This window comes from Paenibacillus turicensis, from assembly GCF_050461185.1.
Lineage (GTDB): Bacteria > Bacillota > Bacilli > Paenibacillales > Paenibacillaceae > Fontibacillus > Fontibacillus turicensis_A.
The window spans coordinates 1-47,833 of the sequence record NZ_JBCMOR010000019.1; the positions used below are offsets into that span (position 1 = coordinate 1).

The window sequence follows — 47,833 nt, forward strand, 5'->3', positions numbered from 1 at the left end:
TATTTTTGAATTCCACTTTTGTGAAATTCACTCACTCGTTGTTTAGTTTTCAAAGATCAATTCACTCTTTTTTCATCGTCGCATCTCTCAGCGGCGACTTTTATAATATACCATGCTTCGTTGTTTTTAGTCAAGCTTTTTTTAAAATTATTTTTTCAAATCATTTTTATTAGGCTTGGCCACTTGAAGAAGCGATATATAATGTACCATATAATTATAATTGTCGTCAACACTTAAATTAACATTATTTTAAGCGCAAATAACAGCGCTACTCCAGGAAGACCTAATATAAACACTGTACTTAATGTAACAGGATTTAAAGGGATGTACACACTAGCTAAAATCCCCGAATAATTCACTATATATAAACCTAGTGCAGCCAATACAATATGAAACATAAATTTATTAACCCATGCAAAGCCTAGCTTTTTGAAAATAGTAACATACAAAAGCATGACAACAGAAAATAGCAGAACACCAAGCCAGATCGTTTTCACGACACACCATCCTCCAATGATTTTTCGTTCATCTGAGCATCGCCATTTACCCAATGTGGATACACTGCCTTAACTGCTCTTAGCCTCATTTGATATCGTCTTTCCGCCGCTTCTAATGTGTATATTGCAATGTCCACCTCTTCTAATTCCTTGGCATTCTGAAAAGCTTGATGGGCTAACTCCCACTCCATTCTCGCCTCCATGACCTCATCATATAGCCGCTGACGCTCGTGCATGTGCTGTTGTCTTTGTTTTATGGCAGACATCCGTTTAATCCACTTATGTTTCCATTGCATAGTTTCATTCCCCCTAAATTATAGACACTTATTCCATGTTTATAAAAAGAAGGACAAACTTAGAACACGATTAATATAAAAAGTCCCCAATCTAAAATCAGATCAGGGACTCAAAGACTCTACAAAAACGTGAAGTGCAAAAATAAACACTACACATCATTTTTATAGCTCATTATATATATATTCTAAAATATTATTTTCACTAATACCTTACAGGTTTCCTGTGATTTCAATCCCATCAGCAATTTTCAACCAAGCTTTTATCCAAATGACAAACTGATCTAGGAACTTTTGAAGCTCAGGATCAGAAATAGGCTGACGATCCATCTCCGCAAAAATCCCTGCCCATGCTTCTTTCCTTATCGGATTGTCCCAGCAAGGATCAAACCTCTCGAGTTCCTCTCCGGTTTGCGGGTCGATTAACGGAAACGCTTGATTGAGTGCAGGGCGAATATGGATGAAATCCTCATCATAAATAAACAGCATCTGCTCAGGCGTAACTTCAATGGTATCGTCTAGATATAAGGGAGATAACGTAAATCCAATATTTCTATATGGACCTTGATATCGATAAAGTAGAACTGGGATCGTTTCCTTTGATCTTTTAGACACATGATCACTATCCCCACACTTAGTTTGAACCTAATTTAACTCTCTTCGTCCCTCTAGCGCTTTAGATAATGTGACCTCATCCGCATATTCAAGATCGCCACCAACAGGTAAGCCATGCGCGATGCGCGTAACCTTAATCTCAAAAGGTCGAACTAGTCTAGAGATGTACATCGCTGTAGCTTCTCCTTCAATGTTCGGATTCGTTGCAAGAATCAGTTCCTCGACACGCTCATCACTGAGTCTAGTCAACAATTCCTTGAGGCGAATATTATCGGGTCCAATGCCCTCCATGGGAGAAATCGCGCCTTGAAGCACATGGTAATACCCATTAAATTCTTTTGTTCTCTCCATCGCTACTAAATCCTTGGAGTCTTGAATGACACAAATAACGGATGGGTCTCTCGTTTTATCTTGGCAGATTCTACAAGGGTCGCTATCGGTAATATTACAGCACACAGAGCAATAATGCAGATTACGCTTTACACTAACCAAAGCCTTGGCAAAGTCAATCACATCATCCTCTTTCATATTTAAAACATGGAAAGCGAGTCTTGTGGCTGTTTTGGGACCAACTCCGGGTAAATGAGTAAAGGCATCTATCAATTTGGCAATCGGTTCTGGATAATACAATGGAAATTGGTCTCCTTTATTAAGCGTATAGACGTAAAATTAGAACAAGCCTGGAATCTTCATACCACCTGTAAATTTACCCATATCTTGGTTAGCAAGCTCTTCGGCTTTGTTTAATGCATCATTTACTGCTGTTAAGACAAGGTCCTGTAGCATTTCGATATCATCAGGATCTACAACCTCTGGTTTAATGTTCAAAGAAATGACCTTTTTATGACCATTAACTTGTACGGTTACAACACCGCCACCTGCACTACCATCAATTACTTTTTCGCCAAGCTCTTCTTGCGCTTTAAGCATTTGCTCTTGCATTTTTTTCACTTGCTTCATCATTTGGTTCATATTATTCATAACGTCATCTCCTAAATTTAAAGTATCCTAACAAATATTCTAATCTATATTATAGTGGTTCCTGCTAATGTTTGCATATTTCAATTCAAAATACATTAAAAACATTTAAATTAATCTTTAAAAACGACTAGATCTTCTCCAAACATTTCAATGGCATCATCTACCCATGGCTTTTCGCTTTTAGGGTGATCATCATCATGAGACATCTCAAGAACTGGTGGCTCTTGCCCTTTTGAGCTTTTGCCTTGATTCGCCTCTGTCCAATCCTTAAGCATCATCGTCACCAAGCGCATCGGCTTCCCACCATATTTAGATAACACCTGTTCAATCAATTGCTTATTGACTTGTTTTTCAGTCGTTTCTCGATGGATATCATTTTTAAAGGCAACAAGAACAGCATCTTCCCAGTATGATACAGGTTCACCATTCACAAACCAAGCATGAATCGTTACCTTTTCCTCCTTCACACCTTGAAGAATGGAAGACCATTTGTTCTGAATATCTAAAAACTCAGCACTATGCTGATTTTGGATAAACTGCTCAAGCCCACTTGGGAGCTTAGCTACAGAAGATGTCCGTACTGGAGTACTCCGGGTTGGACTTGGTTTAGCTGCTCCTGCAGCAGCAGGGGCTACACCATTTTGCATAATTTGAGCCAGCTTATTTTCTAATGCTGAGAGTTGCTCCTTCAATTGTCTCATTTCATCAGAGGTACCAGCTTGCCCTGTACTAGCTGAGGGAGTCATGGCTGATTGAGCATCTAGTGCCGTCTTTCCTTCCGAAATGCCACACAATTTAAGAAGAGCGACCTCAAACAACATTTGTGGCTGTAAGGCATACTTCATCTCTGTCTGATATTGATTAAGTGTATCAATAATTGCGAACAACTGCTCACGTGAGTACATTTCAGCCATCTCGGCAAAATCATGTGGATCAAGCACACGTTCAGTTAATTTATCAGAGGCAGGAACCATTTTGATCATTAACAGATCCCTAAAATAGTACAATAAATTTTCCATACATTTATCGGCACTTTTGCCTTCCTGCATGAAGTCCTCAATCATTTGTAGTACGCCACCAATATCTCCATTCAGCAGCTTTCTAGCTAATTCAGCGAATTGACTCGATGGTATGCCTCCTGTCATATTAAGCACTTGCTTATACGTAATATGACCAGCAGTAAAGGAAGAGATCTGATCAAGTATACTTATGGCATCTCTCATCCCACCATCAGATAATCTAGCGATATAGCCAATTGCCTCATCATCATATTCAATATTCTCCTGCTGGCAAATTCCCTTTAAATGTTCTGTCTGCTCATCAAGAGATATTCGACGGAAATCAAAGCGTTGACACCTTGAGATCACCGTAGCAGGTAACCGATGAGGTTCTGTCGTAGCCAAAATAAACATGACATGTGGAGGTGGCTCCTCCAATGTTTTTAGCAATGCATTAAATGCCTCTGTCGTTAACATGTGAACTTCATCAATAATATAAACCTTATGTCGCACTTCCGTTGGGGCGTATTTCACCTTTTCACGCAAGTCACGAATTTCCTCAACGCCTCGGTTAGAGGCAGCATCAATTTCAAGCACATCCATCACTGCACCAGCTGTAATTCGCTTACACGCATCACATTCGTTACAAGGCTCACCTGACATGCCCTGTTCACAGTTGACGGCTTTAGCTAAAATTTTAGCAGCACTCGTTTTCCCAGTACCACGCGGTCCACAAAACAAATACGCATGTGATAACTTATTTTCACGAATTGCGTTTTGTAATGTCCGTATAATATGCTTTTGACCAACCATGTCCTGAAATCGTTGCGACCGCCAGGCACGGTATAGTGCAATATGCTCCATATGTGGCCCCTTCCTTCTCTCTAAACGGCTTTATCGCCATTCCATTATACTATAATCCACACGCGAGACAAACCTATTGTCGGTTCTTCTCACAAGGCAATTCTGCCACTTCAAAACCACGAGAAGTCCAAAAATATGTATAAAAAAACATCTCTGCCCACAGACAAAGATGTATCCTCAATGAATTATCAATTAGTAAAATTAGAAATAGTTAAACCGCGCACCTGTTATTGATCATTGTAATCCAAGTGGAACCTCCAAAGCATAACTCGGGACAGGTAACCCTTCGGCACATGAATGGCACTGCTTATGGCTGCTTCCTTCCGGACCTGACCAGGTTCACAGACATCCATTGCGAAGGACCCATCCGTCAACGTCTACCTTAAAGACCAAACCTTACATTAACAAGACCGCTAACAGGAATTCAACCTTGCTACAGCGGATTGCAAGTTACAGGGCACCGCTACCTCCCCGTCTAGCGCGGCAAAGACAAGTATATCTCATGGAACTCGAAAAATCAACCTAACCGGTATGGTTAGCAACAATAAATAAGCAATTTATATTGGCTCAAATGGCGAAATTATGAAATCAACTCTATTTTTTGTTATAGTAAATAAAGATAGTTTCATAGATTAGCATAATATTTTTATAATTATAATAAATAGAGAGGATGACATTCATGAAATCATTTGGCAAGCTCTTATTATGTAGTGCCTTGATTGCTGGCACAATTGTAGGACTTCAGCCTACAGACATAAAGGCAGCTGCTCCAACCAAAATTGAGCTAGATAACTACCCACTCACATTTCCAACAGAACCTATTATTATGCAAGGGACCACGATGGTTCCATTCCGTTCGATTGCTGAAGCACTTAACATTAAAATTACGTGGGATAGCAAGACTAAAACAATAACAGCGATTAAAGGCCAAGGTGCAAGCAGTGTTCAAGTGAAGCTTACTGTAGGAGAAAAACAAGCAACGGTTAATACCTCAAAAGTAAACTTAGCGGTTGCCCCCATCGTCACAAACGGAAATACACTTATTCCATTAAGCTTTTTTAGTCAGCAATTTGGTGCGGAAGTAGATTGGAATGCAACTACTCGTACCGTATCCATCACGTCTCCTAAGGAACGTTTATATACTTTGGGCTTCTATGCTATTCAAGCCTTTTCCGATGTGAAGAGGGTTCCTACATTAGATGCAGTTGCCTTTGGTTGGAGCCGTATTGATGAAAATGGCGAGTTTACCCTCACTGGTAAAGATTTTAGATTGCCTCAAGCGGCCGGCGAGGTCACAGCGGATAGCTTAGTTGCTGATGCGGCGAGTTCCAGAACAACACCTTATTTAATGGTGTACTCTAGTGATACAAAAGGCGAGTTAACTAAAGTAATTGAAAATGCAACTGTTCGTAAAAAAGTTATTGAAGACATCGTCAATGCTGCTACAGATAAAAAGTTCCAAGGGATATTGTTAGATTTCGAAGGACTTGGTCTGACTACAGACAAAACAAAAACACGGTCCAGCTTTACCAACTTTGTCAAAGAAATCTCCAAGGCAGCAAAAGGGGCTGACCTTAAATTATCATTAGCTCTTCATCCTTTAAATTCTTCTTATCAAGGTTATGATTATAAGTCTCTAGGGCAAATTGCAGATGAAATCATTATTATGGCGTATGATTATACGAACAGCAAAGGCAATCCAGAGCCGATCTCGAAGGTAAATGAAGGTATTCAATTAGCCGTTAAAGAAGCAGGCGCTCAAAATTTAGTATTAGGCTTAAACATGAATAATGAAAATGAGTCTTCCCTACAAGCGTTGGTTGGTTTAGCTAAGCGTTATCAGCTAAAAGGGATTGCCCTATGGCGTCTTGGCATTATTTCTAACGGGGAATGGAATGAACTGAGGGACATTGTGGAGTTCAAAAATTAGTGGTTATCAACCACTAATTTAAATAATGAGCTTACATTAAATCGTGCTCCAAACTAAAAAAGGGGTTTTTCTCACGCTCAGCTAAGCTGAAAACGGAGAAAAGCCCCTTTGACATATATACGAGAAGCTGACTTATGCAGCGATACTCATTAGATGCCGTATTTCTTTTTGAAACGATCCACGCGGCCACCAGCATCCAGGAATTTTTGCTTACCTGTGAAGAATGGATGACAGTTGGAGCAGATTTCAACACGTAGGTTTTCTTTAACAGAACCTGTTTCAAAAACGTTACCACAAGCACAAGTTACTGTAGTCAAGTGATATTTTGGTTGAATTGCTTCGTTCATTGACTTTCACCTCTTTCCGCCCTGAGCCTCATGCGTGCACAGAGTTATATAACAATAACGTGATTATAGCATGCCCATTCCCCAAGATGCAATTATAAATAATTAGTTAATTCACGTTATTCTGTACTATTACTTCCAGAACTGGAGACTGTACGCGCTCTTCTAGGAGTTGTTCCTGTTCCTGTTCTTGTAGGGGTTGCTGTTCCTTCCGTTACATCAAAAGAAGCTAAAAACTCTTCATTTGATTTGCTGTTTCTTAGCTTTTTAAGGAAGCCTTCTACAAAATCATAGGACTCATTCATATTTTTGCGAATTGCCCAGATTGTATCAAGCTCTTCTTTTTTCAATAATACCTCTTCACGACGGGTACCTGAACGACGAATATCGATTGCAGGGAAAATACGACGTTCTGCAAGCTTACGGTCAAGGTGCAGCTCCATATTGCCCGTTCCTTTAAATTCCTCATAAATGATATCATCCATGCGAGAACCTGTATCCACTAATGCCGTAGCTAAAATTGTGAGACTTCCGCCTTCTTCTACATTACGTGCAGATCCGAAGAACCGTTTTGGACGGTGGAATGCAGCAGGGTCAATCCCTCCACTCAGCGTACGACCAGATGGCGGTACAACCAAATTGTAGGCACGAGCTAGACGAGTAATACTATCAAGTAAAATAACAACATCCTTTTTATGCTCTACAAGTCTAAGTGCACGTTGCAGTACTAGCTCAGCTACTTTAATGTGATTTTCAGGCAGTTCATCAAATGTTGAAGCAATTACTTCCCCTTTTACTGAACGCTGCATGTCTGTTACTTCTTCTGGTCGTTCATCAATTAGTAATACAAACAACTCAATTTCGGGATAATTAGTAGAAATACTATTAGCTATCTCTTTAAGTAGCAGTGTTTTACCAGCTTTAGGTGGAGCTACAATTAAGCCACGTTGCCCTAGTCCTACTGGTGCAAGTACATCCATAATACGGGTAGATAAATGATTAGGGGATGTTTCAAGTACAATCTTAGTCTGTGGATAAAGTGGAGTTAACGCAGGGAAATGAAGACGTTCTGCCGCTACTGACGGGTTCTCTCCATTTACAGCATTGACCTGTAACAATCCAAAATACCGCTCATTTTCCTTCGGAGTTCTACATTTACCTGAGACGAGGTCACCTGTTCTAAGATCAAACTTACGAATTTGTGAAGCAGAAATATAAATATCCTCCGCACTAGGCAGGTAGTTGATTGGCCTTAAAAAACCATACCCTTCAGGCAATATTTCTAATACGCCTTCCATGAACATCAGACCACTTGATTCAGCCTGTGCTCTTAAAATAGCAAAAATTAGTTCCTTCTTTTTCAATTGTCCATAGTATGGAATTTGATGCTGCTTTGCAAGCTTATATAGCTCTGTCAGCTTCATTCCTTCCAGATCGGCAATCTGAAGATCCATAAATAAAACCACCTATTCAATTTTTTCAAATTATCACTTTTAACATTTATAGTTGTTTTGCTACTATTATAGCACAAGCTATTCTCAGCTCAATTATGCAAAATCTATAAAGAAGAGTACATGCAGTGGAGTATATCAACATTCAAACACTTTTACCAATTTAGCGAATTATGCTTTCGCCATTTTAGGCTTTGTTCACTCCACCGCACGTGCTCTACAAACTACATCTAATTTTATAGTATATCCATCTTTTCTAGTAAAAAAACTATTCTTCCTGACGCCACACATCTGCACCTAATGCACGCAGATTAGTAACTAAATTATCATAGCCACGGTCAATCAGTTCAACACCAGAAATTTCAGTGACACCTTCCTCTACGGTCAAGCCCGCAATGACAAGTGCAGCACCTGCTCTCAGGTCAGCTGCCTTCACTTTAGCAGAATTCAGTTTTCCACCTTCAATAATAGCAGATCTACCCTCTACACGAATTTTAGCACCCATACGTACTAATTCAGGTACATGTTTAAATCTATTGCTGTACACAAAATCACTAAGAATGCTTACACCCTCGGCTTGAGTTAAAAGACTAGTCATCGGTGATTGCATATCGGTTGGAAAACCTGGATACACAAGTGCTTTGACGTCAACATGCTCGTAGCGAGAAGCACCAATAACTCGAATGGACTCATCAAGCTCTTCTACCGTTACACCCATTTCAATTAGCTTAGCGGTAAGTGCTTCTAAGTGTTTAGGTATAACGCCATCTACCAAGACGTTACCTCTCGTTGCAGCAGCTGCAATAAGATAGGTGCCTGCTTGAATGCGGTCAGGAATAATGGAATGACGACAGCCCTTCATTTCCTTTACCCCTTCAATACGGATCGTTTCCGTGCCGGCTCCTTTGATGCTTGCACCCATAGAGTTAAGCAATGTAGCAACATCAATAATTTCAGGCTCCTTGGCCGCATTTTCAATCGTGGTTGAACCTTTGGCTCTAGCCGCCGCTAACATAATATTAATCGTTGCACCTACACTGCTAACATCCAAATAGATTTTAGCACCCTTTAATTCTTTGGCGTGTAGATGAATAGCACCATGCTCATTAGTTACGGTAGCACCTAATGCCTCAAAACCTTTAATGTGTTGATCGATCGGTCTAGGTTCAAAATTACATCCACCTGGTAAACCAATCGTTGCTTCGCCAAAACGTCCAAGCAAGGCCCCCATCATATAATAGGACGCACGTAGCTTTTTCACGGGTCCATTTGGCATCGGTATTGAACGAATACGGCTAGGGTCGATGATGATCTGACTATCAGACCATTCTACACTTGCCCCTAACTCCTCTAAAATTTCTGTATATACAGCAACATCGCTAAGACGTGGTAGATTGTCCAGAATAACGGTTGACTCTGCTAAAATCGCAGCAGGCAACAACGCAATCGCACTGTTCTTTGCTCCACTAATCTGTACAACTCCCTCTAACGGGCGTCCACCACTAATCATTAATTTTTCCATAAAATAAAGATCCCCCTGAAGCCAAATACATAGACTTATCATTGTGTTTAAAATTAAATTCAAGGATTCTTATACATAATAACATTTCTGAACACAAATAGGAAAGACGCCAGCATCTTTGCCGACGTCTTTCCTATTTGTGTAGCTACTTATAGTTAGGTTAAACCGTGATATTAGGCTTTATTGTTTGAGCCAAACTCGCGAATTTTACCAATTACAGTTTCTTTAATTGCTTCACGTCCTGGTTGGATAAATGTACGAGGATCGTAAGCATCTGGTTTAGCAGCAAGTACTTCACGAACAACTTTCGCGAATACAACTTGGTTTTCAGTGTTTACGTTGATTTTGGAAGTACCAAGAGAGATTGCTTTCTTGATATCATGCTCAGGAATACCAGTTCCACCATGAAGAACAAGTGGAAGCTTAATAGTATTACAAATTTCTTCCATTTCTTTGTATCCAAGATTAGGCTCACCATGGTAAGGACCATGAACGGAACCAAGCGCTGGTGCCAATGTATCAATTCCAGTTGCAGAGATTGCAATACAATCTTCTAGTTTAGCATACATAATGCCGCCGATAACGTCATCTTCTTGTCCGCCTACAGTACCTACTTCAGCTTCTACAGAAACGCCTTTAGCATGTGCATATTCAACTACTTTTTTAGTGATTTCTACGTTTTCTTCGATTGGGCTATGAGAAGCATCAATCATTACAGATGTAAATCCAGCATCGATAGCTTCTTTACATTTGTCAAAGCTTGAACCATGGTCAAGATGAATAGCAACTGGAACAGTAATTTTAAGGTCATGCATAAGACCTTCTACCATTTTAACTACAGTATAGAAACCGCTCATATGGCGAGCAGCGCCTTCAGATACACCTAAAATAACTGGTGATTTCTCAGCTTCTGCTGCGTTTAAAATTGCTTGTGTCCATTCAAGGTTGTTAATGTTGAATTGACCTACAGCGTATTTTCCCTCAAGTGCTTTGTTCAACATCTCTGTCATTGATACTAATGGCATGGTTCCATCCTCCTAAAGGTGTTGGTTTTTTCTTATAAAATAGCCGACATTCACACTTCGTTATTATAACACAATCCAAGACAAATACTAAACAAGCTTTAATATTATTTACAAGAAAAAAAGCTCACACAAAAAAGAGGTAATCCTTTCCTTCAGTTAGGACATAGATGTACCTCTTTACCTTAAATCGTTCCTCCACCCATAAGGTGATTATTTACAGCTAAACGCATCTCATCAATATCAAAAGGTTTAGTAAAATGCATCAGCGCACCAAGATCGGTCGCTTGTTTAATCATATCAAGTTCGCCATAGGCAGTCATCATAATGACTTTGATGTCAGGGTTTATTTCTTTAATATGCTTAAGAATTTCGAGTCCATCCATACCGGGTATTTTCATATCCAGTAGAACAAGATCTGGAGCCTCATTCCTTACAATCTCCAGCGCCACTTTTCCATTAGGAGCTTGCATCGTTGTATAACCTTCACTATTAAAAACTTCCATTAACAATATCCGAATTCCGTTCTGGTCATCTACAATCAACACTTTCTTGTCTTTCACAAAAGTCTCCCCCCTACAGTCGCACCTAAATATACTTAGATGAATAATAAATTCGCTCTAGAACATAAAATCCCTTCTGATTTGGAAAAAAGATACTGTTTCTTCTACAATTTCCGCATACAAAAAAGCACCCCAAATGGATTCATGTCAATAAGCAACAGCCTATTTTGACAATTCTCCTCATTTAGAGGTGCTGTATATTTTTAATCATCTACCAAGAAGCCATGCCGGTACTTACCGCAAAGCCTTAGGATAGGTGAGTAATAGACGCCTTCACGAACTCGCGGAATAACGGTTGTGGACGATTTGGACGTGATGTAAATTCTGGGTGGAATTGTACAGCCAAAAACCAAGGATGATCTGGTAATTCTACAATTTCAACTAATCGACCATCTGGTGATGTTCCTGAAATACGCAAGCCTGCGTTTTCCAATTGTTCACGATATGCATTGTTAAATTCATAACGATGGCGGTGTCTTTCATACACAAGCTCATCATTGTAACATTGCATAGCTAAAGAACCTTCTTGTAGCTTACAAGGGTACAAGCCAAGACGCATCGTACCACCCAAGTCCTCAATATCCTTTTGTTCTGGAAGAAGATCGATAACAGGATACTCTGTAGAAGGATTAATTTCAGAGCTATTCGCACCATTTAGTCCTACTAAAGAACGTGCCGCTTCAATAACAGCAACCTGCATTCCAAGACAAATACCAAAGAATGGGATATTACGTTCACGAGCATAACGAATCGTAGAAATTTTACCTTCAATACCACGATCACCAAAGCCACCTGGTACTAAAATTCCGCCGATTCCTTGTAAATATTCATCCACGTTCTCATCGGTAATATCCTCTGCATTAACCCAACGAATCTTCACTTCAGCATTTGCATCAAAACCAGCATGAGATAAGGATTCAACTACACTTAAATAAGCATCATGCAGAGCAACATACTTACCTACGATTGCAATTTCAACAGTTTTTTCAAGCTTTTTAACGCGATTAACAAGACTTTCCCACTCGGTCATGTCAGGGGCAGGTGTTGTTAATTTAAGATGGTTGACTACAATTTCGTCTAAACCTTCTTCACGTAAATTCATTGGAATTTCGTACAACGTGTCTGCATCACGACATTCAACCACTGCATTTTTGTCTATATCACAAAATAAAGCAATTTTTGCCTTCATGTCATCAGATAATTCATGCTCAGTACGGCAAACAATCACATTAGGTTGAATACCGATACTACGTAATTCCTTTACACTGTGCTGTGTTGGTTTCGTTTTTACTTCACCTGCAGCTTTAATATATGGAATCAGCGTAACATGAATATACATCACATTATCGCGGCCGATATCACTTTTAATTTGGCGAATCGCTTCAAGGAAAGGCAAGCTTTCGATATCACCAACAGTTCCACCAATCTCCGTAATAACCACATCAGAGCCAGCTTCACGTCCTGCACGATACACACGTTCTTTAATTTCATTTGTAATATGTGGAATCACCTGTACTGTACCACCTAGGTACTCTCCACGACGTTCCTTGCCGATTACAGAAGAATAAATTTTACCTGTCGTTACGTTGCTGTTTTTGGATAGATTGATATCAATAAATCTTTCATAATGCCCTAAGTCAAGATCCGTCTCCGCGCCATCATCCGTAACAAAAACTTCCCCATGCTGATAAGGACTCATTGTCCCAGGATCAACATTCAGATAGGGATCAAATTTCTGGATAGTAACCTTCAGACCTCTGTTTTTAAGCAGTCTACCAAGGGAAGCTGCTGTAATCCCTTTACCGAGTGAGGACACAACCCCGCCTGTTACGAAAATATATTTTGCCACAGTGTAAAAACCTCCTACATAAATTATCATATGATTCAGGCGACTTTAGATCCTTAGCGTAACCCAAATTGAAGCAATTAAAGCAAAAAAACAAAAAAAGTGACACCCGAATAGGTCGGGGCACTTTTATTAAAAAAAATTATAGTTATAGGTTAAAATCTCATAAGCCCATGCAATAGTTTACCCGTTAGCATAGCCTCTGTCAAGTAAGAACACGAGCTTATAAAACAATCCTATGGCAGAAATGTTAACCTTATTTGTCGTAATCTTCATCCTCATAATCTTCGTCTTCTTCATCTTGCTCTTCTTCATCATCTGAGAGCTCATCATCCACGAGATCTTCGTCAATTTCTTCATCATCGATTATCGTATCGTCTTCAACATCCTCAATATCTTCCTCTTCGATGTCTTCGTCCTCATCTGTAAATAATTCATCTTCATCATCCACAGAATCAAACCCATCATTATCCGCAGAAAACTTCTTCTCAACCTCATCAGAGAAATCGTCATCCTCAACGTCATCATTAATGATTCGAGGGCGTTTTGCTGAGCCTACAGGATCCTCAGAACGTTCAATTGGATACCAACGCTTAAGCCCCCACAGATTCGTACCTACACATGCAAATCTGCCGTCGATATTAATTTCCGTATATAATTCCGCAATTGCCTCTTGGGATTGCTCTTCAGACATTCCACGAAGCTTAGCTACTTCTTTCATTAGGTCACGATAATAATACGGGGTATTTGCAGCTTTCAAGACCATAAAGGCCAAATCAACCATAGGAATTTCTAAAGCTCTTTCCTGATCAATGTTCAAATTGAGTGGTGTACTCACTGACAGACACTTCCTCTCACACAAAGTTCAAAGTCACTTACATTTCCTTACTTATTCATATCACACCTAAGTAAACCTTATTTGAAACTAAAAAGCAAGTTCTATCATAAACAAAACCAAGCGGCTTGGCTATCCTTAATGCAAAATTTTTTTTGTATTGTAGATTCAAATATAAAAAAGTCGCCCTTCCACAGTTGTTATGCTGCAAAAGGACGGCTTTCTGACTGTATCCTTCCCTCAGCAAGATTTCAACCTCACGAAGGGATAGAGCAAATTTGCTCTCTATTTATGTTATGACCGTAATGCGTATTTGACACGCAAGTTACAAGCCTATATTTTTGTTTATTTAGCGTTTTCACATTAAGTGCCTATTTCCTCTAAAAAGGGCCCCTTCCCAAGCCACAAATCAATCCTTGTCATACTATACTGCATACTTCGTCAGGAGGGGCTGCCATTTATGGACTACTCCGTATTCCTCCAATATTTAAATGATCATATCGATACCTCCGGAAAAAACGGACGACACATTATTCAATTTTCAAGCAAAAGGCAATTTTTAGATTGTATACAAGAGCTTTATAAACTAAAGGGCAAATATACCGCTTTAAAAAACATACGCATCGTATCCCTGCTTCAAGCCTTGGTATGCCCATTAACGAAGGCTGCAATGCTTTCGAGTGAAAAAGGAAGCTTTAAAATTGAAAAGGATGCTCGTATTAAAGAAATAACAACCTCAAACGGTAAAGAGCCTAAGCCCAACATTCCGTGGGGAGTTAAACGAATTGGCGCTCCAGCCATGTGGTCTCGTTCTACTGGTTATGGTGTTCGAATTGGTGTCATTGATACTGGAATCGACTATAATCACCCTGATCTTAAAAATTCGGTAGCTAAAGGGGTAAATATTATCAACCCAGCCTCACTACCCTACGATGATAATGGACATGGGACGCATATTGCAGGCACTATTGCTGCAGCAGGGGGAATTCAAGGCATGATTGGAGTTGCTCCACGCGCCATGATTTATCCTGTAAAATCATTTAGCTATGATGGCTCAGCCTATGTCTCTGATATTATTTTAGGAATAGACTGGTGTATTCGTAATAAAATGCATGTCATTAATATGAGCTTTGGGATGAAAAGTAGGAGTAGTGCTCTGCAAAGCATCATAAAAAAAGCATATAGCGAAAATATTGTCGTTGTAGCCTCAGCAGGAAATGACAAAAAGAATCGAACTGTGGATTACCCAGCCAGATATCACCAGACAATTTCAGTAGGTGCAACAGGACGGAATGGCAAAATTGCAGGCTTTAGTAATCGAGGACCTAATATTGATTTATACGCACCTGGGGAGCGAGTCCATTCCTCTTGGCTTGGTGGTGGCTATCGTGAGATGAGCGGGACCTCTATGGCAACCTCACATGTCAGTGGCACGATTGCTTTATTGTTATCCTTAAAACCTGGACTTAAGCCCGATGAGATTAAACGTCGACTACGCCGGGCCGCGCGCCCAATTGGGCACAACAATAAAACTAAAACATCTATTGGCGAGGTATGTGCGACTCGTATATTTAAAGTGCCTAAGTAAAGTATACTGAAAAACAAAAAACACCCTCCTTCATAAAAAGGAGGGCGTTTAAAATTACATGCGATCCGGTGCAGAGACACCAATTAACGTTAATACATTTTTAATTGCTGTACGCACAGCACCTAGCAATGCTAAACGAGCAAGGCTTTGCTCCAAATCCTCTGTAATGACACGTTCTGCACGATAATAGCTGTGTAATAACGAAGCTAGCTCATACACATAACGGACTAAACGATGGGGAGCGTAAAGGGAAGCCGCAGCACTAATCTCTTCTGGAAGCTCTCCTACTTTACGTAGCAAGTCATATTCATGCTCTGTAGTAAGCTTATTAAAGTTAACCTTGTTAATGTCATCAATCGTAATTCCCTGTTCTTCAGCTTGACGGAAGATACTACAAATCCGAGCATGTGCATACTGCACGTAAAATACAGGGTTATCATTTGAAGTCGATACTGCTAGATCCATATCAAAATCAAGATGAGAATCCATACTACGCATCGTAAAGAAGTAACGAATCGCATCTACGCCTACCTCATCCATTAGATCTACCATTGTTACAGCTTTACCTGTTCGCTTAGACATTTTGACCTTCTCGCCGTTTTGGAACAAGCTCACCATCTGAGCAATGAGTACGGTCAATTTATTAGGGTCCTTCCCTAATGCTTCCATCGCTGCACGAATCCGAGGGACATAACCATGATGATCTGCTCCCCAAATGTTAAACATGCGGTCATAACCACGTTCGTATTTATCACGATGATAAGCGATATCTGGTGTTAAATACGTATACGTTCCGTCATTTTTCACCAGTACACGATCCTTATCGTCGCCATAATCTGTTGTTCTTAGCCATGTCGCACCTTCATGCTCATAGACTTGTCCTTTGCTTTTCAGCTCTTCTAGAGACAATTCAACCTTTTTATTCTCATAAAGGGAGGTTTCACTAAACCAAATATCAAAATCAACACGAAAACGAGCTAAGTCGCGTTTGATTTTGTTTAATTCCTTTTCCAATCCAAATTTACGCAGGAATTCCATTCGATCTTCCTCTGACATTTGCAGAAGTGCTTCCCCTTGCTCTTCAATTAACTCCTTTGCAAAACCTTTAATATCTTCACCATGGTAGCCATCTTCAGGCATTGGAACGTCCTGACCAAGTGCTTGTAAATAACGCGCCTCAATCGATTTGCATAAATTCACAATTTGATTACCTGCATCATTAATGTAATACTCGCGTGTCACATCATAACCAGCAAAATCAAGAATGTTGCACAATGCATCTCCTACTGCCGCACCACGAGCATGACCTAAATGTAAGCTTCCTGTAGGGTTAGCACTTACAAACTCCATCTCAACCTTTTGTCCTGCGCCATCCTCTACACGTCCATAACGATCATTTTGTTCATACACCTGTTTAATAACGGGATACAAATAGCTTTTACTTACTGTAAAGTTGATAAAACCTGGACCAGCAATTTCAGCACGCTCAATGCCTGCTTTAGCTAAATCCATATGCTTGATAAGTTCCTCTGCGATTTGTCTTGGGTTCCGCTTTGCAATGCGGGTAAGCTGCATCGCTGCATTTGTAGCGAGGTCACCGTGCGCTTTATCCTTTGGGACTTCTAATGTAATCGTTGGGACTTCCTCTAATGACGCTAAACCAGCCGCAACAATTGCATCGCTAATTTCCTGTTTTACATCTAAGTTTAGTTGTTCTAATGGACTTATTGTCATGATTTCACTTCCTCCTGTATATGTAAACTATTAATGAAGTTTCCGTTTAGCTCTTCATACACATACAAATCATACTCCCATGCAATCTTTAGTTCATTTCCATGATTGTGGATTTCTAGCTTATCGGTCTGTGTAGACAGATTAAAGCTTGTGTATGGCGAACGATAAAACCCTGGACAACGCTGATCAGCAATAAAGCTTTGCTCCGATTCAACGTTGCCATGGCGAATTATTTTCAGACTATGATCAGAAATTTTAAGTAACGTACGAACTTGTCCTTGATGCGGCGCTGATTGCTCTTCTGTATACTGAACATAACAGGTATTACCTTTCACCTGCATTACCCCATCAAACTGCGATCTAGTGTGCTCAGATCCCTGCTGACTCACAATTTGGATAAGAACCTTCTTTTTCTCTGACATAACTAGTATAATCCCCATTCCCTCAAATACTCACAGGTATTTATTATACCGTTAGCACCCTTGTAATGCCATATCTATCTCTTTAGATTAAACTAAAGGGCTATTTAACACTATAAACGCAACTTTATCCTGTTGAAAATAAATATGAAAGATATAGTAATCGCCAACTTTATAACTCCACCGACTTGATGTTTTCAGCGGTTTAACATCAAGTATACGCTCAACTTCATTTTTAGGCATACCCACTTTAATACCATCTTTAGCTTGATGAGTACCATCCATAAATACAATTTGGCCTGGCAACATTACGATCTCATCAGTACTCTTTGTCACTTCCGAAACCTGAGCTGTGTCATTGTCATAAAAGGGGATTTTCCAAAGCGCTGTTTCCTGCGTCAATTTTTGTTGCCAACCCTTAAAATCCAGCCCATCAATTTGAAGCTGCTCAGCTTGTATTTGGTCCGCTTCATCAGTAACTGCCTGCTGCTCTTCTATCGTAGCTTGTTGCTTTAAGTGATCATATAAGGCTAGCTTCTCATCTCGTTTTATCACACGATTCATTAGCAATAACACCTGATGATTTGCGTAATACCATTTGCCATCCGCCTTATATGCATTCATGCTAACATCATATGCAAGCACAACGGGCTCCTTTGCCCCAATATTTATTAGAAGCTGTACATCTTGCGCTGAAGACACAGAAGACATAGCAGACTTAGTAGATACAACCTGTGCTACGGCAATGGTCGTATCCGTCCATCTCAATGCGTCAAGTATGATTTGTGTATCATTTTTGGAAAGTGAAGCCTTGTTCCCGTCCCATTTTATTGTAATGGCTTTAACGTCCTTTTCCTTCCACGACTGTTGCTCTAGCAAATAAGGATTAATGACTTTACCATTAGAAGGTATCTCATTAGAGGGCGGGGAGATATTGTTAATTTGCTTATCTATCTTTTCTTCTGATTGTGGCGGCGGAGAATCCGTCCCACGATCCTCCTTAGAAGAAGGCCAATAGGTCGTAACTGCAATCGTAAATAATACCATAAACATGATCGCTAACGCAGACCTTGGTTTTGGTGGTTTATCTCGAGGTTCCCTCATATGCATAACTCCTCCAAGGAAATTCCTAATTGTATACTCTCAGAATACTTTGTACACTGCCTACTGCCCATCATAGCATAGCTTTTGATACGAAAAAAACCCTCATTCACCCACGTAGCTCGTTTAAGCACGCTTAGAATAAGGGATTCGTAACTATACAGCTTCTATCAGCTTCTATTTAGTTCTTCATATGAAAAGATTAAGCGAATTGCGTACCAAATTGAGCACGATGCAGACGACTATAAGCACCTTCTAGTTTAAGCAGTTGCTCATGTGTTCCTTCCTCTAATACACCTTGCTCTGCAACAACGATAATCCGATCAGCATCTTTAATCGTCGCTAAGCGATGCGCAATGACAAGTGTCGTTCTTCCCTTTGACAACTCAGATAAAGCAAGCTGAATGGCTGCTTCAGTTTCTGTGTCTAGTGCAGAAGTTGCTTCATCCAAAATTAAAATCGGAGGATTTTTTAGAAACATACGTGCAATCGACAAGCGTTGCTTTTGTCCACCAGACAGCTTTACTCCACGCTCCCCTATCATCGTATCTAACCCATCCGGATACTCCTGAATCAGTTCTTCTAATTGGGCGCGTCTTGCTGCCTCCCAAATCGCTTCCTCTGAAGCATTCAAGTCACCATAAGCAATATTTTCACGTATTGTACCATCAAACAAAAATACATCTTGCTGCACGATGCCAATGTGGGTACGGAGTGACTCTAAAGTTAAATCTCGGATATCAATGCCATCAATTTGAATTGCACCTTCATCTACATCATAAAATCTTGGCAATAAGCTACAAAGTGTAGTTTTACCCGCACCTGATGGGCCAACCAACGCCACTGTTTCTCCAGCGTTGATGGTTAAGTTTAGGTTTTTCAAAATTTTATCTTTATTTTCATAACCAAAGGTAACATCCTTATAGGAAATATTCCCTTTAATATTTGTTATCGTTTTAGCATTCGGAGCATCAGATACATCTGGTTCTGTTTCTAACAGCTCCAAATATCGTTTAAAGCCAGCAATTCCTTTTGGATAAGTCTCAATAACACTGTTAATTTGCTTAATCGGTCCTAAGAAAATATTAGATAACATTACAAAAGCAACAAATTCACCGTAGCTCATTTCCTTTTGAATCACAAACCATGTTCCACATACTAATACAAACAAATTAACAAAACGCATTAATATAAAGCTGACGGAGGCGTTCCATGCCATAATGCGATACGTTAATAGCTTAGTTAGACGAAAACGTTCATTATTAACTGCAAACTTTTCAATCTCATGATTTTCATTCGCAAAAGCTTGAACAACACGAATTCCACTTACGTTGTTTTCCACTCTTGCATTATAATCCGCGATATCTGCGAACATTTTATTAAATGCCCTAGACATTTTTCGGCTAAAATACAACGATAGGTATATCATTAATGGAACAATAATGAAGGTTAATACTGCTAGCTTCCAATTGATCCCTAACATAATACCAAAGGCACCTGTTAACGTCATGATAGCAATAAATAAATCTTCTGGCCCATGATGGGCAATTTCCCCAATATCCATTAAATCATTTGTCATACGGGATACTAAATGTCCTGTTTTCGTATTATCAAAAAAGCGGAAAGATAATTTCTGCACACGATCAAACAGCTTTTTACGCATATCAGACTCAATACTAATCCCGAGCTTATGTCCCCAATACGTGACTACAAAATTTAAAAATGCACTAAACAAATATATCGTTAACAAAATAATACAAGCATACAAAATCGTTTTCCAATTCCCTTGGGGAAGTAAGTCATCAATTACTTTATTAATTGCTAGTGGAAACACTAGCTCCAATAAAGCTGCAAAAATTGCACATGTAAAATCTATAATAAATAGCCATTTATATGGTCGATAATATTCAAAAAAGCGCCTGAGCAATGTCATCCCTCTCTCTTCAAATTTTAAAAGCTAAAAAACTGCGTATTATAGCTTGTTTTATGCTTATTATTTGTTATTTCATTAAAATGCTGATCAGTCTTTAGCTTTGGCTAATAAGTAGAGGAAAAATGGTGCCCCCAATACAGCTACAACTAAACCGGTAGGCACTTCTGTTGGCTGTAAAATCCATCTGCCTATCGTATCCGCCGCTATGACTAGCAAGCTACCTACTAATGCTGAGGTTGGCAACAAGTATTGATGTCTTGGTCCTACTAATCTTCTTGCCACATGAGGTCCAATTAAACCTACGAAGCCAATTCCCCCACTCACTGAAACACAAGAAGCTGCTAAGCCTACTGCTGCCGCAAGGAACTTGATTTGCTCTCTAGACACATTTGCCCCTAAGCCCATTGCCGTATTTTCGCCAAGATTAAGCACATCAAGCACCCTAGCTTTTATGAATATGTAGGGAAGCAAAATTACAATCCAAGGAAGCAATGTCCATACGAATTTCCATGTCGTCCCCCAAATGCTACCTGCAAGCCACGTTGCAACAAACTGGTATTTTTCAGGGCTTAAACGTAACGTCAGCACGATCATAGCTGAATTAATACCCGCGGATATTGCTACCCCAGTTAAAATTAAACGAGTGGGCAAGATTCCTTTATTACGCTTATAAGATAATCCATAAATTATAATTGCTGTTAACGAAGCACCTACTAATGCTAAAAATGGTAACCCGAGCACAGGAACCGCTGTAGTTGCAGGATAAAATGCGATAAATAACATAACAACTAACCCTGCACCAGAATTAATCCCTAAAATGCCTGGGTCTGCAAGTGCATTACGAGAAATCGCCTGCATAATACAGCCTGAAACTGCTAGACCTGCACCAATCAATATGGCAATCACGATCCGAGGTAAGCGAAATTGAAATAATATTAAATTTTGCTTTTTGGTTCCATTCCCTAGCAAAGTGTCTAATAGTTCTGCTGGCGTTAATCGAATGTGTCCTGTATTTATGCTAATAATGAATACGATTAAGATTAAAAGAGCTAATATGCCCATGATAAACACAGCTTTTCTGCGATCTTTCTTATCTGCTGTATACATGACTGTTGTGTTTGCCATCTATAGCTCCCTCCTTTCTTTACGAGCCAAGTAGAGGAAAAATGGTACGCCAATTAATGCGATTAGTGCACCAATTGGAGTCTCATAAGGAGGATTAATAATTCTTGCTGTTAAATCAGCGAGTACCACCAACAAGCTTCCTAAAATTGCTGAGCAAGGAATGATCCAACGGTAATCCACCCCAACAATGTATCGCGTCAAATGTGGAATAATTAGGCCTACAAAACCAACAGGACCTACAACAGAAACCGCTGAACCCGCCAAAATTAAAATAATAATTGTCGCCACTAGCTTCACTAACGTCGTTCTTTGCCCTAAGCCTTTAGCAACATCTTCCCCAAGACTTAACATCGTAATCGAACGAGAAATAATGATGGCCCCTATTAAAGCACCAATTACCCAAGGAGACATGATTTCTAATTGAAGCCACTTTGTCCCTGACACCCCACCTGCATACCAAAAGGCAATGTCCTGACCAATTCTAAAGTGTAATGCAATCGCTTCACTTAATGCCGCAAACAACGCACTTAACGCAGAACCAGCTAATACTAAACGTACAGGTGAAAGTCCGCCTTTAGCTAGTGAACTAATTCCATAAACTAACCCTGCACCTACACCAGCACCAACAAAGGAAAACATAATAAGGAACATGTACGGTAACCCTGGTGCAAAAGCAAAACATAAGGCAAGTGCAAGTCCTGCCCCCGCATTTAACCCTAGCAAACCAGAATCCGCCATTGGGTTCCGCGTCATCCCTTGCATAAGTGCACCCGCTACGGCAAAGCATGCTCCTACCATCGCAGCCCCAAGCACACGCGGCAAGCGAAGCTCTTGAATAATAAGATGATTCGTCACCGTGTCATTAAAATGGAATACTGCATCCCATACCTCTGACAACTTTATATCTGCTGCACCAAGTGCAATGGATAACCCAATACTGAAAAGTAGTAAAACTACACCGCCTGTCAATATAAGCGTAGCGGCAATTGGACGACTTTTTAGCTTCCTTTTTTTTGGCGCATCGTCATCCTCTGTAGCTGATGGAGCATATTGCATCATGTTATATTCACCCTTCATTCCTTAACTAAAATGTGCTTAGCATTAAATCTCATTCTAAATAACAATGATAATCATTGTCAATGCAATAAATAAGAAGATTTTAGTTTTATTTTGAATAACGTCTCCAAACTTTCCCATACTATGATTTAGTATGTCAAGTCTTACATAAGGGGGAATCACGATGGACCGTCTGTCCCGAAGCAATCGAAAATCTAAGCACAAGCTCCTATTCATCTTGCTGAAGCTTACCTCTGTGCTGGCTGTATGCTTCATAATAGGAATATCATTACTTCTACTATACTTGTCACAAACGGCACTTCCCCCCGCCGCTTATGATCGTAACTCCCAACTCATCGATATGAATGGAGAAGCGATAGCTGTGTTCTCAAGCGGAGAGCGCAATCGTCAGCCTATTGCCCTTTCAGAAGTATCACCATGGGTCGTGAAAGCCACGCTTGCGGTAGAGGATCGTAAATTTTATGAGCATATTGGGTTTGATATCAAAGGAATGTTTCGTGCCTTATTTGTAAACTTAAAAGAGATGGATCGGGTACAAGGAGCAAGTACGTTAACACAGCAGCTAGCACGTAATTTATATTTAACCCATGAACGTACATGGACTCGTAAATTAAAAGAAGCAATGTACACAGCTCAGCTCGAAATGAAATACAGCAAAAAAGAAATATTAGCGATGTATTTAAATGAAATTTATTATGGTAAAGGTGCCTATGGTATTGAGGCTGCAGCTAAGATGTATTTTGGCAAGCCAGCAAATAAGCTGAGTATAGCCGAAAGTGCAATTTTAGCCGGAATTCCTAAGGGGCCTACCTATTATTCTCCATATAACCATATGAAAAATGCAAAGGACCGTCAAAAAATCGTTTTGTCAGCAATGGTACACACAAAGGCCATTACCCAAGCACAGGCAGATCAAGCTTATGAGGAAATGTTACATTTTCAATCCCAACAGCAACGTGTAACCGCAGATAAAGCACCCTACTTTAGAGATTATGTAAGAAATGTAGTGACCAATGAGCTTGGCTTTGAAGAAAATTTGTTAGAGCATGGTGGATTACGTATTTATACTACGATTGATATGAACGCCCAACAGGCCGCTGAAGCCGCTGTATCCTCTGAGCTAAAGGGGACGAAGGAGCTTGAGGCTGCTTTAGTTTCCATAGATCCACGTACAGGTTATATTAAAGCCATGGTTGGGGGCGCAAATTATTTAAATAGTCAATATAATCATGTGTTTGCTGGGACAAGGCATCCTGGATCTAGCTTCAAGCCAATTATGTATTTGTCCGCAATTGCATCTCAAAAAATGACACCGATGAGTGTATTTAATAGTGAACCTACCATATTTCATTATGATAACAACCGCAAAACGTATAGTCCAAAAAATTTTAATGAAAAATACAACGGTGAAATTGATATGCGTAAAGCGATTGCCGCCTCCGATAATATTTATGCCGTAAATACGATTTTAAAAATTGGTGCGGAGCAGGTCATTGATCTGAGCAAAAAGTTAGGAATTACTAGCCCAATGGAAGCAGTACCTTCACTTGCACTTGGAACGTCTCCCATTAGCCCGTTTGAAATGGCCTCTGCTTTTGCAGTTATTAGCAATCAGGGCGCTAAGAAACCTCCGATTGCCGTTTTAAAAATTACAGATGAGCAGGGTAACGTATTGTATACGGCTAATGACACACCCGCAGAACAAATTGTTCAACCTGCTGCCGCCTATGTATTGACACACCTACTTGAAAGTGTATTTGAAACTGGTGGAACAGGTAACCGTGTGTCTGATACGATCAAGCGACCGGTTGCTGGCAAGACGGGTACGACAAGTACAGATGCATGGCTCGTAGGATACACACCTGAATTATCCACTGCGGTATGGGTTGGCTATGATCAAGGTAAAATTCTGGATACAGCAGGTTCAAGAAAAGCCGCACCTATTTTTGCAAAGTTTACAGAAAAGGCGCTAGAAAAGGTGCCACCAAAAATTTTTCCAATCCCTGACGGTGTCGTTAGTGTATATATAGATCCGGAAAGTGGTAAGCTCGCCACAAATGATTGTCCTACAAAAAGACTTGAGGCTTTTATTCAAGGAACGGAACCAACTGAGACTTGTACAGCTCATAGCCATGAGGAGCAACCTGACCCTGTGATACCACCGGTAGAACCCAAAAAAGAAAACCGTTCATGGTGGAAAGATTTAAAACGTTGGTGGATGAACTAGGGCGTGTCTAAAAGGTCAGCAGGGAGTAGATATTGGCGAATTTTCGCTTCATACAAGGCACCTTTTTGCAGGCTTACCGGGGTAAGTCAAGGAAAAGTAACGCAGTAGGAGGCGAAAAGGCGGGAATAGATGACCCTGAGTGCGTTTTCAGACACGCCCTAGTATCGTTGTTATCTTGCTGCGACTTAGTATAATATTTAGTAAAAAATATAGAGCAGGTGAACAATGAGTATAACTGGTTTATTGCATCATGTTGAACTGAATGTAGCAGATCTAGCGCAATCCTCCCAATTTTGGGGTTGGTTTCTCACAGAGTTAGGTTATGAGCCTTATCAAAAATGGAACGAGGGCTGTAGCTGGAAGCTAGGGGAAACTTATATTGTACTTGTACAAACTCCAGAAAAGTATTTAGATGTCCCTTACCATCGTTGTCGTGTTGGGCTAAACCATCTAGCATTCCATGCCTCATCTAGGGAGCAGGTAGACGACATTACGATGCAAGCTAGATCTAAGGGGTACCGTATCTTGTATGAAGATAAGCACCCATTTGCGGGTGGCGAGCATTATTATGCTCTATTTTTTGAAGACCCTGACCGCGTTAAAGTTGAACTTGTAGCTCCTTGACAATCTTTGGAGTGGGGAGGCTACGTAGCAGAGAGTGGTTTCTCCGCTTCGTTGCCTATTGTCAAGTTCTGATTTCAAGATTGAGCCATTAAAAAAGTTAAAATAAAAAAGAACCTTCTGCACGCAACAGGCTCACAAGGGGTCTCTCCCCAACCTGTTTCTTCGGCTTGCAGCAAGGTTCTTTTTCTTATCATTTTAATTTTAAATTTTTAAACTTACTTTTTTCAAATTCCCATCTTATTTAACTTTATGCTTCTAATGCTTGCTTAATTTGCTCTGGTGTACGTTCCCACCACTCCGGATTGGTCTCAATTAGCAGCTGCTTTAATGCTTGCTTGTGACTCATTTCTAGTCCATCCAACATAATTTTACGCTTAAGAGCGTAATCCATTTTATTGACATGATCGGCGAGGATTTTCCAACCTCTACGTGCCTCGGTATCTATCCACATTTCACAAGCGGTTAATCCTCCATAAAATTGTCCATCCTCTCCACGATCCACCGCTACCCATACGATCCATACTTGACGGCCTGCTGGGACATCCTCACGATTTACCGAGAATTTAATTCCCTTCTCTACCTTACTTTTCGCATGCATGGCACCAATATCGATGTAAGCCTCGTCCCCATCAATAATGACAGGTGACATACTATTTAAGTTAATAGAGCCTGCTCCAAAACCTTTATGCTTGCTCTTATCGTCATTACTAATAATATTTAAGGCAAACATTTTTTTGCCTGTCTTTTGTGATTTATCCATAATACCTCCTACACTTTCTATTAATAATTTTATTTTAACTAATAATTCTTGTCCTGCAAACATATACATGCTGTAGATGCTTGTCAACAGGAGGTATCCATATCCAATGTCTGGAGTAAAAAAAAGACTCATTATTTCTCTATTATCGGTATGCCTGATCAGTAGTACAACCCTATGGTACTTCAACTCAAGAGAAGTTTATTCACAAGCTGTACAACCTATCGCCCATGAACCTACAAACAAGCTTACATCGACACCTGCACCAACTTCAAGCACAACTGAGCCACAGCAGCCATCTGAGGAAATACTAAGTCACCGATTAAATGAATACCACATTAATGTCAAGCTTGATGAAACAACAGGAACATTAATCGGAAGTCAGACGGTAACCTTTAAGCATCCCGGTAAAAAAACAATCAATGAACTTTACTTTCATTTATATCCTAATGCCTTCAGCTCAAAGGACACCACCTTTATGAAGGAATCAGGCGGGAAGCTCCGCGGCGACGTCATGCCTAAAAACGGGTATGGAAATATGACGCTTACTGAAGTAACGACGACAGATGGCATCTCATTGCTTCATCGCGTCATGTATGTCCAGCCTGACGATGGCAATACCCACGATCGAACACTAGCGAAAATCCGCCTCCCCGTCTCCATTCGTGGTGGTGAGAGTATCACACTTAAAATCGGCTTCACAGTAAAGTTACCACAGGTTTTTGCTCGAATGGGCATTGTGGATAATTTTGTGATGGCAGGGCAGTGGTTCCCTAAGCTAAGTGTATATGAGCCCGTTGGGCGAAGAGGAGTTACCGTTGAGGGCTGGAATTTACACCAATATCATGGCAACTCAGAGTTCTACTCTGATTTTGGCATATATAATGTAAAAATTGATGTCCCTAAAGACTACATCATCGCAGCTACAGGCTTCCCTACCAAGGCAACTGTCATACAAAATAACAGAAAAGTTGAACAATATTATGCAGATGATGTCCACGATTTTGCTTGGTCTGCTTCTCCCAATTTTATATTTATGGAGGAGCCATATTCCTCAGATGAGGTGCCAGGTGTAAAAATCAAACTGTATCTTGATCCAATGCATAAGGATTTAAAGGATCGCTATTTTTATGCGGCTAAGGTCGCTTTAGCAAACTTCAGTAAATGGTATGGAAGGTACCCTTATTCAACATTATCTATCGTTGTACCGCCTAAGTCGGGCAATGGTGCCGGTGGGATGGAGTATCCAACATTAATTACCGCATTTGGTGCTACTGAAGAAGCACCTGGCTACGAATTGGAGCGCACGGTCATCCATGAAATTGGACATCAATTTTTTTATGGCATGATTGCGAATAATGAATTTGAAGAGGCTTGGCTTGATGAAGCATTTACATCTTATGCTGAAGATAAGTTAATGGATCAGGAATTTGGAATCAAGCCAAATTTACCTATTCAGGGCTCATTAATCCATCAGCCTATCGCATTAACAGAACCTTCATGGAAATATGGCTCCAGTAACAATTATGCAAATAACGTATATTATCGTGGGAAGCTAGTGCTACTAGACATTGAAAGTAGAGTAGGCACCTCTACAATGAATCGAATCATGAACAAATATGCGCTGCAAAACCGTTTTAAACACCCCACGACTAAGAGCTTCCAAAAAGTAGTTGAGCAGGTTAGTGGTCAAAGCTGGAAGGATTACTTTAATGAGCATGTGTATAGCAATGTAATGATTGATTACGCAGTCAATGGAATTACGATTAAACCAGTTAAAATTAATGGAAAAGCAATGTACGAATCTACGGTTAAGTTACAACGCAATGGTGCAGTTTATCCTAAGGTACCACTACTTTTAAAGTTTACAGATGGTCACACAATCCGCAAAACCTGGAGCAGTGACGATACACAACTGCAAATTAAGTTTAACTACGCGGCCCCTTTGGATTGGATCATGATTGATCCTGAATATAAGATGATTTTAGAAAACAAGCATAATAACAATTTCCTTCGAGCACAGGTTGATCCTAAGCTCACCACTCGCCTGGACCTTGGCATTTTTAAAGCAATTGAAACGATTGTAGGGGTATTTCTGTGGTAGTTGAATGTAGTCCAGAAAATAAATGCAACACTATTAGGTTGGGGGGAAAAGCATGATCTATTTGCGCGAAGGATGGGGACGTGTCAAGGGGCAATTCCCCTCTGTCATTATTTTATTTCTTTATCAATTGTTATGGGGATTTTTCCTATATCGTATCATCAATGAACTTGTCGTTTCTGTATTAGAGCGATATCCTGATTCTTCATTACCTGAAATAAGTAGAATACTATTTATGTTTGAGGGGCAACTGGGCTTTGAACAAAATCCAAACATAAAAACGGCGCTAATTTGGATTGCGATTTTAGTCTTAGTACGGATTATACTTAGTCCATTTATCCAAGCAGGTATTTTATATGGATTAGTCCCCGATGAGGACAGGAAATCTGGTTTATCCTTATTTAGAGGTATGCAGCAATTTGGCAAACCAGTTTTGCTCATCTATTTAATTGAATGGCTATTAATTATTAGTCCCGCTTATTTTATATATCCGAGGCTGATTCAACCGATCATTATGTTATTTCAAGTAGGAATAACGTATCCTGTGCTATTTACGGTGATTGCGTATTTAACAGGATGGTGCGCCTATATTTGGATGGTTCGTCAATGTAGTCTCTTCATTCAATTTGGTTACTTCTTTCAGCATAAAATTGCTCCTTCATTTGTTATTTTTCTCCGATCTATTTTAAAAGGATTATTAATTTCGTGCTTACTTGGTTTATCTTTATTCGGAATCTCGCTTCTATTTGGTACACTCTCCTTCATATGGACAGGGTTACTCGCACTCATCTTACAACAATGCTTCCCATTATTTAGAAGTCTCATTTCAATTTGGCGGGTCACTGCTCAATACAATCTTTGGCAGCAAAATTCACAAAAATGCTAATCTTTTTCTAAGAAAATATAGCTAGTGAAAACCCTTACAAATCAAGGCTTTCGCAATTGCGGAGGCCTCTTTGATTTAAATCCTTATATTTTTCTATGAATTAAGCATTGCCAAAATACACCTGATGCTGGTACAATAACAACAGTAATAAATCAGTAACAACTTTGTAATTATTTCTGTAATTTCTAAATAGGTGAATAAAAATGAGCCGAGTTCCTGTACACCAGGGAACGGGGGAACCATTTTGGGTGAATTGATCTTGTAACAAAGGGATCATAGGGGACCTTCAAACCGAATCCTTAAGCTAACCTCGTAGGCATTGGAAGGAGATTAACTTCTTTTGAAGAAAAAGTTAACCGCAGCGGCACTAGGATGTGCCCTATTATTCAGTTTAGGTACAGGTAGTGCATTCGCAGACTCTAAATTAGATTCTGCAGTTGAAAGTGGATTAGGATCAAAATATGTATCTGGTGGAACCTCTACTGCAGGCTTTGACTGCTCTGGGTTCACACAATTTGTATTTAAAAAGCTTGGTATCAAGCTTCCTCATCAATCTGGTTCTCAATATAAGATGGGAACTGCCGTTGAAAAAGCAGATTTAATCGAAGGCGATTTGGTTTTCTTTAATACCTCTGGTAAAGGTATTTCTCATGTAGGTGTATATGTTGGAGAAGGTAAATTTGCTCATGCTTCTTCTTCTAAAGGCGTAATTATTAGTAAGCTAAGTGAAAGTTACTATGTAAAACGTTATGTAGGCGCAAAACGCATTTTAAGTACTGACAAGTATGAAGATGTAGCTGCGGATTCTTCTGATCATGATGATGTAGAATAATATGATAATAATAAATACCTATGGTTTTCTTCCAAATTGGATGATGCTATAGGTATTTTTTTGTTCATTTTTTAAAATAAGGATACAAGCTTGCCAAATGAATGACAATTTGATAGAATTATCAAAGTAATTAGTAACAACTTTGTAATTATTGCTGTAACTTTTAAAAAACTAAACTAACAAACGGACAGCCAAATTCTATATCATTATAGAAACGGGGGAACCATGCGGGTGAATTGATCTTGTAACAAAGGGATCATAGGGAACCTTCAACCGAATCCTTAAGCTAACCTCGTAGGCATTGGAAGGAGCTTTAACATCTTGAGAAAAGTAATTGCAGCCGTAGCAACAAGCTTAACCATCGTTTTAACAGTAGGTGCAGGAAGTACATTTGCAGCAAGTAATACAGCACCATCAAAACTAGTCTCTGTTGTAAACGCAGTAAAAGGAACACCTTATAAAATGGGTGGCATTTCAACAGTTGGTTTTGACTGCTCAGGTTTTACTAAATATGTGTTCAAGAAGTTTGGCGTCAATATATCTCGCTCTTCTGCCGCACAATATAAAATGGGTACTGCTGTTTCTAAAAGTAATTTAAAAGAAGGAGATCTCGTCTTCTTTAATACATTTGGTAAAGGCGTTTCTCATGTAGGTATTTACATCGGTAATGGTAAATTTGCTCATGCTTCTTCTTCTAAAGGTATCGTTGTTGACAAGCTTAACAGTAGCTACTATAAAAAAAGATATGTTGGTGCAAAACGTGTTCTCAGCAAAGCAGGTTATGCAAAATATGCAGCTTCATTAACGTAAAACGTACTCATTATATACACATATACTTACCGCATGGTTCATTTCTTTAATGAAACCTTGCGGTTTTTTATATCGTGTACTAAATTATTTTTAAGCTAAAATTATATTTTTATGATCTAATTTTTTTGCTCTACATAATATATAACGTATCAACCGCATATTATGTTCCCAATTTTCAAAAAAATTTTTATTTTTTTTATTAGTGTGAGGATACTTCATATGTGTGATCTAAAAGCTTGGAAAATGAGGTGGTTACTAATGAACAAGTGGTTCCAAGTCGTTCCTATGCAAGAAAAGCATGCTGCTGAGGTTTGTAGTTGGCGATACGATCCTCCTTATGATATTTATAGCTGGTTACCTTGGGAGCAAATGCAGGCACTTGAGGTTGAATTTGGCGATGCCCAGCTTCGTAATGAGCAATATGTCTCTATTTTGGACGAAGGAGATGAACTAGTAGGGTTTGCTCAATATTTTCCACTTATTGATGTGACAAGACTAGGAATCGGAATGAAGCCGGAGTTATGTGGGTATGGATATGGCCATTTGTTTGTGTCTGCCATTGTAGAAGAGGCACTGCGACGTGCTCCAAGAAATACGATTGATCTTGAAGTGCTCACATGGAATAAACGAGCGATACGTTGTTATGAACATGTTGGATTTAGTATTACAGATGAATATGACAAAATGACGCCAAAAGGGGTCTCACAAACCTTTTATTGTATGGTATTTCAAGGCTTTCCAAGATAGGAATGACTTCTAGATCATCTGAAAAGATAAAAAAAGATTGGCACCATAACAGTGACCAATCTTTAACTAATTATATTTAAACAAGTCTTTTTCCCTTATGAACGCTTCATAAATTGTATAACCTCTTCTTGTGTGGGCATTCCTGCCTGTGCGCCAAACTTAGTCACTGCTAGTGCCGAAGCAGCTGAAGCATAAGTGACGGCTTGCCCCACTATTTCACCACGCCCTAGAGCGACGCCCAGCGCTGCACAAAAGCAGTCACCTGCACCCGTTGTATCTACGACATCAACTTTATGAGCAGGAGCATAGACCACCTCTACATTATCTTCATTACGTTGATCTATATACGCAGATCCATCACTACCCAATGTTGTAATGACAACAGCTTGATTGACTGAAGCAAGCTTATGCATGGCTTGTGTCACTTCTTCATGAGTTTTTAAGGCAGATTGACCAAGGAGCCCTGCTAACTCTGACTGATTTGGCACAAGAACGGTAGCATGGGACAATAACTCTAGAGGTAACGTACCTGAAGCAGGCGCAGGGGCTGGATTAAGCAATACAATGGCATTCCCCTCCGCAGCAATCTGTGCAGCTTGTACAACTGTCTCCATCTCTGTCTCCAATTGAAGTAATACAACATCAGCGTCACGTAAACATGACTCTATTGCCGGTTCCCTAAGCATTGCAGGCGTCAGCTTGCCATTTGCACCAGCGACAATAATAATTCGATTGTCACCTTCAGTGACCCAGATTGAAGCAACGCCTGTGGTAACATTAGATAATTGGGCTACATGTGTTGTATTTACACCGTTTGCATTTAAATCTGCGATTAGCTGTTGGCCAAATTTATCTTGCCCTACAGCACCAATCATCGTTACATTAGCGCCTAACCTTGCCGCAGCCAAAGCTTGATTCGCCCCCTTGCCACCAGGTATAAAATGCACTTGTTCGCCTGTAAGTGTCTCTCCCTGCAAAGGTGCACGTTCTGCTTCAATTACAATATCCATATTGAGACTACCAACAACAACAACATTAGGACGTGCTACTTCAGAAGTTTGAGTGTCCATATCAATTCTCCTTAATCTAGGTTAGTAAATGCAACTTCACTCCACAGCGCTTGCTTTCAGAAAGGACTCATTATATTGCTGTGCTTCTTTAACATCAATAGCTGTAACTCCACCAGCTTCCCAAGACGTTAACCGAAGCGTAACGGTTGTATGATCGATTGTAATAAATGGATGATGATCAAATGCCTCTGAAATGGCTGCAACCTCACCTACAAATGCAATGCCTTTCATAAAGCTACTGAATTTATACTTTCGTACAATCCATCGTCCTTCTTCTAATTCCCAACCTTCCAGCGTTTCTAAATACGCCTCAATTTCTTCTGGTGTAAATGGCATACTTCTCCCCCTTCCTAACGTAACTCTAAGTAACTGATCGTGTTTGCCAGGCTATAATTCAAACTAATACATTTTATCGTTTAAAAAAATAATTATACTTGTTTTTAAACCAACCTAACAGAAGTAAATTCTTGCTCGCCAATAAACAAGTTAATAAGATGTGAATTAGCATCATGGGAAACGATGGCACTTCCTACCTCAATCATAGGCTGTGTACCCAAAGCATAAAATAAATCTTCGGCTAATGCCTCCCACACTTCATCCTTTTGCTCCTGTAACAATTGTGACCACTCATTTGGCTCCATTTCAAAAAAAATATAGCTATCTGGAATCTGTGAAACCGCCTCCGTCAAATCTTTTAAAATATCGCCATATTCTCTGCCATGCTTAATTCCCATGGGTGTAACACCCTTCCTTTTCATGATCTTGTAACATATTAGTTCTATTATAACGGAAAATACCACTTAAAAAAAAAGGGAAGTTTGTCGATAACAAAGATAAGCCATTTTTCTGAATATTATTGAGTATTTTTCAGCAAGGAAGCTGAGGAACAAGAAAAATAGGATAATTTATCTCAAGGACGAGGTGTACAATGGAAATATCAACGATTATTGGGCTTATATTCGGATTTGTATCACTAATTTTAGGTATGTACTTAAAAGGGGCTCCATTAGCAAGCTTGGTCTCTAACCCAGCGGCCTTTGTTATTATAATATTGGGTACAGCGGCAACGTTATTTGTAGCTTTTCCGATGTCAGAACTTAAAAAGTTTGGAACACTGCTAAAAATTACAATGGTAAAACCAAAAATTATTTCTAAGGAAGAGTTAATCAAGATGTTCATGGAATGGGCATCGATCACAAGACGTGAAGGGTTGCTTGCCCTTGAAAGTAAAGTCGATGAAATCAGTGATGACTTCCTGCGAAGTGGTATGCGTATGATTATTGATGGTAACGATCAGGAGTTCGTACAAGATGTACTCACCGAAGATATCGCAGCAACAGAAGAACGTCATAAAGCAGGGGCAATGATTTTCTCACAAGCCGGAATGTATGCTCCTACACTTGGGGTACTTGGTGCGGTAGTAGGTCTGATTGCTGCATTGTCAGATATGAGTGATGTTAATAAGCTTGCTCACGCGATTTCTGGTGCATTTATCGCAACCGTGTTTGGTATTTTTACCGGTTATGTAATGTGGCATCCAATTGCTACAAAACTGAAGCGTATTTCTAAAAAAGAGATGGAAGTAAAATTGATGATGGTCGAAGGTTTACTTTCCATTCAATCTGGAGTATCCACGATAGCCATTCAACAAAAGCTTGTTGTCTTCCTAACGCCTGCTGAGCGTAAAAAGGTACTAGAGAAGGGAGCGGGTGGCGGTGAGCAAGAATAAACGTCATGAAGAGCATGAAGAACATGCTGACGAAAGCTGGTTGCTTCCGTATTCAGATTTGATGACCTTGTTGCTTGCTATGTTTATTGTTCTATATGGGATGAGTAATGTAAATGCTCAAAAGTTTCAACAAATGAGCGAGGCATTTAATAGCGTTTTATCAGGTGGCTCAGGTTTACTTGAAAGTAATGCTATGATTAGCAATGACAAAAAATCAATGGGCGGTGCAACCATCATAGATGAGGCAGCTCAAGCTGCTAAGAAAAAGCGGGCAGCATTACAACGTCAGGAGGAAGAAAACCTTTCTGCGTTAAAGGAGCAGCTTGATGAATATATCGCTAACAATGGATTAAGTAATGATTTAGAGACAAAATTAAATCAATCTCAGTTGATGATTACAATTAGCGATAAGGCATTATTTGCTTCTGGTGATGCCGAACTGAAACCAAATGCACGTGCTTTAGCTAAATCGATCTCTAAGATGTTAGAAAAATTCCCGGATTATGAAATTTTAATTACAGGACATACCGATAATATCCCAATAAACACACAAAAGTTTCGAGATAACTGGGATTTAAGCTCTGCGCGGGCTTTAAACTTTACACGTGTATTATTAATAAATCCACTACTCAGTCCTAAGCTAGTGACAGCTATAGGTAGTGGAGAGTATCGTCCGATTGCTACCAATGATACCGCTGCTGGGCGTGCTCAAAACCGGCGTGTAGAGGTTTCGATTATACGTAAATATCAAGATACAACGGATACAATGAGTGTAAATCCATAATGATAAAACTAGCAGATGCTAAAAAGCTTTGTCATCTTACCTTAAGGGCATACCCCTTTATTAGGTAAAGTGACAAAGCTTTCTTTATTACTTATACTAGGAGTCTATTCCAATGAATAATCCAAGGCGTTGCCAAGCTCCGCCTTCTCCTGCGCGGTTAAGTCACGCCAAGCCCCAATTTTTAAATCTCCCAAATGGATGTTCATAATTCTAATCCGCTGTAGCTTACGTACATCATAACCCAATGCACTACACATCCTACGAATTTGGCGATTTTTCCCTTCTGTTAACACAAGTCTGAAGACACGATCTGTCATTCTTGTTATTTTACATGGCAATGTCATTTGGCCTAAAATTTTTACGCCTTCACTCATAGCACGAAGAAAATGGGGAGTAACCGGCTTGTCCACCGTAACGATATATTCCTTTTCATGCTTCCCTTCCGCCCTCAATATTTTATTCACAATGTCTCCATCACTAGTTAACAAAATAAGTCCCTCTGAATCCTTATCTAAGCGACCTATCGGAAAAATCCGCTCACTATGTCCGACAAAGTCTACAATATTGCCACGGATATGTCCTTCTGTTGTGCTTGTAATACCTACAGGCTTATTTAAGGCAATATAAACGTGTTGTGCTGGCTTTGCCGCCAAGGGCTGACCATTTACCCTCACATCATCTCCTGCCTCCGCCTGACTGCCTAAAACGGCAACCACGCCATTAATCGTCACCTTACCAGCATCGATGAGTTTATCAGCCTCACGTCTAGAACAATAACCTGTCTCACTTATAAATTTATTTATTCTCATGATGTCTTTTCTTCCTCCACTGTAGATTCACAATCTAATACCTTTGGTAAAGTTACCGTTACCGTTGTTCCCTTGCCAACCTCACTCGTAATATCCATTGTTCCTTTATGTGCCTCAATAATACGTTGAGATACCATCACACCAAGTCCTGTTCCTTTTTCCTTGTTTGTGTAAAATGGCTCGCCAATTTTTTGTAGGTTTTCTTTCGAAATCCCGATACCCTGATCACTTATTTGAATGATTGCATATTCATCCCCATCGCCGTCTAAGGACACTTCAATCATTCCCCCACTAGGCATAGCCTCCATGGCATTTTTAATCACATTTATAAATACCTGCTTTAATTGATTCTCTTCACAGTGTACCAGAACAGGGCAAGATGAGAAATGAACTTTGAATTCTATATTATGCAAGTGCGCCTCACTATCCAAAAAGGATAGAACATCACCAATAGAAAATCGTACATCTCTAACTTGAAAATGCACGGCCTGAGGCTTCGCCAAAATTAAAAACTCACTAACAATAAGATTGATTCGATCTAGTTCAGATAACATAATATCCGTATGAAGTTGGTTTATAGATTGGGTCTTCTGCTGAATTTGCAAAAAACCTCTTAATGTCGTTAATGGATTACGAATTTCGTGCGCGACGCCTGCAGCCAATTGTCCAACTGTTGTTAGCTTCTCAGATCTCCGTAATAGTTCCTCCATCCGAATATGCTCTGTCATATCCCGAGAGATATGAATAAATCCTGTAACATCGCCAACCTCATTATAGATTGGTGATTCACTAATGCTCACATTTACAGTACTGCCATCCTTCCGGAGACGAACGGTTTCTGATAATACTAAAGGCTTAGGCTCCCCACTTACAGCTGCTTCCTTCTGCCATGAATAACTCTCTGACTTCAATTCATCTGGAACAAGATCAAGATACGTACCTACCACCTCATCACTTTGCCAACCATACAGTGTTTCAAATGCTGAGTTTACTCGAATAATTTTACCCGTCGTATCCGTTAAATGGATCGCATCAGCAGTTTGACTAATGATAGATTCTAAGTACTCCTTAACAGCACGGTTTTCTTCATTTTTATTTTTTAACTCCATTGTATTTGTACCTAAACTGTAGGCCATAACATTAATACGATGGGCTAGCAATCCAAACTCATCTTTACTTTTCACTTGTAATCGTGTGTCGAAATCTCCGCATGCTAATTGGTTTACTTTAATTAAAATATTTTGGATTGGGCGAATAAGCCGTCCTGCTAAAATATAACTTGTAAAAATAACAGCCTGAAGCAATACAATAGAAATCCATATTTGACTATAAATTATCGTCGTAATTCTAGAGGATATGGAATTATAGTCTGAAATAATTTTAATAACAAACGGAGAAGATTGACTAGGATTAATTGGTACGTAACTAACAAGCACATGTTTATCGTTGATGTATGTATTTTTGAGGGTGCTTTTGCCTGTCTTCATGACCTGCTGACTAGAGGAATAATCCTCCTTTACATCTTTAAAGTTATATGTTCCAAACAAAATCTGAGGTGTCGTTTCCCACGAATAAGCTTTAATTACTGTAATCTCTAGTAGGTTTTTATCCGATTTAACAAGCTCATTAATAATATTAGTGGGACTAGCCTTCGTAAATAATCCGTCTATTACATCCTGACTGACCTTGTCCTTTGAATCATTCACTATGTATTCGTACACTGACCTACTTTGCTCAATGCTCACAGCAATTTGCTTAGCCATTAACATCAAATTTTCTTCACTTTCTTTATGTAAATCCTCTCGGGTTGAAAAATAATTAAATACGATATTAAGGGTGAGTATTGTTAAAGAAAATAAAGACATGACCAAAGACAATTTTGACTTTATAGACAATCCGATCCCCGCCTTTTAGGTAACCATCACTATTTTTGGTATATAATGTTGTATACTTTAATCATACCTGCAACAGCATGTTTTGCAAGAAATTGTTGCTAATTATATTCGATTTTTCTACAATAAAAAACAATATTACACACTAAACTATGTGCTTCTACAAATTTAAACAGAGTTATGCACAATTTTATCAACATATTAACAATATTTGTGCACAGTATGTGTATAATAGTGGGGATAAAAATTATATTTTCAATAGTTATGCACAACTTTACCCACAACATGTTAACAAACGAATATTTGTTCGTTGAATAAAGCAATATTTTCTACTAAAAAATACGAAGAGGAGCTTCACGATGGCTCAGCCAACAAAACCAACACAACCTACACAACTCATGAATTGTTTACCACATTCTCAAGAACGGGATTCACAAGCTAAACAATCTAATCCAGTCCCTATACAATCTAAACGTTCTATACAGCCAAAAATTCCAGAAGCCCCCACCTCTACATACCCAGATGAACATTGGATGAAAGAGGCGATTAAGGAAGCTAAGATCGCTGAGAGCAAAGGAGAGGTCCCTATCGGCGCTGTAGTCGTTTATGGGGATGAAATTATTGGACGTGGGCATAACCTGCGAGAAAGCGTATTAGATGGCACTGCACACGCTGAAATGATTGCGATTCGAGAGGCAAGTATCCATCTACAAGCATGGAGACTACTGCACTGTAGGTTATACGTCACCTTAGAGCCATGTCCCATGTGTGCTGGTGCGATTGTACAATCTCGAATCGATCATGTCATTTATGGAGCAACGGATCCCAAAGCCGGTTGTGCAGGTACACTGATGAACTTATTGCAGGAGCCTCGCTTTAATCATACTGCTCAAGTGACTAGTCACGTTTTGCAAACACAATGTGGTGAACTATTAACTAACTTTTTTAGAGATTTAAGAAATAAACGAAAACAGCAGCAAGGAAAATAGGCACAAGAAAATAAATAAGAAAATAGATAAGAAAATAGATAAGAAAAGTAAACAAAAGCTCTTGTAGATTTAATATCTACAAGAGCCTTTTGGTATTCATGTTCATGATTTAATTTTATGTTTTAGTAATTATAATTATAATTATTTCCGAACATTTCTTCTAATTCTTTAAGTGTGATTACATCTGTTGGTATGCCATATTCAAAGTCTACTTTTTCATTAATTTTGGTCATTTCACTTGTAGCCTTCGCATTAATTTGAACAGTTTGGTTATTTTTAAAATCACCAATTTCAACGTCAAAGTTTGCTTCTTGGTATGAAGGATAGTTTTTATCATCGATTGCTGTATTTAGAGACAATTTGTTGATTTTAACTGCATCCTTAATTTCCTTTAAGCCATTTTGAAGTTCAGCTTGGCTCATTTGAGATAAGTTAGATTTTGCATCTGCAATATCAGCTTCGCTTATATTAAGCATCGTGCGATATTCTTCTTTATTTACAATATCAAGCACTTTTGGGAAAGCCTTAGTAATCAAAATTTCAATCGCTTCATTCAAATTATCATTAGTAATGTTGAATTGTACTACTTGCTTTGCCTTAAAGCCATCTGGTAATGAAATTTCTGATTTATCTACATTTTTAAAATATTTAGCCTGATCATATTGATTCAAAATTTCATTAGAGATTTCAGCAGTCAACTTCTGAAACTTATCTGAATTTAGAATATCAAAGTTAACCCTTTCTCCACTTTGTTCCCCAATCTCTTTAAGATCAAATTTAATGAACTTACCAACAACAGTTTCAGGTAGCGGTAAAAATGGGATTTGAGGAACCTTCACATAAAATACATCCTTAGTAAAAATAAGGGGCATTTTATAGCTCATTTCAACATCATCGCTTTTTGCCTTAAATTCAATAACGGCTTCAGTTTGCATTGGTTCTTTTTGGACAACCTGTTTAATCGTAATTTCAGCATTTTTCAACATTGAAATTGTTTGTCCTAGCTGAGCTTGATTTGCCTCAGGTACATTTACCTTAAAATCAGTAATTTTTAGTTTATTTGTTACCATGTATGAGTTTAACTTCATAACCTCAACTGCGGTACTAGTCAACGCCTCTTTTGGTTCCTTTTTAGTGTTGCACCCCGTCACTACTAATGCTACCGCCAATAACATAATAAGCGGCAAAGTAATATACTTTTTAAACATCCTCTATATTCCCCCTCTTCTCATGAACATACCAATAATACCACAATTAAACATCTATTATTACACCAAATATGCAGAACAGAAACAAAAAGCGTATCAAATTTTAATGAATCGCTTTCTTCTTAAACCTTCCGCCCTTCACATCGTGAATATTTCCTACAGCTAAAAATGCACTTTCGTCTACTTCTGTTACAATTTCCTTTAGCTTTGCTTCCTCTAAACGAGTAATTACACAAAAGATAACCTTTTTAGGATCACCAGAAAATCCACCTTCACCAGATAAATAGGTGACGCCACGACCAAGTCGACTTAAAATGGCATCCCCAATCTCATCAATTTGATCACTAATAATCCATACTGATTTTGATTCATTTAACCCGTCCACAACGACATCAATCGTCTTATACGCAATATAATAGGCAAGTAATGAGAACATCGCGCTCTCCCAAGTAAACACAAACCCTGCCGTTAATAAAATAAAGAAGTTGAAAAACATAATAATCTCGCCCACTGAAAATGGGGTTTTTCTTGATATTAAGATTGCAATTATTTCGGTTCCATCTAACGATCCCCCAAAACGAATCACTAAGCCTGTGCCTAAACCTAAAAATACACCACCAAACACAAAAGCAAGCACAGTATTGTTAACAAAGGCAGGGACATCATGTAACAATGCCGTTCCTAGCGACATTACACTAATACCTAATAATGTTGAAATGGCAAATGTTTTACCGATCATCCTGTAGCCAACGATAAGAAAAGGGAGGTTAATAATAAATAGGAAAATACCGAGGGGCAATCCACTTAAATAAGAGGTCATGACAGAAATACCAGTAATTCCACCATCCGTAATCTGATTAGGTACGAGGAATAACTCTAATGCAACGGATACAATAAGAGCCCCTATCACGATAAAAGCCGACCTCAGCATCACATTTCCGATGGAGCGTTGCTTATGTTGTTTTATCGGCTGAGAGACCACTTCACTCGTAACAGGGATATCAGGGATTAAGGAGTTCATTAAGCATCACATTCCTTTCAGTATGGGTGTAATCTGTATCTCCACTTTGGACATCCTATTATATTGATATAATCATTATATTCATATATAAAAAATGACCATCTATCTTTATTATTACATGATTGTATACATATTGTCTTGTATTATTCAAATTTGGAAATAAAAAAATCTCAGCGGAGTGCTGAGATTTTTAAAGGTTATTAATTAACCTTGTGGATTATGATGATCAACATGATTACTGTTTTTAACCTTTTTGGAACCCGATAAAGGCTCTTGTCCTTGTTTATTATCATCTCGTTTGCGTTGGTGCTGATCAGGCGTGGTTCCTGGTGTTGTATAAGCTTTAGGCTTACTCATTTTTCTTCCTCCTTTAAGGTATTCATTAAGTTAGCATTAGAGCCCAACTAGATGCGCTACAGAATGCTTGAGTTCCTTAATAGGATGTGAGGGCAGGTATAAAATTATTCACTTTAACGTTTTAACCTAATAATGTAGATTACATTATGTATAGTGAGGAGGGAAATGTAATAAAGTTATACAAAAATAAAAAGAGATCGATTTGTTAAAATCGATCTCTTAGTTAGGCATTAGGACGGAGAGGGTGGGATTCGAACCCACGTGGGCTTGCACCCTAACGGTTTTCAAGACCGCCCCGTTATGACCGCTTCGGTACCTCTCCATAGTTATTAAGTTAGTTAGCTAATTGATCAGCCAACAAAATAGATAATATCATATATTTTTAAAACAAGCAAGTGTTTTTGCGAAAAATATTTTTTAATTATGATTTTGATACGACTTGAATGTGATTTGGATTGATTCCAACAAGTAATCATCACAAAATAATGTTGGAATCAATTCAACTCATTTATATCGAAAATAAAAATTACCGTTTAGTTATTTTATCAATATTGCCCATATACGGTCGCAACACTTCTGGAATCGTGACAGAACCATCCTCTTGCTGATAATTTTCTAAAATTGCAGCCACAGTTCTACCTACCGCCAGACCTGAACCATTTAAGGTATGCACGAATTCAGGCTTAGCTTTTAGATCTGGACGGAATCGAATATTGGCACGGCGTGCTTGGAAATCCTCTACATTAGAGCAAGAGGAAATTTCACGATACATATTGGACTCTGGCAACCAAACCTCAAGGTCATAGGTTTTAGCAGCCGTGAAGCCCAAATCACCTGTACACAACGCTAATACTCGATATGGCAATTCAAGTAATTGCAACACACGCTCTGCATTTTGAGTCATCAATTCCAACTCTTCATATGATTGCTCAGGATGCACAATTTTAATCATTTCTACTTTATTAAATTGATGCTGACGAATCAGCCCACGTGTATCACGACCTGCGGCACCAGCTTCAGAGCGGAAACAAGAGCTATATGCGACATAACGACGAGGCAATTCATCCACAGCTAAAATTTCCTCGCGGTGATAATTAGTCACCGGAACCTCTGCAGTTGGAATCAAATAATAATCATTATCTGTTAGCTTGAACAAGTCCTCCTCAAATTTAGGAAGTTGTCCAGTTCCATATAAGCTATCACGATTCACAATATAAGGTGGCAGCATTTCTTCATATCCATGCTCCTTACTATGTAAATCCATCATGAAGTTAATTAATGCCCGTTCTAAACGTGCGCCTAGCCCTTTATAAAAGGTAAATCTGGAGCCAGTTACCTTAGATCCTGCTTCAAAATCTAAAATTCCTAATTCAGTTGCAATATCCCAATGCGCCTTAGGTGTAAATTCAAAGCTTCTAGGCTCACTCCAACGACGTACTTCTACGTTTTCCTCTTCGGAATGACCTTTAGGCACACTTGAATGTGGAATGTTAGGAATCGCCATTGTCAAAGTTTCAATTTGTGCTTCAAGAACACGAACCTCATCATCTAACTTTTTAATTCGGTCACCAACCTGACGCATTTCTGCGATCAGATCATCCGCATTCTCTTTATTTTTTTTACATCTAGCAACTTCAGCAGAAACAGTATTACGACGGCTTTTTAATGCTTCACTTTCTTGTAATAACGCTCTACGCTTTTCATCAAGAGCGGGAAAATCTGAAATCAATTCTGCTGATTTGCCTCGGCTAGCAAGCGCTGCCTCAACCTTAGCATAATCATTACGTAACAATTTAACGTCCAACATAGGTAGTCCCTCCTAAAAATCATCCCAACAAGCCAGCCTAAAGGTGCTGCAAATTATGTGTAAACTAACACACCTTAACCCTCAAAGGGTCAAGGTGAGAGAATATATTTTTTTCTAACTAAATATTTTACAATATCACTAATAAACATACAAGAAAATATGTCACTAGCACTATTCCATTAGAATAAATTTTTGATGCCATTAAATAGATCTGAGAAAAACTCACCAATCGCTCTAAGCAATAGCGTAAACCAACCTGCTTTTTCTGCTTCCTGCGCGGTAATCAAATTTACTGTCTTTTCTAAAGGCTGATCCATTCCAGCATCTTTATAAGAATAAGTGACAGTCCCAACCACACTTCCCACCTTAAGTGGCGCTACAAGCGTCTCTGGGTCATTTAAAGTCACCTTTGTTTGCAATGAGCTTAAATCAGCACCCTTTGGCACAACAAACGTAACCGCCTCGTCTGAAACGATAGGAACAGTAGTTTCCTTTGCTCTTTTCACTGTTACTGATTCATTGCCAGCAACCGTCGCTTTTGGGGCAACAACCTGCTTCGCCTCGAAGTTATTGAAGCCATAATCAAGCACTTTTGCTGTCTCAACAAAACGGACATTTTCGGCCTTCATTGTTTTTGTACCTTTTGTACCCATTACAACGCTAATCAGACGCATGCCATTTCTTTTTGCTGTTCCAGTAAAGCTACCCCCTGCATTGGTAGTATGCCCTGTTTTGAGTCCATCCAAGCCTTCATAAGCAAATTGCTTAAAGTTTACTACATTTTTGTTCGCCTCTAGCATGTAGTTCCAGTTTACGATTGGCTTTTTATCACGTTCACGAAATTTGTAGCTTTGAATTTTTGTGAAGCGATCGAAGTCTGGATGATCCGTTACGATATATCTCGCCAAAGTCGCTGCATCTCTAGCAGACATCACGGTTTCTTTTTTATCCGCAGGCTGAAAATCAGCTGGCATATCACTAATATCTAATCCGCTTGAATTAGCAAAGTGTGTAGATGTCATTCCCATCCGTTTAGCTTCTTCATTCATCATCTTTACAAATGCCTGCTCTGAACCCGCGATATGCTCTGCTAAAGCTACTGTAGCATCATTTGCAGAGCCTACCGCCATTGCAATATACAATTCCTCTATTGTATGCTGATCTCCTTCAGCTAGGAAAATACGAGAACCTATCGTTTGTGCTGCATTTTTGCGGACGGTTACCTTTTCATCCCACTTATGCTCACCCTTTTTAACAAGGTCAGCAACGATATACTCCGTCATCATTTTCGTCATACTTGCTGGTGGCAACGCTTCGTCACCATTTACATTTAATAGAACTTGTCCAGAAGAAGCTTCTATTAAAATAGCAGCCTTCACTTTTAAATCTAGTGATTGTACTGAAGGGAGTGATGTTTTAGCCTTAACCTCAGTTTTTGGGGTTGCATCACTTGTTTTATTTTCATCGGTTTTTTGATTACTTTCATTTGTTGCAGTAGCTAACAACGTATTGCTTGCAGATGCCATTGGTGGAACAAGCGATAAACACAACATATTTACTAATAATATAGAAGATACACTTCTACGAATAATTTGTTTTTTAGATTTCTTCATTTTTTTATTATCATTTTGGTCATTTTGATTTAAATTAAATTTCACAGCCTTTTAAAGCCCCTCTCATGATCTCTCAAATTGTCTTGTAGTCTTGTTGCTCTATCTATTCTATCACAGCCTATAGCTCAAAAAAAGGCAGGCTAAACGAATCACGTCTAGACTACCTTTTTTAACTAATTAATAACAAAATTATTCTATTAGATTTAGCTATAATTGGATACTATCATGGTTATTACTAAATGAATAATAAATGTTACTTTTTAATGTTGTTTTAAACGGAATAGTTAGGTGCTTCCTTCGTAATTTGCACATCATGTGGATGGCTTTCACGAAGACCTGCCCCTGTAATCTTAATAAATTGAGTATCATTACGAAGCTCATCTAAATTTTTAGTTCCACAATACCCCATACCTGAGCGAAGACCACCTAATAGCTGGTGAATCGTGTCAGATAAAGGACCCTTATAGGCTACTCTACCTTCGATGCCTTCAGGAACAAGCTTTTTATCATCATCTTGGAAATAACGATCCTTACTACCCATCTTCATCGCACCAAGTGATCCCATTCCTCTATATACTTTATAACGACGTCCTTGGTAAATTTCAGATTCACCAGGGCTCTCTTCTGTACCTGCAAACAAGCTACCAAGCATCACTGCATGTGCACCCGCTGCGATTGCTTTCGTAATTTCACCAGAATACTTAATCCCGCCATCAGCAATAATTGGAATTCCGTATTCACGTGCAACTGTTGCACAATCATAAACTGCAGTTACTTGAGGAACACCAATCCCTGCAATAACACGTGTTGTACAGATCGAACCTGGTCCAATACCTACCTTAACTACAGAAGCACCTGCTTCAATGAGCGCTCTAGTCGCTTCACCTGTAGCTACATTCCCTGCAATAATAGTTAGATCAGGGTGACGTCTACGCAATTCAGCAACAGCTTCAATAATGTTAATATGATGACCATGTGCGGAGTCTACAGCAATAACATCTACACCTGCTTTGACTAGTGCATCTGTACGCTCAAATGTATCTTTAGAAATACCAACAGCTGCTCCAACTAATAAACGGCCTTGTGCATCCTTAGCGGCGTTCGGGAATTGAATTGCTTTCTCGATATCTTTAATTGTAATAAGTCCTTTAAGTACATTATTTTCATCTACTAAAGGAAGCTTCTCAATTTTATGCTTTTGTAAAATTCCTTCAGCTTGCTCTAATGTTGTTCCAACAGGAGCAGTCACGAGGTTATCATGCGTCATGACACTGCTGATTTTAATGTTATAATCATGTACAAAACGCAAATCGCGGTTCGTCAAAATTCCAACTAGCTTGTTATCAGCATCAACGATAGGTACTCCTGAGATTCTATACTTACCCATAACCTGCTCTGCATCAGAAACTAGATGTTCTGCTGTAAGTGAAAATGGATTAGTAATAACACCACTCTCAGAGCGCTTCACGCGATCTACCTCTTCCGCCTGCTGCTCAATCGTCATGTTTTTATGGATAATGCCAATACCACCCTCACGAGCAATCGCAATCGCCAAAACAGCCTCAGTTACGGTGTCCATACCAGCACTAATTAGAGGAATATTCAACTTAACCTTATCACTTAATCTTGTACCAAGATTTACTTCCTTTGGTAAAACCTCAGAACCTCTTGGAACTAATAATACATCATCAAATGTTAAGCCTTCTTTTTCAAATTTTTTACTCCACACTGTTAAAATTCCTCCTTAAAATATTGGATTACACCATTCTTACATCTATTGCTAAACACCAGTTTGCCTTTTAAAATCAGGCATCTTCGGCACTCACGAAAATATATTAATGTTCATCTTAGCAAAGGGGATATAGGCTGTCAAGGACAAGTATACGCTTTTTAACACCATACTTTCTGGGGAAAACGGTTGTCTTTACAGGGCGTACATATGTAAATAAATGTATAAATAACTTTAAAAATTTAGACATATTTATATAAAGTTAGTTAGATGAGATATATATTATTGATAAATAAAACAAATATTATTTATAATTACTACTACTATTTAAGTTATTTTAGAGAAACATGGAGAAATTAAAAATGAGCAGGAGTACAAACAACATTGATTCCAGTAATAAACAATCAAAAGAAAGGAATCTCGCACATTTTGATAAACAGGCTAGTCGCTGGCATCAGCAAATTCCAAAGGAAACCTATAATTGCATTGACAAACTTATTCACCAATTCAATATTAACCAACAACATTCTATTTTAGATATTGCCGCTGGAACAGGTGTATGGCTTCAACGATTACATGAGCTAGAAATCTATCCCAATAAGTACGTAGCTTTAGATATATCCAATCAAATGTTAAATCAACTAAAAACAATATTTCCAGACATTGAAACGCACTGCTTAGATATTGAGGAAGAGATCAGCCTAGATGAGAAATTTGAATGGGTCAATGTTTTTAATGGCACACCTCATATTAAGAACATGGATATGTTATTTCAAAATGCCACAAAGCATTTAAATAAAGGAGGTAAGCTACTTATTGCTCATGCAAGAACAAGAGATGGTTTAAATGAGCATCATAAGTCTATTGGTTTTATACCACCCTTTGAACCTATTCCAAGTGAGGAACACTTGCGCATGTTGTCGGCTAAATATGGGTTAATAAATGTAATAATTAAAGATGAACCCTTCTTTTATTATTGTGCGGAGAAAGCCTAACTTACATACTTACTTAATTCATTTAAATACAAAGGGGCAAAAGGAAATACAAAAAGAGCCGTTACTTAGTAACGGCTCTTTTCTCTTGCTTGGCGGCGTCCTACTCTC

44 protein-coding genes, 1 tRNA gene, 1 other RNA gene and 2 riboswitches are annotated in these 47,833 nt (G+C 39.0%); of the genes, 13 read left to right on the forward strand and 33 right to left on the reverse strand.

The window, feature by feature from the left end:
- Positions 1-233 precede the first annotated feature (233 nt).
- From ABE099_RS19600 to ffs, 7 genes are all read right to left on the reverse strand, one after another.
- Entirely contained in the window at positions 234-497 is a 264-nt protein-coding gene (locus tag ABE099_RS19600) for a pro-sigmaK processing inhibitor BofA family protein (RefSeq protein WP_430033146.1), read from the reverse strand.
- Complete coding sequence (locus ABE099_RS19605) at positions 494-793, reverse strand: DUF2508 family protein (RefSeq protein ID WP_430033149.1); 300 nt, start codon at positions 791-793, stop codon at positions 494-496. The genes ABE099_RS19600 and ABE099_RS19605 overlap by 4 nt, the downstream gene beginning before the upstream one ends.
- 210 nt (positions 794-1,003) lie before the next feature.
- On the reverse strand, positions 1,004-1,405 hold the full coding sequence (locus ABE099_RS19610) for a hypothetical protein (protein ID WP_430033151.1): 402 nt from the start codon (positions 1,403-1,405) through the stop codon (positions 1,004-1,006).
- A 30-nt stretch (positions 1,406-1,435) separates the two neighbouring features.
- A complete protein-coding gene (gene recR, locus ABE099_RS19615) occupies positions 1,436-2,035 on the reverse strand; it encodes a recombination mediator RecR (RefSeq protein WP_210091159.1) in 600 nt (199 codons plus the stop codon).
- Positions 2,036-2,074: 39 nt separating this feature from the next.
- Positions 2,075-2,386: a YbaB/EbfC family nucleoid-associated protein gene (locus ABE099_RS19620; protein WP_430033153.1), complete on the reverse strand. Its 312-nt coding sequence runs from the start codon at positions 2,384-2,386 to the stop codon at positions 2,075-2,077.
- Positions 2,387-2,496: 110 nt separating this feature from the next.
- On the reverse strand, positions 2,497-4,248 hold the full coding sequence (gene dnaX / locus ABE099_RS19625; protein WP_430033155.1) for a DNA polymerase III subunit gamma/tau: 1,752 nt from the start codon (positions 4,246-4,248) through the stop codon (positions 2,497-2,499).
- Between the two features lie 216 nt (positions 4,249-4,464).
- An RNA gene (gene ffs / locus ABE099_RS19630) (signal recognition particle sRNA large type) lies at positions 4,465-4,732 on the reverse strand.
- Positions 4,733-4,927: 195 nt separating this feature from the next.
- Between ffs and ABE099_RS19635 the strand changes: the two genes are divergently transcribed.
- Positions 4,928-6,178 carry a stalk domain-containing protein gene (locus ABE099_RS19635; RefSeq protein WP_430033157.1) on the forward strand — a complete coding sequence of 417 codons (1,251 nt, stop codon included), beginning with the start codon at positions 4,928-4,930 and terminating at the stop codon, positions 6,176-6,178.
- A 149-nt stretch (positions 6,179-6,327) separates the two neighbouring features.
- Here ABE099_RS19635 and rpmE read toward each other — a convergent pair whose 3' ends face one another.
- The 7 genes from rpmE to rpoE all read right to left on the reverse strand — a co-directional run bounded on the left by rpmE (position 6,328) and on the right by rpoE (position 13,764).
- Entirely contained in the window at positions 6,328-6,525 is a 198-nt protein-coding gene (gene rpmE, locus ABE099_RS19640) for a 50S ribosomal protein L31 (RefSeq protein ID WP_210091163.1), read from the reverse strand.
- 116 nt (positions 6,526-6,641) lie between these two features.
- Positions 6,642-7,976 carry a transcription termination factor Rho gene (rho, locus tag ABE099_RS19645; protein ID WP_430033161.1) on the reverse strand — a complete coding sequence of 445 codons (1,335 nt, stop codon included), beginning with the start codon at positions 7,974-7,976 and terminating at the stop codon, positions 6,642-6,644.
- A gap of 265 nt (positions 7,977-8,241) precedes the next feature.
- Entirely contained in the window at positions 8,242-9,495 is a 1,254-nt protein-coding gene (locus tag ABE099_RS19650) for a UDP-N-acetylglucosamine 1-carboxyvinyltransferase (protein ID WP_430033163.1), read from the reverse strand.
- Positions 9,496-9,668: 173 nt separating this feature from the next.
- Positions 9,669-10,520 carry a class II fructose-1,6-bisphosphate aldolase gene (gene fba / locus ABE099_RS19655; protein ID WP_210091166.1) on the reverse strand — a complete coding sequence of 284 codons (852 nt, stop codon included), beginning with the start codon at positions 10,518-10,520 and terminating at the stop codon, positions 9,669-9,671.
- A gap of 182 nt (positions 10,521-10,702) precedes the next feature.
- Positions 10,703-11,080, reverse strand: coding sequence for a response regulator (locus ABE099_RS19660; protein ID WP_430033165.1), 378 nt, complete (start codon positions 11,078-11,080; stop codon positions 10,703-10,705).
- 247 nt (positions 11,081-11,327) lie between these two features.
- Positions 11,328-12,929: a CTP synthase gene (locus ABE099_RS19665; protein ID WP_430033167.1), complete on the reverse strand. Its 1,602-nt coding sequence runs from the start codon at positions 12,927-12,929 to the stop codon at positions 11,328-11,330.
- 253 nt (positions 12,930-13,182) lie between these two features.
- On the reverse strand, positions 13,183-13,764 hold the full coding sequence (rpoE, locus tag ABE099_RS19670; protein WP_430033170.1) for a DNA-directed RNA polymerase subunit delta: 582 nt from the start codon (positions 13,762-13,764) through the stop codon (positions 13,183-13,185).
- A 457-nt stretch (positions 13,765-14,221) separates the two neighbouring features.
- Here rpoE and ABE099_RS19675 point away from each other — a divergent pair, with 457 nt between their 5' ends.
- Complete coding sequence (locus ABE099_RS19675; RefSeq protein WP_430033172.1) at positions 14,222-15,349, forward strand: S8 family peptidase; 1,128 nt, start codon at positions 14,222-14,224, stop codon at positions 15,347-15,349.
- 54 nt (positions 15,350-15,403) lie between these two features.
- Here ABE099_RS19675 and argS read toward each other — a convergent pair whose 3' ends face one another.
- The 6 genes from argS to ABE099_RS19705 all read right to left on the reverse strand — a co-directional run bounded on the left by argS (position 15,404) and on the right by ABE099_RS19705 (position 22,720).
- Positions 15,404-17,083, reverse strand: a complete 1,680-nt coding sequence (gene argS / locus ABE099_RS19680) for an arginine--tRNA ligase (RefSeq protein ID WP_430033174.1) — start codon at positions 17,081-17,083, stop codon at positions 15,404-15,406.
- Positions 17,080-17,505 carry a DUF1934 domain-containing protein gene (locus ABE099_RS19685; protein ID WP_430033176.1) on the reverse strand — a complete coding sequence of 142 codons (426 nt, stop codon included), beginning with the start codon at positions 17,503-17,505 and terminating at the stop codon, positions 17,080-17,082. The genes argS and ABE099_RS19685 overlap by 4 nt, the downstream gene beginning before the upstream one ends.
- Positions 17,506-17,592: 87 nt before the next feature.
- Positions 17,593-18,606 (reverse strand): hypothetical protein, encoded by a 1,014-nt coding sequence (locus tag ABE099_RS19690; RefSeq protein WP_430033177.1) that lies wholly within the window; start codon positions 18,604-18,606, stop codon positions 17,593-17,595.
- Between the two features lie 199 nt (positions 18,607-18,805).
- Entirely contained in the window at positions 18,806-20,530 is a 1,725-nt protein-coding gene (locus ABE099_RS19695; protein WP_430033217.1) for an ABC transporter ATP-binding protein, read from the reverse strand.
- A gap of 93 nt (positions 20,531-20,623) precedes the next feature.
- Complete coding sequence (locus ABE099_RS19700; protein ID WP_430033220.1) at positions 20,624-21,643, reverse strand: FecCD family ABC transporter permease; 1,020 nt, start codon at positions 21,641-21,643, stop codon at positions 20,624-20,626.
- A gap of 18 nt (positions 21,644-21,661) precedes the next feature.
- Positions 21,662-22,720 (reverse strand): FecCD family ABC transporter permease, encoded by a 1,059-nt coding sequence (locus ABE099_RS19705; protein WP_430033179.1) that lies wholly within the window; start codon positions 22,718-22,720, stop codon positions 21,662-21,664.
- A 181-nt stretch (positions 22,721-22,901) separates the two neighbouring features.
- Between ABE099_RS19705 and ABE099_RS19710 the strand changes: the two genes are divergently transcribed.
- Together ABE099_RS19710 and ABE099_RS19715 are read left to right on the forward strand one after the other, a co-directional pair.
- Entirely contained in the window at positions 22,902-24,965 is a 2,064-nt protein-coding gene (locus ABE099_RS19710; RefSeq protein WP_430033180.1) for a transglycosylase domain-containing protein, read from the forward strand.
- Positions 24,966-25,190: 225 nt separating this feature from the next.
- A complete protein-coding gene (locus ABE099_RS19715) occupies positions 25,191-25,589 on the forward strand; it encodes a VOC family protein (protein ID WP_430033182.1) in 399 nt (132 codons plus the stop codon).
- Between the two features lie 247 nt (positions 25,590-25,836).
- Here the strand turns inward: ABE099_RS19715 and ABE099_RS19720 are convergent, their stop codons facing one another.
- A complete protein-coding gene (locus ABE099_RS19720) occupies positions 25,837-26,349 on the reverse strand; it encodes a YwhD family protein (RefSeq protein ID WP_430033184.1) in 513 nt (170 codons plus the stop codon).
- A 106-nt stretch (positions 26,350-26,455) separates the two neighbouring features.
- Between ABE099_RS19720 and ABE099_RS19725 the strand changes: the two genes are divergently transcribed.
- The 5 genes from ABE099_RS19725 (at position 26,456) to ABE099_RS19745 (ending at position 31,722) form a co-directional block, all read left to right on the forward strand.
- Positions 26,456-28,450, forward strand: coding sequence for a M1 family metallopeptidase (locus ABE099_RS19725; protein WP_430033185.1), 1,995 nt, complete (start codon positions 26,456-26,458; stop codon positions 28,448-28,450).
- Positions 28,451-28,502: 52 nt separating this feature from the next.
- The gene (locus ABE099_RS19730; RefSeq protein WP_430033187.1) at positions 28,503-29,333 is read left to right on the forward strand and encodes a hypothetical protein; all 831 of its coding nucleotides are present in this window, start codon (positions 28,503-28,505) and stop codon (positions 29,331-29,333) included.
- Between the two features lie 196 nt (positions 29,334-29,529).
- Positions 29,530-29,667: riboswitch (cyclic di-AMP (ydaO/yuaA leader) on the forward strand.
- Positions 29,668-29,673: 6 nt separating this feature from the next.
- Positions 29,674-30,165 carry a C40 family peptidase gene (locus tag ABE099_RS19735; protein WP_430033189.1) on the forward strand — a complete coding sequence of 164 codons (492 nt, stop codon included), beginning with the start codon at positions 29,674-29,676 and terminating at the stop codon, positions 30,163-30,165.
- Between the two features lie 179 nt (positions 30,166-30,344).
- Positions 30,345-30,481, forward strand: a riboswitch (cyclic di-AMP (ydaO/yuaA leader).
- A 5-nt stretch (positions 30,482-30,486) separates the two neighbouring features.
- The gene (locus tag ABE099_RS19740) at positions 30,487-30,975 is read left to right on the forward strand and encodes a C40 family peptidase (RefSeq protein WP_430033192.1); all 489 of its coding nucleotides are present in this window, start codon (positions 30,487-30,489) and stop codon (positions 30,973-30,975) included.
- Positions 30,976-31,233: 258 nt separating this feature from the next.
- On the forward strand, positions 31,234-31,722 hold the full coding sequence (locus ABE099_RS19745) for a GNAT family N-acetyltransferase (protein ID WP_430033194.1): 489 nt from the start codon (positions 31,234-31,236) through the stop codon (positions 31,720-31,722).
- Between the two features lie 95 nt (positions 31,723-31,817).
- Here ABE099_RS19745 and rbsK read toward each other — a convergent pair whose 3' ends face one another.
- The 3 genes from rbsK to ABE099_RS19760 all read right to left on the reverse strand — a co-directional run bounded on the left by rbsK (position 31,818) and on the right by ABE099_RS19760 (position 33,526).
- The gene (gene rbsK, locus ABE099_RS19750; RefSeq protein ID WP_430033196.1) at positions 31,818-32,792 is read right to left on the reverse strand and encodes a ribokinase; all 975 of its coding nucleotides are present in this window, start codon (positions 32,790-32,792) and stop codon (positions 31,818-31,820) included.
- 36 nt (positions 32,793-32,828) lie between these two features.
- Positions 32,829-33,128, reverse strand: a complete 300-nt coding sequence (locus ABE099_RS19755) for a 4a-hydroxytetrahydrobiopterin dehydratase (RefSeq protein ID WP_210091186.1) — start codon at positions 33,126-33,128, stop codon at positions 32,829-32,831.
- A gap of 104 nt (positions 33,129-33,232) precedes the next feature.
- Positions 33,233-33,526 carry a hypothetical protein gene (locus tag ABE099_RS19760; protein ID WP_430033199.1) on the reverse strand — a complete coding sequence of 98 codons (294 nt, stop codon included), beginning with the start codon at positions 33,524-33,526 and terminating at the stop codon, positions 33,233-33,235.
- Between the two features lie 194 nt (positions 33,527-33,720).
- On the opposite strand from ABE099_RS19760, the gene motA reads away from it, so the two are divergent.
- Positions 33,721-34,521, forward strand: coding sequence for a flagellar motor stator protein MotA (gene motA / locus ABE099_RS19765; RefSeq protein WP_210091188.1), 801 nt, complete (start codon positions 33,721-33,723; stop codon positions 34,519-34,521).
- Positions 34,508-35,305: a flagellar motor protein MotB gene (locus ABE099_RS19770; RefSeq protein WP_430033201.1), complete on the forward strand. Its 798-nt coding sequence runs from the start codon at positions 34,508-34,510 to the stop codon at positions 35,303-35,305. Before motA ends, ABE099_RS19770 begins: the two co-directional genes overlap by 14 nt.
- A 104-nt stretch (positions 35,306-35,409) precedes the next feature.
- On the opposite strand, the gene rluF is transcribed toward ABE099_RS19770, so the two are convergent.
- Both rluF and ABE099_RS19780 read right to left on the reverse strand, forming a co-directional pair.
- A complete protein-coding gene (gene rluF / locus ABE099_RS19775; protein WP_430033203.1) occupies positions 35,410-36,114 on the reverse strand; it encodes a 23S rRNA pseudouridine(2604) synthase RluF in 705 nt (234 codons plus the stop codon).
- A complete protein-coding gene (locus ABE099_RS19780) occupies positions 36,111-37,979 on the reverse strand; it encodes an ATP-binding protein (protein WP_430033206.1) in 1,869 nt (622 codons plus the stop codon). The genes rluF and ABE099_RS19780 overlap by 4 nt, the downstream gene beginning before the upstream one ends.
- Positions 37,980-38,485: 506 nt before the next feature.
- Between ABE099_RS19780 and tadA the strand changes: the two genes are divergently transcribed.
- Complete coding sequence (gene tadA / locus ABE099_RS19785) at positions 38,486-38,995, forward strand: tRNA adenosine(34) deaminase TadA (RefSeq protein ID WP_430033222.1); 510 nt, start codon at positions 38,486-38,488, stop codon at positions 38,993-38,995.
- A gap of 122 nt (positions 38,996-39,117) precedes the next feature.
- On the opposite strand, the gene ABE099_RS19790 is transcribed toward tadA, so the two are convergent.
- From ABE099_RS19790 to guaB, 7 genes are all read right to left on the reverse strand, one after another.
- Complete coding sequence (locus ABE099_RS19790) at positions 39,118-40,203, reverse strand: hypothetical protein (protein ID WP_430033209.1); 1,086 nt, start codon at positions 40,201-40,203, stop codon at positions 39,118-39,120.
- Positions 40,204-40,306: 103 nt separating this feature from the next.
- The gene (locus ABE099_RS19795; protein WP_425343027.1) at positions 40,307-41,134 is read right to left on the reverse strand and encodes a YitT family protein; all 828 of its coding nucleotides are present in this window, start codon (positions 41,132-41,134) and stop codon (positions 40,307-40,309) included.
- 294 nt (positions 41,135-41,428) lie between these two features.
- On the reverse strand, positions 41,429-41,581 hold the full coding sequence (locus ABE099_RS19800) for a small acid-soluble spore protein P (RefSeq protein ID WP_210091195.1): 153 nt from the start codon (positions 41,579-41,581) through the stop codon (positions 41,429-41,431).
- 236 nt (positions 41,582-41,817) lie between these two features.
- Positions 41,818-41,903, reverse strand: a tRNA-Ser gene (locus ABE099_RS19805).
- 204 nt (positions 41,904-42,107) lie between these two features.
- Positions 42,108-43,388 (reverse strand): serine--tRNA ligase, encoded by a 1,281-nt coding sequence (serS, locus tag ABE099_RS19810; protein WP_430033211.1) that lies wholly within the window; start codon positions 43,386-43,388, stop codon positions 42,108-42,110.
- A 179-nt stretch (positions 43,389-43,567) separates the two neighbouring features.
- Entirely contained in the window at positions 43,568-45,001 is a 1,434-nt protein-coding gene (locus ABE099_RS19815) for a D-alanyl-D-alanine carboxypeptidase family protein (protein WP_430033224.1), read from the reverse strand.
- Between the two features lie 271 nt (positions 45,002-45,272).
- The gene (gene guaB / locus ABE099_RS19820) at positions 45,273-46,730 is read right to left on the reverse strand and encodes an IMP dehydrogenase (protein ID WP_430033213.1); all 1,458 of its coding nucleotides are present in this window, start codon (positions 46,728-46,730) and stop codon (positions 45,273-45,275) included.
- Between the two features lie 362 nt (positions 46,731-47,092).
- Here guaB and ABE099_RS19825 point away from each other — a divergent pair, with 362 nt between their 5' ends.
- Complete coding sequence (locus ABE099_RS19825) at positions 47,093-47,725, forward strand: class I SAM-dependent DNA methyltransferase (protein WP_430033215.1); 633 nt, start codon at positions 47,093-47,095, stop codon at positions 47,723-47,725.
- Positions 47,726-47,833 lie beyond the last annotated feature (108 nt).

Bases quoted from the DNA above. Each gene is read 5' to 3' on its own strand.
- fba (WP_210091166.1), bottom strand. From the start codon at position 10,520: ATGCCATTAGTATCAATGACAGAGATGTTGAACAAAGCACTTGAGGGA.
- motA (WP_210091188.1), top strand. From the start codon at position 33,721: ATGGAAATATCAACGATTATTGGGCTTATATTCGGATTTGTATCACTA.
- ABE099_RS19780 (WP_430033206.1), bottom strand. From the start codon at position 37,979: ATGTCTTTATTTTCTTTAACAATACTCACCCTTAATATCGTATTTAAT.
- ABE099_RS19760 (WP_430033199.1), bottom strand. From the start codon at position 33,526: ATGGGAATTAAGCATGGCAGAGAATATGGCGATATTTTAAAAGATTTG.
- ABE099_RS19650 (WP_430033163.1), bottom strand. From the start codon at position 9,495: ATGGAAAAATTAATGATTAGTGGTGGACGCCCGTTAGAGGGAGTTGTA.
- rpmE (WP_210091163.1), bottom strand. From the start codon at position 6,525: ATGAACGAAGCAATTCAACCAAAATATCACTTGACTACAGTAACTTGT.
- ABE099_RS19800 (WP_210091195.1), bottom strand. From the start codon at position 41,581: ATGAGTAAGCCTAAAGCTTATACAACACCAGGAACCACGCCTGATCAG.
- serS (WP_430033211.1), bottom strand. From the start codon at position 43,388: ATGTTGGACGTTAAATTGTTACGTAATGATTATGCTAAGGTTGAGGCA.
- ABE099_RS19790 (WP_430033209.1), bottom strand. From the start codon at position 40,203: ATGTTTAAAAAGTATATTACTTTGCCGCTTATTATGTTATTGGCGGTA.
- ABE099_RS19815 (WP_430033224.1), bottom strand. From the start codon at position 45,001: ATGAAGAAATCTAAAAAACAAATTATTCGTAGAAGTGTATCTTCTATA.
- ABE099_RS19635 (WP_430033157.1), top strand. From the start codon at position 4,928: ATGAAATCATTTGGCAAGCTCTTATTATGTAGTGCCTTGATTGCTGGC.
- ABE099_RS19730 (WP_430033187.1), top strand. From the start codon at position 28,503: ATGATCTATTTGCGCGAAGGATGGGGACGTGTCAAGGGGCAATTCCCC.
- ABE099_RS19825 (WP_430033215.1), top strand. From the start codon at position 47,093: ATGAGCAGGAGTACAAACAACATTGATTCCAGTAATAAACAATCAAAA.
- ABE099_RS19755 (WP_210091186.1), bottom strand. From the start codon at position 33,128: ATGCCATTTACACCAGAAGAAATTGAGGCGTATTTAGAAACGCTGGAA.
- ABE099_RS19690 (WP_430033177.1), bottom strand. From the start codon at position 18,606: ATGAGGGAACCTCGAGATAAACCACCAAAACCAAGGTCTGCGTTAGCG.
- ABE099_RS19700 (WP_430033220.1), bottom strand. From the start codon at position 21,643: ATGTATACAGCAGATAAGAAAGATCGCAGAAAAGCTGTGTTTATCATG.
- ABE099_RS19715 (WP_430033182.1), top strand. From the start codon at position 25,191: ATGAGTATAACTGGTTTATTGCATCATGTTGAACTGAATGTAGCAGAT.
- ABE099_RS19675 (WP_430033172.1), top strand. From the start codon at position 14,222: ATGGACTACTCCGTATTCCTCCAATATTTAAATGATCATATCGATACC.
- dnaX (WP_430033155.1), bottom strand. From the start codon at position 4,248: ATGGAGCATATTGCACTATACCGTGCCTGGCGGTCGCAACGATTTCAG.
- ABE099_RS19745 (WP_430033194.1), top strand. From the start codon at position 31,234: ATGAACAAGTGGTTCCAAGTCGTTCCTATGCAAGAAAAGCATGCTGCT.
- rbsK (WP_430033196.1), bottom strand. From the start codon at position 32,792: ATGGACACTCAAACTTCTGAAGTAGCACGTCCTAATGTTGTTGTTGTT.
- ABE099_RS19605 (WP_430033149.1), bottom strand. From the start codon at position 793: ATGCAATGGAAACATAAGTGGATTAAACGGATGTCTGCCATAAAACAA.
- ABE099_RS19720 (WP_430033184.1), bottom strand. From the start codon at position 26,349: ATGGATAAATCACAAAAGACAGGCAAAAAAATGTTTGCCTTAAATATT.
- ABE099_RS19685 (WP_430033176.1), bottom strand. From the start codon at position 17,505: ATGTCAGAGAAAAAGAAGGTTCTTATCCAAATTGTGAGTCAGCAGGGA.
- ABE099_RS19620 (WP_430033153.1), bottom strand. From the start codon at position 2,386: ATGAATAATATGAACCAAATGATGAAGCAAGTGAAAAAAATGCAAGAG.
- rluF (WP_430033203.1), bottom strand. From the start codon at position 36,114: ATGAGAATAAATAAATTTATAAGTGAGACAGGTTATTGTTCTAGACGT.
- argS (WP_430033174.1), bottom strand. From the start codon at position 17,083: ATGACAATAAGTCCATTAGAACAACTAAACTTAGATGTAAAACAGGAA.
- rho (WP_430033161.1), bottom strand. From the start codon at position 7,976: ATGGATCTTCAGATTGCCGATCTGGAAGGAATGAAGCTGACAGAGCTA.
- ABE099_RS19795 (WP_425343027.1), bottom strand. From the start codon at position 41,134: ATGCTGAGGTCGGCTTTTATCGTGATAGGGGCTCTTATTGTATCCGTT.
- ABE099_RS19705 (WP_430033179.1), bottom strand. From the start codon at position 22,720: ATGATGCAATATGCTCCATCAGCTACAGAGGATGACGATGCGCCAAAA.
- ABE099_RS19710 (WP_430033180.1), top strand. From the start codon at position 22,902: ATGGACCGTCTGTCCCGAAGCAATCGAAAATCTAAGCACAAGCTCCTA.
- ABE099_RS19725 (WP_430033185.1), top strand. From the start codon at position 26,456: ATGTCTGGAGTAAAAAAAAGACTCATTATTTCTCTATTATCGGTATGC.